Genomic DNA, 53,857 nt, shown 5'->3' with positions numbered 1-53,857 from the left:
GGCGGGGGCACGGTGGCGTGACGGAGTGTCGGTGTCGCCGCGTCCGCGGGCCGCCGCGGGAGTGGCGACCGCGGTGCGCTCGGAGGATCGGGAGCCGACCCGTGGGGGGCGCTCGGCGACGCGTCCGCTGGCGCCGGTGGTCTTGCGTCCTGTGCGGGTGGGCTTCGCGGCCGTGTCGTCGGCGGCCGACGGCCCGCTGCGACCGCGTTTGGGCAGCGCGTCGGATGTGCCGGCGCGGCGACGGCCGCCGCTGCCTGCGCGCGTACCCCAGGAGTCACCCTTGCGTGGCCCGCTTGTGCGCGTTCCCGGGGTGGCCTCGGCCAGGCGGCGTTGCATCAGCATCCGGGCGAGTCCGATGGCCAGGACCACGACGGTGGCGATCGCCATGGTCGGGAATCTGTTCACCAGCGGGACGGCCAGGTTCAGCACGATATCCCGCATCGAGGTCGAGCTGTGGCCGAGCAGTTGCTGATAGGCCACCGGAACGGCCAGGAACAGCAGCAGCGGCGGGGTCACCATGGTGGTGAACAGGCCGCGGTATCGCACTACGAGCGCCGCCAGGGCGCAGCCCACGATATAAAAGGCAGCAAATACGTGGGTCAGATCCTTGCCCCCGCCACTGGCATCGATGAAGAAGCCGATCGAGGTACACGCCACCGCGATCAGCACCGCCGCGCCCGCGGGGACGCCGGGCATCGACGGGATGACCGAGCGGTGAGGCGCCGGGACCTCGGGTCGCTCACGTTGGATTGCTGCTGCCACGTACAGCACACTATCTGGCACAACCGGAACGTGTGTCGAGGCCGGGCGGATGAACCGGTTACTGAATGATGTCTGAGAACGCGGCCGCCCGTGGCCACGACTCCACATGCCGGATTGCTGGCGCCTCCTGCTCGCCGATGTCAAGCTCGTGCAACCGCCGTGCGGTTACCATCACCCTCGACTCTATCGAGCCTACTGTCTGGTTGAAAGCCTCTACGGCCTTGCCCAGTTGAGCGCCCAGTCGATCCAGGTGCGCGCCGGTGGTACTCAGACGACCGTACAGCTCCCGGCCTAATTGCTGAATAGTTGCCATATCCTGGGACAACGACTCCTGCCGCCAGCTGTAGGCAACTGTACGCAGTAATGCGATGAGTGTTGTGGGAGTTGCCAGGATCACGTTCCGGCCGAAGGCGTACTCCAGGAGGCCGGTGTCGGTGGTCAGCGCGGCGTCGAGGAAGGGATCGCCAGGGACGAACAGGACCACGAACTCCGGCGAGGGATCGAACGCCGCCCAGTACGCCTTGTCGGCCAGTTGGTCGACGTGCGCGCGCAAGTGCTTGGCATGGCGAGTCAGGTGCTCGGCCTGCAGCCGCGGGTCGTCCTGGCCGGTGGCGTCCAGATAGGCCGTCAGCGGCACCTTGGCGTCCACCACGATCTGCCTGCCCCCGGCCAGGCGCACCACCAGGTCGGGCCGGACCCCGCCGTCGCGGCCGGCACCGGTGACCTGGGTGTCGAAATCGCAGTGCCGGGACATCCCGGCCAGTTCCACCACCCGCTCCAGCTGCACCTCGCCCCAGCGCCCGCGCACCTGCGGGGCGCGCAGCGCCGACACCAGCCGGCCGGTCTGGGTGGACAGCTGATGCGACACCCGCTGCATGCCGGCGACCTGCTCGCGCAGGCCGGAATAGGCGTTGATGCGATTGTGCTCGACCTGCGTGATGTGCTGGTTCAGTGCGCCGACCGCCTCGCGCAGCGGCTCCACCAGCGATCCGATCGCCTGCGAATTGCGCCGCGCGGCATCCTCGCTCGCCGCGCCCAGCGACTGGCGCAGCAGCCGCTCACCTTCGCGCATCGCGGACACCCGAGCCTCCGCGGTGGCGGCACGCTGCCCGGCCCGGGCGGCATGCCCCAGCCACCCGAGCCCCAACCCAGCGCAGAACGCCAACAGCAGAGCAAACAGCATCGGTGCGGTCATGCAGCAGATAGTGCCCTATCCCACCGACAAGTTCCGATTCCCAGCAATCTTCGGGCAGCCTCGCGGGGTGAAAGATCTGTGCGGCGGGACAACTCGAAAAAACTAGCGTTCTTGGGACAGGTTCGGGGTGGCGGGTCGTTTTCTGTCGGGGTGATCGCCTACGGTTTCGCGGCATGCGGATGTTGCACACGTCTGACTGGCATATCGGGCGCACGTTTCACGGCGTCGACCTGTTGGCCGATCAGGCGCAGACGCTGGCGTCCATCGCCGAGATCGTGGCGCAGCAGCGAGTCGATGTCGTGCTGCTGCCGGGGGATGTGTACGACAGGTCGATACCCAGCGCCGACGCGATCGCGGTGTGCAATCGCGGATTCGAGCGAATTCGCGCGGCGGGGGCGGTGATCGTGGCGACCTCCGGCAATCACGATTCGCCCACCCGGCTCGGGGCGCTGGGCAGTTTCGCCGCGGCCGGTGGACTGCATCTGCGCACGTCGGTGGCGGATCTGCAACGCCCGGTGGTGCTCAGCGACGAGCACGGTGAGATCGCCTGCTACGGCATACCGTATCTGGAGCCGGAGATCACCAGGGTGGAGCTCGGTGTGCCGCAGGCGCGTTCGCACGCGCAGATTCTGGACGTGGCGATGGGCCGGGTCCGAGCCGATTTGGACGAGCGGGGGATCGCGCGGTCGGTGGTGCTCGCGCACGCCTTCGTGGTGGGTGCGGAGGCGACCGGATCGGAGCGATCTATCTCGGTCGGCGGTGTGGAGACTGTGTCGATGGGGGCCTTCGACGGTGTCGACTACGTGGCACTCGGACATCTGCATTCACCGCAGACACTCGCGGATTCGGTTCGGTATTCCGGTTCACCGCTGCCGTATTCGTTCGCCGAACGGTCGCACCGCAAGGCGGTCTGGATCGTGGAGTTGGGCCGCGACGGGCTCGCCGATGTCCAGCGATGCGACCTTCCCCAGGTGCGCGCGCTCACCCAGCTCACCGGCACACTGGAGGAACTGCTGGCCGACCCCGGACACACCTCCGCCCAGGACCACTACGTCTCGGCCATTCTTACCGACCATGCCCGCCCGGTGGATGCGATGCGTCGGCTGCGGGAGCGCTTTCCGCATGCCGTGCATGTGGAATGGGCTCGCCCCGAAGGTAATCCGGAACTACGTTACCGTGAGCGGGTGCACGGCCGCCGCGATACCGATGTAGCGCATACCTTCCTTGCCGATGTGCGCGGCGAGCCGACTGCGGGCGAAATGACCTGGCTGGAGCGCGCACTCGCGGCGGCAACCGCCGATCGGGAGACCGTGAGCATCGACCGGGACGAGTCAGCGGAGCTCTCGGCATGAAAGTGCGCACCGAGCGATCACTGGGCACAGGGCGATACGGTGTCGCCGAACCGGTCGGGCGCGTGTACGGCGGTCCAGGAGTTGCGATGGCCCGCGCACGTGGGGCGATCGCATGAGGCTGCATCGGTTGGAGCTGTGCGCGTTCGGTCCGTTCGCCGATGCCGTCACGGTGGATTTCGACAAGTTGGGTGGCGACGGGCTGTTCCTGTTGCACGGGCAGACGGGTGCGGGCAAGACGACGGTGCTCGACGCGATCGCATTCGCGTTGTATGGCCGGGTGCCCGGCGCGCGTGGGGAGAGCAAGCGGCTGCATTCCGATCACGCGGATCCGCAAATGCCTCCTCGGGTGGTGCTCGAGGCAACGATGGGCGGTCGGCGGCTGCGGTTGACCCGTTCACCGGAGTTCGAGCGCCCCAAGAAGCGCGGAGATCCTGGCTGGACGACTGTAAAGGCCAAGGCGACATTGGAATGGCTGGACCGCAGCGGCCAGAACTTGTCGGGATTTCAGGATATCGGTGATGAGGTGATCCGGCTGCTCGGCATGAGCGCCGATCAGTTCTTCCAGGTGGTGCTGCTGCCGCAGGGCGATTTCGCGCGGTTCCTGCGCTCGGACAACGAGGATCGCGAGAGGCTGCTCGAAAAGCTCTTCGACACCGAGCGATTCGGCACCGCCGAGCAGTGGCTCATCAAGCGGCGGCGCGAGGGCGAGGCCGAACTGGTCGAGCAGCGCAACAGCATCGACCGGCTCATCGCCCAGGTCGGTATCGCGGCGGGGATGAGCGCCGCCGAGACGGTCGGACCGTTCGAGGCGGTCGACTGGTCGCAGCGCCTGCTCGCCGAGGCGCGGGCGGACGGCGCCCGGACGACCACGGAACTCGCTCAGCATCAACAGGATTCGACCAGGGTTCAGGCTTCGGCTGAACAGCAGCGCCGCCTGCATGAGCTGCATCGGCGGATATCCGGCGCGCGAGCGCAATTGGACCAGTACGCCGCCACCGCGGAACTGCGCGAGCGCCGTCGCGTCGAACTGGATCAGTCCCGCCGTGCCGAACCGGTTGCCGCCGCCCTGGTCGAGGCCCGGGCTGCGGCGCTCACGCTGCGCCGCCGCACCGACGAGTCCCGGGAACTGGCCGAACGCCTCGCCGCCCGGCTGCTCGAACCACCCAGTGCCGAACTTTCCGGAACTGCCTGGGCCGCAGCAGATCTGGCCGCCGCCGAGCTTGCGGACACCGATCTGGCCGCCGAACTCGCGTCCATTCCCGTTCGTATAGAGGCACCGGATCTCGACCGTGCGTCCGAGTCGGACTACCCGGCAGACGAATTCACCGTCGACGACGAAGTGGGACCGGATACGGACAGTCCGGCCGCGCAGGATTCCATCGAGACGCTGCCTTCCGGTGCCGAGTCGCCCGAATACATCGAGCTCGAGCTGTTCTCGATCGATACGACGGTCGAGGCGGAGCCGTCGGACGACGCCAAGTCGGCCGCCGTGGAGGCGAGTGCCACCACGCCACGATCCACGCGTCGACGAGGATCCGGTGCGGCCGAGAGCAATACGGTAGTCAAGCGAAGCGCTGGATCTCGTCGTGGGGCGCGCACGGTCGCGACCGACCGTCCGCTGCGCGCGGCCGAATTCGACGGGTCCGGCGAGGCCGATGAGCCGGGACTGTTCGCCGTGTCGGCGGGGCCCGACCGCAATCTCACCGCCGATTCTGAATCCGATTCAGGCTCAATGGTCCTCGATGCCGATGCCGATGCCGATGCCGATGCCGATGCCGATGCCGATGCCGATGCCGATGGGGCAGGGCGGGTCGAGGCGGCGGCCGGAGACGCTCCGGCCCCGCTGGACCAGGATCGGTCCGAGCCCGCGCACGCGGCGCCGACCGGGATCGAGGGCGCGATTCGTGGATGGACGGCTCAGGTCGGCGCGCTGGACGAGGTGCGGGCCGATGCGCAGGCCGCCCAGCGGTTGACTGTCGAGTTGGCGGGCCTGCGCCGGGAGAGCGCGACGCTGAACGCGAGCGTCGAGAAGGTGTCCGGTAAGCGGGCGGCGTTACCGCAGGCCATTGCCGCGGTGGACGTGCGGGTGCGCGAGGCCGAACAGGCCGCGGCGGGGTTGGCCGGGTTGCAGAGCGACTGCGAGCGGCTGCGTACCGCGGCGACCGCCGCGACGGATCTGGCCGCGCGACGCGCCGAACTGACCGGCGCCACCGAGGAATTCGACAAGGCCCGGGTGGCGCATGTGGACGCGCGCGAACGCACACTCGAGGTCCGGGAGCGCCGATTGGCCGGGATGGCGGCCGAATTGGCGGGTGCGCTGGTCGACGGGCAACCGTGCGGTGTCTGTGGTTCGGCCGATCATCCGGCGCCGGCGCGCCCGGCCTCGGCGGCCGCGTCCAAGGACGACGAGCAGCGTGCGGTGGTCGCCGAACGGTCCGCCGAGTCGGTGCGTGAGCGCGCACAGGCCCGCTTGACCGATCTCGAGGGCAGCATCGCGGTGCTGATCGAACGCGGCGGCGACGGCGATCGCGCCGAACTGGCCGCCGCGCTCAATGTCGCCACCGAGCGCTACAAATCCGCTCGCCGCGCCGCCGCCCGCACCGAGGAGTTGACCGCCGAACTGAACCGCCTGCGCACCGACGAGACGCGCCTGCAGGAGGAGCTGCGCGAACTCGAGGGGCGGGGCAGCGCGGTGCTCGAACGGGTCATCGCCGCCGACCGTCGCCTGGCCGAACTCACCGAGCGCCTGCGCGCCGCCGCGGGGGCCGACGGCACCGTGGACCGTCGCCGGGCCCGCCTGGAGGCGTTGGTGCGTGACGCGGAGCAACTGCGCGCCGCCCGTGCCGACGCGACCGTCGCCCGCGAACAGGTCACCGCTCTGGCGCGCCGGGTGGAACAGCTGGCCCGCGCGGCCGAGTTGGTAACGCTCGCCGATGTCGTTGTGCCCGAGGACGGTTCGGAGCCCGACTACGCGGTCCTGGCCGCGTACGCGAAGGTCGTGGACGCCGCAACCCGCACCCCGCAGCAGCAGGAGGCGCTCGATACCGAGCTGGTCGCCGCCGACCGCATGCGCGCTCACGCCGAGGCCGTACTGGCCGAGCCGGAGATCCGCGCGGTGGCCGACACCGCGCCAGGGGATCTCCAGGAGCTGGAAAGCCTTGTGGTGCAGGCACGCACCCGGTTGGACGCGGCGGTGGCGGCGCATGCCGAGGCCGCCCGCCGGGTGGTTCAGCTCGAGGAGTTGAGCGGTCAGCTGTGGTCGGCGGTGGACCGCATCACGCCGATGCAGCAGGCCCACGACGAGCTGGCGGGTCTCGCCGAGGTGGTGGCGGGGCGCGGGGAGAACAACCGCCGTATGTCGTTGCGCTCCTATGTGCTGGCCGCACGCCTGGAGGAGGTGGCCCTGGCCGGTTCGGTGCGGCTGCGCAGAATGTCCGGTGGCCGTTACGAATTCGTGCACTCCGACGCCGCGGGCAGCCGCGGTCGGCGCGGCGGCCTCGGCCTGGACATCCGCGACGACTACACCGGAGCCGTGCGCCCGGCGAAGACGCTGTCCGGTGGTGAGACCTTCATGGCTTCACTGTCCTTGGCGCTGGGCCTGGCCGATGTGGTGGCCGCCGAATCCGGCGGACTGGTGCTGGACACGCTGTTCATCGACGAGGGCTTCGGCAGCCTCGACGCCGACACCCTCGACGCGGTCATGGGCGTACTGGACGAATTGCGTTCCGGCGGGCGGGTCGTCGGCATCGTCAGCCATGTGGACGAGATGCGTCAGCGCATTCCGAGCCGCCTGCACGTCATCCGCAATCCCGACGGCTCCCGCCTGGAAACCACTGTCGCTTGACACCCGCCTTACGGACGCGGAACGTCGACGTGCTGAGCGTGCTGAGCGTGCTGAGCGTGCTGAGCGTGCTGAGCGTGCTGAGCGTGCTGAGCGTGCTGAGCGTGCTGAGCGTGCTGAGCGTGCTGAGCGTGCTGAGCGTCTGATTGTCGCAAGCGGCTCAGTAGTTCGAGTGTCCTCAGCGCCTCGAGTGTGCCGAGCGTCCTGAGTGGCTCGAGCGGGTTGTCGCCTCGGCGCGGTCGGCCGAAGCTCGGACCTCGGGTTTCGCTGATCGCATACCACCAACGACGTCGTGGTCGTGTGCAGCGGCGGATCGGGGCATCACGTAAAGGAAGGCCGCGATCGCGCCGGGTGTGCCGTGTGCCGGGTCCCTGGGCGAAACCGATTGCCGCTCCACTACTTACGAGGTTTGCTCGTGTTCGATCAGCCAGGATTTGACCGGTAGGCCCCAGCGGAAGCCGCCCAGGGTGCCGTCGGTTCGCAGGATGCGATGGCATGGGACGAACAGCGCCGCGGCGTTGCGGGCGCAGGCGTTGGCCGCCGCGCGTACGGCCTCCGGGCGGCCGGACAGGCGGGCGAAGGCGGTGTAGGTCAGCGGATTTCCGGCCGGGATCTTGCGCAGGACCTCCCATGCGTGCGTCAGGAACGGTCCGGACATCTGCCGCACGGGGATTTCGTCGATCACGAAAAGGTCGCCCGCGTGGTACTTTTCGACCGCGCGTGTCACCTCACCGAGCGAATCGTGGCGCCGCAGTTCGGTGGGTCGTAGTCGGGGAGACACCAGCAGGCGAAGCCCCTCGGCATCGGCGGTCCAGCCCGATGCCAGGACCGCGCCGTCGGCATCGATCAGCGTTGTGAACGGCCCGATCGGCGTCTCGATTGTCGCGAAGTCGGCGGTACCCATTGTCCTACACCTACTTTCGTTGCATAGTCCGGCGAGAGCGCGGTGTGACACCGTGCTTCGCCGTGTCGGCGGATGGTTGACGCGGTCGTGCCGGCGATTACCGCCCCGCACCGACCTCTGCTCTGCCGACGGCGGCGGACACGGGACGTTCGGACAGCGCCCGTTTCCACAGGTGCATCGACAGATACGACCGCCACGGCGCCCATCGCCCGGTGTCGGTCAAGTCGACGCCCAGCAGCGCCGCGCCGTGGCGCACCACCAGGTCGGTGTGCATCAGGATGTCCGGATCGGCCAGCAGGCGCATCGTCACGTAATCGGCGGTCCACGGGCCGACCCCGTCCAGGGCGAGCAGATCGCGGCGCACATCGGTGGCGGTGCGCCCGGCGTGCAAGGTCAGATCACCCGACGCCAGGGCTCGGGCGGCGGCCACGATGGACGCGATGCGTCGCGCCGGACCCGTCAGCACCTCCGCGCCGTGCTCGGCGATCGCCGCCGCGGTCGGAAACAGTCGCGGCACAGGGCCGTTGACCGGCTCACCCAGCGCCTCGACCAGGCGGGCGGTATGGGTGACGGCCGCGGACACCGAGATCTGCTGGCCGATCATGGTGCGCAGCAACAACTCCTGCGGGTTGACGCAGCCGGGCACACGGATGCCCCGGCTGAATGTGCGTGACCCATCACTGTCGCCGCGCAGCCCGGCGCCGTGCCCGTCGAGCCCGTTTCCGCCGACGCGCAGGCCGGCGTCGAGCGCCTCGTCGATGCCCACCGGATCGGCGTCCAGGTCCAGCAGATGCCGTAGCCGGGCCACTGTCGGCGCCAGATCGCGCATATCGTGCAGCGACAGCCCCGCGCGCACATGCCCGGGCTGCACGCTCAGGCGCACCGTTGCGTGCCCGTGCGGGGTGCGCAGGGCGCGGGTGTAGACCCCGTCCTCCCAGAGCTCGAGGCCCGGCGCGGCATGCGAGGACAGAAACCATTCGAGCCAGGGCACATCGAGCGGCTCGCGATAGGGAAGCCGCAGGGTGAGGGTGCCGTGAACGGCGGAGTCGGTCGGGAGAGTGTCTCCGCGCAGCCGTCGCGCCTCCTCGCGCAGCGACGTCGGGCTGACCGCGAACACCTCGCGCACGGTGTCGTTGAACTGGCGAATGCTGGAGAATCCGGCCGCGAACGCGATATCGGACATCGGCATCCGCGTGGTCTGGATCAGCAGCCGTGCGGTGTGCGCGCGGTGTGCTCGGGCCAAGGCCAGCGGCCCCGCGCCGAGTTCGCCGGTGAGCACCCGGGTCAGCTGCCGCTGGGAGTAACCCAGCGAGTCGGCCAGCCCGGGCACGCCGGCGCGCTCGATCACGCCGTCGGCGATCAGCCGCATGGCGCGGGCGGCCAGGTCCGCGCGGGTGTTCCACAGCGGCGAGCCGGGCGCGGCGTCGGGTAGGCAGCGACGGCAGGCCCGGAACCCGTTCTGCTGTGCCGCGGCCGAGGTCGGTAGGAAGGTGACGTTCGAACGTTTCGGAGTGATGGCAGGACACGATGGGCGGCAGTAGATTCCGGTCGTGCGCACCGCGGTGACGAACTGCCCGTCGAACCGGACATCGCGGGTGGCGACCGCGCGGTAGCAGCGCTCGAACTCCAGACCGTTAGCACTCACGAACTCCACCCTGGCAGCCCGACGGGCTCCGCGCTAGCGGAAATGAGCCATCTATCCCCCGCATACCCCATAAGCGCCCGATTGGTCCCGATCAATGCAACCTCCGAACCCCTAACAAGCGCGCCAGGGCGATGCGAGGGGGCTCAGCAGCAGCGGTTGGCGGGGGTGCGGTCGGCCGCGGCATAGCGGTCGCGCCAGTACTCACGCTCGGTCGGGACCGCGCTCTCGGGGTGGTTGCGCCGGAGATGGTCGACGTAGCGGGCATAGTCCCGGCCGCCGAGTATCGCGTTGATATACCCGGCGACCGCCACTACGGGCCTGAGCACCGCCGCCGTCACTCCGCCCCCACCCGCGCCGCTCCGGGAACCTTCACCCGGCCCGCCTTCACCAGCTCGTCCCACTCTTCCTGCACCTTCTTCTCCTCCTTGGTGGCCAGGAATCCCGTGGGCCCGAAGATCTTCGACGGAAGCTCCGGCGTCTCGGTGGTTTCGCTCCCGCCGCGCCGCAACGCCTGAATACAGACCACCAGGCCGACCAGCGCGACGATCAGCACCAGCACCGCGAAGATGATCGATAGCGTGCCCTGGATGAAGCTGTTGTGGATGATCTTGTCCATATCGTGCATATTCTTCGCCGGGGCCAGCACCTTTCCGGCGTGCTTGGCGGTGCTGTAGACGCTCTCCTGCTTGAAGTAGCCCAGGTTCTTGTCGCCGGAGAAGATCTTCTGCCACGAGGCCGTCATCGTCACGATCAGGTCCCAGATCAGTGGCAGGGCTGGTATCCAGGCCCATTTGACCAGGCCCTTCTTGACCACGATGACCAGCACCACGGTCAGCGCGACCGCGGCCAGCAGCTGATTGGCGATGCCGAACAGCGGATACAGCGTGTAGATGCCGCCCAGCGGATCGGTCACGCCCATCAGCAGCACCGAACCCCACGCCGCGACGATGATCGCCGAGCAGAACCAGGCGCCGGGCCGCCACGACGGCTCGGAGAACTTGCGCAGCGGACCGCCGAGGTTGCCCAGGGTGTCCGACAGCATGAAGCGCGCGACGCGGGTCCCGGCGTCGATCGTGGTGAGGATGAACAGCGCCTCGAACATGATCGCGAAGTGGTACCAGAACGCCTTGAGCGCCGATCCGCCCAGGAACCCCTGCAGCACGTGGGACATGCCGACGGCCAGCGTCGGCGCGCCACCGGTGCGGGACAGCAACGTACTCTCCCCGACGCTGTGCGCCTCGTTGACCAGATCGGCGCCGGTGATGGGCGGCCCGCCCAGGCCCATGCCGTTCATCTTGCGCGCCGCGGCATCGGCGGTGGCCTGCGCGATCTGCGCCGCCGAGGCCCCGTGTGGCAGGCCGGTCGGCGCGGCGGTCAGGCCGGCGGTGTTGATCGCGAAGTACAGGTGCTGGTCCAGCACGCTGGCCGCGATGATCGCCATGATCGCCACGAACGACTCCATCAGCATGCCGCCGTAGCCGATCATCCGCGCTTGCGACTGCTTTTCCAGCAGCTTCGGTGTGGTGCCGGAGGAGACCAGGGCATGGAATCCGGACAGCGCGCCGCACGCGATCGTGATGAACAGGAACGGGAACAACGAGCCCGCGAAGGCCGGACCCTTGCTGTTGCCCGCGAACTGGGAGATCGCCGGGGCCTTCAGCACCGGCATGGTGATCACCACGCCGATGGCCAGCAGCACGATCGTGCCGACCTTCATGAACGTGGACAGATAGTCGCGCGGGGCCAGCAGCAGCCAGACCGGCAGCACCGAGGCGATGAAGCCGTAGATGATCAGCATCCAGGAGATCGTGGTGCCGTCCAGCGTGAACGCCGAACGGCCCCAACCCGAGTCGCCCACCCATTTACCGGCCACGATGACGAAGATCACCAGCACGAAGCCGACGATCGAGATCTCACCGACCTTGCCCGGCCGCACGTAGCGCAGGTACAGGCCCATCAGCACGGCGATCGGGATGGTCATCGAGATCGAGAACACGCCCCACGGGCTGCCGCCCACGAGCTGCCCGTTGGCGCTCTTGGTGGCGGCCAGGGCGTTGACCACGACGATGCCCAGCACCGCGAGCAGGATGATCATGATGACCAGCACCGCGATCAGCGCGGCCGCGCCGCCGATCACGCCGAGTTCGTCGCGCGCCATCTGCCCGAGGCTGCGCCCGCGCCGCTTGACCGAGGCCCAGAGCACCAGATAGTCCTGCACCGCACCGGCGAGCACCACGCCGACGACGATCCACAGCGTGCCGGGCAGATAGCCCATCTGCGCGGCCAGCACGGGCCCGACCAGAGGGCCGGCGCCGGCGATGGCGGCGAAGTGGTGGCCGAACAGCACACGCCTGTCCATCGGCATGTAATCGGTGCCGTTCTCCAATTCCTCAGCGGGGGTGGCGACATCGTCGCGCGGCTGGACGATCCGGTTCGAGATGAACCGCGCGTAGAACTGATAGGCGATGATGTAGGTGCACACCGCGGCGACCACGATCCACACCGCGTTGACGTTCTCGCCGCGGCTGATCCCCAGCACGGCCCAGCCGACGGCGCCCAGGATGGCGATGACGAGGAAGATGCCCTTCTTCGCCGGGGAGATGGGGGAGCGGTTCACGACGCCTACGGGAGGGAGGTCGGGATCTGTCCGCAGGTATTCGATTGTCGCCATATGAGCAACTCTCCCGTTGTTCTGTGCAGATCGTGTGAAAACGGACATAACGTAGCCGAACTAGCGCTCGTGCGGGGGTAACTCGGGAAAAAGACCACGTCACCGGCTGTCGGGCAGGGGTTGCCTGACCGTCGAGGGGACGCGACTGCTCGGGTGCGCAGGCGGTCGTGGGTGCGGCGCCGGGCGGGGTGTAGCCGGGCCTTCCGACGACGACTGTATCGCCGGACTCCGACATGTCTGTGCCGTCCGGGTTTTCGCTCGTGGGGGTTCGAGCGCGCCCAATAGTGGTTTCCCGTGCGTGTGCTCCACGATCCGTTTCGTGCTCGATCGTAAGCTGCGCGTGCCCATTCAATGATTGCTGGAATATTGCTTCAATGATTCGAGGAGGTCGGTGAACCCGGTGCGCCGCCGTACGCTGCTCGGCTCGATGTTGGCCGCGCCGATCCTGGCCGGGTGCGGCGGCGCCGGCGACGACGCGGTGACCTTCTTCTTCCAGGCCCGGCCGCAGGAGGCCCGCACACGCCTGCGCATCATCGACGAGTTCACCCGGCGACATCCGGATATCCGGATCCGCACCATCATGTCGGGCCCGGATCCGTTGCAGCAGATGCTGACCTACTGCGCCGGGGGCAAATGCCCGGACGTGCTGATGTCCTGGGAGATGCTCTACGCGGGCCTGGCCGAACGTGGAGTACTGCTGGACCTGCGCACGCTGCTGGACCGCGATCCGGCCTATGCCGCGACCCTGAGCGCGGACAGTTACCGCCCCTTGTACGAGACGTTCGACTACGGCGCCGGGCAGTACGCGCTGCCCGAACAGTGGTCCGGTGTCTTCTTGTACTACAACCGGAAGCTGTTCGAACAGGCCGGGATTCGCCCACCCGGCAGCTGGTCGCAGGCATGGACATTCGACGAATTCCTAGCCGCCGCAGAGACGCTGACCCATCGCGGCCCGGATGGGCGCGTGCGGCAGTGGGGTTTCGCCGACGCCTGGGTGCCGTACTACTCCGCGGCCTGCTTCGGAATGAACAACGGCGCACAATGGTTCAGCCCGCCGAAGGCGCCCACCCGCACCAACATCGGCGACCCGCGGTTCGCCGCGGGCATTCAATTCTACGCCGATCTCGCGGTGCGGCACCGGGTCGCGCCAAATGTCGCCGACCAACTGTCGGTATCCGCACCCGACCTGTTCTCCAGCGGCCGTGCGGCCATGCTGCTCGGCGGGCATTGGCTCTATTCGGAATTCTCGAGACTTGGCGGGCATGCGGATCTGGACTTCGATGTGACGGTACTGCCCGTCGGCCCGCACGGCGGCCCGGGCGCGATCACCGACGTCGGATGCACGGGGCTGGCGATCGCCGCGGACAGCCCGCGCCGCGAACAGGCCTGGGAATTCGTGAAATTCGCGACCGGGCCGGTCGGGCAGGCCATCATCGCCGAATCCGGGCTCTTCGTGCCGGTACTGCGATCCGCCATGCGGTCGCCCGGATTCGCCAGGGCGCATGCGAATATCGGCAACCTCGAGGTTTTCACCGGCGGACCCGATGTGTCGCGTCCCTTGGTGATCACCCCGGCGTGGGGGAAGGTCGACTCACTGCTGTCCCGGGGGTGCAACCGGGTCCTGCGGGGCGCGGCGCAGGCGGATTCACTCGGCGCTATGTCAGGGGATATCGATGCACTGCTGCGGGCGGGCACGTGAGGGTCGAGCCGCGAGACGAGGCCCTTGGCGAGCTCCGAACCGCAGATCGGAGGCGTATGCGTACGGCGACCGTTCACGCCCCGGAATCGGTGCGGCCTGGAATGATGGAGGCAGAGGAACGATTCGATGTGCGAACGGCACGCCCCCGGACGCGACGGCGCCGCTCGGCGCTGGACCGGCGGCGAGCACGCGCCGGGATGGCGTTCATCGCACCGAATCTCGCCGCGGTAGGGCTGTTTCTGCTGTTCCCGCTCGGGTTTTCGCTGTATCTGAGCTTCCATTCGTGGGATCTGTTCCGGCCCATGCGGTTCGTGGGGCTGGCCAATTACCGGCGTCTGCTCGACGATCCGCTGTTCGCGATCGCACTGCGCAATACGGCGGTGTTCACGGTGCTGACACTCGTGCCCACGGTGGTGATCAGTGTGGCGGTGGCCGCGGCGTTGAATTGGAAACTGAAGGGGATAGGGCTGTTCCGTACCGCGGCGTTCGTGCCGCTGGTCGCCTCGACGGTGGCGATGGCGGTGGTGTGGCGGTTCCTGTTCACCACCGACGACGGGATGATCAATCTGGTCCTGCGGTGGTTCGGCATCCCGGCCGTGCCGTGGCTGAGCGAACCACACTGGGCGCTGATCTCGCTGAGCGTGGTGACGGTGTGGAAGAGCGTGCCGTTCGCGACCGTGATCCTGCTGGCCGCGATGCAGGGGATTCCGGAGAATCTGTACGAGGCCGCCGAGATCGACGGTGCGGGCCCGTGGCGGCGCTTCCGGTGCATCACGGTGCCGCTGGTGCGCGGGGCGCTGTCGTTCGTCTTCGTGATCACCGTGATCAACTCGGTGCAGGCATTCGATCAGGCATATGCGCTCACCGACGGTAACGGCGGTCCCGAGACCGGGACCTATGTGCTGGGAATCATGCTGTTCCAGAACGCCTTCCGGTTCTACGAGGTCGGCTACGCGGCGGCCCTGGCCTGGGTGATGTTCGCGCTGCTGCTGGTGCTCACGGTGATCCAGCTGTGGTTGTCGCGCCGTGAGGCGGATCAGTCGTGAGGGCGCGGCGAGCGATCGCCCGGCGGACGCTGCGCGGGCTGGTGCTGTACGCGGCGTTGCTGGCGATCGCCTGGTGCGCGCTGGGGCCGATACTGTGGGCGCTGGGCGCCTCGCTGAAAACCGAGGGTGCGATCAGCGATCCGAACCCCGTCCCGGCCGCGCCGCAATGGTCCACCTACGGAAGGGTTTTCGAGCAGCTGCCGCTGGGGCGCATGCTGATCAATACCGCGATCTACGCCGGATGCGTCACCGCCGGGCAGGTGTTCTTCTGCTCGCTGGCAGGTTATGCGTTCGCGCGCTTGCGTTTTCCCGGACGGCAAACGCTGTTCCTGGCGTATCTGGCGACCCTGATGGTGCCGCTGACGGTCACCGTGATCCCGCAGTTCATCCTGATGCGCGCACTCGGCTGGGTCGACTCGCCGTGGGCGATGATCGTGCCCGGCCTGTTCGGCTCCGCGTTCGGCACCTATCTGATGCGCCAGTTCTTCCGCACCCTGCCAGACGAACTGGAGGAGGCGGCCATCCTGGACGGCTGCACCACCTGGCAGGTCTACTGGCGAGTGCTGCTGCCGCATGCCCGCCCCGCGGTGATGGTGCTGGCGGTGCTCACGTGGATCACCGTCTGGAACGACTTCCTGTGGCCGCTGGTGATGATCCAGCGAGACGAGATCGCCACGGTGACGCTGGGTCTGGTCCGCCTCCAGGGGCAATACCGCACGGACTGGCCCCTGTTGATGGCCGCCGCGATGATCGTGCTCGCCCCGCTGCTGGTCGTCTATGCCTTCGCGCAGAAGGCGTTCGTGCGCGGCATCGCTCAATCCGGCCTGGGTGGACGGTGATTCAGTAGGTACGGGCCGCGGTCGCCAGCGACTTGACGACCTCGGCGGCCACCACCGCGTGGCCGGAGATGTTGAAATGGATGTTGTCGACGGACATCACCGTGGGGCGGTGCCCGACCGGATGCCACCACAGATCGGTGAGGATGGCGTCGTAACGATCCGCGACGCGGCGGATCACCTTGTTGAGTTCGTCGATTCGGGCGCGGAAGGGACGCAGCGCCGGGATGTGCTCGGGGACCGCGTCGGCGATCGTCATCGTGGCCAGTCGCGCACCGTCGTTGCGGCCCGCCGCGAAGATCCTGTCCAGGTTGCGTTCGGAGGCGGCGTAATCGGGTTCGTCGGCCCACAGGTCGTTGCCGCCGGCGGCCACGTACAGCAGATCGGGGCCGAATTCCAGTGCGGCGTCGAGTTGTTCGTCGATCACCTGCGCGGTGGTGGCGTTCATCCGGCCCACATTGAGAAACTCGACCTCACCGACCGCGCGCTCGAGGACCTGGACGACCCGTGGCGCCCAGTACATCTCGCGATATCCCGGGCTGGGGTCGCCCGCACCGAACGCGGTGCTGTCGCCGATCAGCGCGATCCGATGCCAGGGGGCGCCGTGCAGCATCTCGACGGCGGCGTCGTCCGCGATGCAGTACGGATCGGTCTCCTCGGTGTAGACCGGTTCGGTGGTCTGGGCGGTCGATCCGGCTGTCTCCGTCATGAATCTGCTCCTTCCGATGCGGTGAACGAACGTGCGTGCGCTCCACGGTACCCAGGCCGACGATACAGGTCAATGTGCATAATCACAGTCTCGCCTGCGCGTATTGCCGCATGTATCCCGGTGGATAGGGGCGTTTAGGGGTTCAGCTGTGGTGGTGTTTGCGGCAAAGCTGATATCGTATGCGAACGATCGTGCGGTCTCTTGGAGGAGCAGTCATGGATCTTAAGGAACGGACCGTACTGCTGACGGGTGCGTCCGGTGGTATAGGAAAGCGAGTCGCGCGTCGGCTCGCCGCCTCGGGGGCCCGTGTGGCGCTGGCCGGGCGACAGACGGAGGTGCTGGGGCAGCTGGCGGAGGAACTGCGCGGCAGCGGTGTGAAGGCGGAACCGGTCATCGGTGATCTCGCCGATCTCGACTCGCTCGACGATCTGGTGGATCGGGCCGAACGGGCGCTGGGCCCGATCGATGTCCTGATCAACAACGCCGGAGTCGAATTGGCGGCGTCGTTTCCGAAATATCAACGTACCGAGCTGGAATGGATCGTCACGGTCAATCTGACGGCGCCCATGCTGCTGACCAGACGGGTCCTGCCGGGCATGCTGGAACGCGGCCGCGGGCACGTCGTGTTCGTCTCGACCGGTGCGGCCAAGGTGGCGCCGGCCTATCAGGCGCCCTATGCCGCGACGAAGTCCGGTCTGGTGTCGCTGGCGCAGTCGCTGCGCGCGGAATATCACCGGTCGCCGGTGGGCTTCTCGGTGGTGCTGCCCGGGTTCGTGAAGGGCGACGGCATGTATCAGGCGTGGATCGACCAGGGCGTCACCGCCAGCCGGATGCTCGGCTCCACCACGGTCGACCGGATCGCCGGGAAGATCGTCGGCGCGGTACAGCACGATCGGCCCGAGGTGCTCGACATGGGAATGCCGGTGCGGTCGATGTTCGCCACCACGCAGCTGTCGCCCGGGTTCGGCGACAGCATGGCCCGGCGGATGTCACCGGTGTTCCGTAAGCAGGCCGAGATGCGGGACCGGTTGTAGGGCACAGCGACTCGCGGCGGTGGTGATGAGGCCACCGCCGCGTCGTCGATTCGGATCAACGGCACTGCGATCCCTGGAACTTGCCGATATCGATGACGTCGGCCATCATCTTGTGTCCCTTGGGATTCGGGTGCACGAGGGTCGGGGATACGATATCCGGCCGGTCGGCCGACGGATCTGCCGGATCGCGCAGCACCGCGTCGAAGTCGATCACGCTGTCCGACAGGCGTTGGGTGCGAATCCACTGGTTGACCTGCTGGCGTAGCGGATCGGACCTCGGTGCGAGGCCACCGGCGATCCACGAGTGCACCGAGGGTGGAATGGTCGTCAGGTGCACGCGGATACCCGCCGCGTGCAGCCGATCGATGACATCGATATAGCCGGCGATCAATTGGTCGGGAGTCGAGGTCGGCGGGAAGGCCAGATCGTTGGTGCCCATCTCGAAGATGACATCGCGTATTCCCGCGACGTCGATGGCGTCGTGCCGCAATCGGGACAGCGCGCTCGGGCCGGTTTGCGGCGCGGTCTCACCCTGCAGCACGCGATTGCCCCAGATGCTCGAATTCAACACCGATACGGGAATTCCGGCGGCATCGAGGCGGTGCTGCAGGAAGTCGGTATACCGCAGATTGCGATCTACCACGGCGGGATCCTGCGGCCCTTCGTAGTACGTCGCACCCTCGTATCCGGTGCCGATGGAGTCGCCCATCGCGACCAGACTCGAATACCGCGGTGGCGCAAGCACGTCCACCTCGCCGGCCCACAGTGCGGCGGTGGTGTGCATGCTCAACGCCGAACCGTCCGGGTCCGCTGTCCGGTCGCCGGATCCGGGCGGACCGTAGTAGCTGGTGGACAGGGAAATGATGTTCTCGGTCGCCGCCGCTGACTGTCCGGGCACATAGATGCTGATCGCCAGCGGCTCGAAACCGTTGACGGACAACTGGATCGGATCGCTGATCACATCCGCCCCCGGCGCGACGGTGGTCGAGCGACCGCCGCCGAAGGTGACGACGCGCAGGGTGCCCGGCTGGATCGCCGCACCCTGCGCCTGTCTGGCGATCGTGACCGCGCCGAAGGTCACCGGCAGCGGGCTCTGTTTGTTGGTCAGGTGCACGCGCACGGTCCGGCCGCTCAGATGCGGGGTGACGACGATCCGGTAGGTCTGGTCGAACAGCGACGTTATCGGGGTGAGGCTCATATCCGACACCGGCGAGGCGTCCGAGGGGCCCATCGCCCAGCTGCCGACCCAATGGGGTTGCGCGCACCCCGTCGCGGCGGGATCGGCGACGCCGGTTCCGGTGGCCGTGGCCAGCGCGCAGATCAGTGTGGCGAGTGAGATGCCCGCGCGAGTGGTGAGATTCGGTCGACCGGCACGCGGGTCCGCCGTGCGTTTCATGTGTTGGCCTAACTGTCGGTGCGGTAGGAAGAATACTGCCGCGCGCGAATGACGTTGTGCGGCAGTATAAGCAGGTAATTTGCGAGGTTGGAGCCCCTGCGCCGGGGTTAGGGGCAGGCTAGGGGTTTCCGCGCATCGGGGCCGGGGCAACGATGGAACTCATTCGTGGCGAGCGTATTTCGTACTCGCCGGCTGGCGTGTGTTTGCCGTAAGTGGGAGACGGGCATGGCGACTGAAGAAAAACTTCGCACCTACCTCAAGCGGGCTGCCATCGACCTGCAAAGGACGCGGCAGCGCCTGCAGGAGGTGGAGGCGAGGGCGGGGGAACCGATCGCGATCATCGGCATGGCCTGCCGGTATCCCGGCGATGTCGCCTCGCCGGAGGATCTGTGGCGGATGGTGGCCGACGGTCGTGACGTCATCTCCGAATTCCCCTCCGACCGCGGCTGGGACACCGCGACGCTGCACCATCCCGACCCGGATCACGAGGGCACCTCCTACGTCCGCGAGGGCGGATTCATCAGTGGCGCAGCGGAGTTCGATGCCTCCTTCTTCGGTATCAGCCCGAAGGAGGCGCTGGCGATGGAGCCGCAGCAGCGCCATCTGCTCGAGGTGTCGTGGGAAGCGTTGGAGCGGGCCGGCATCGACCCGTCGACCCTGCGCGGGAGCCAGACCGGCGTCTTCGCGGGCATCATCGAGGTGCAGTACGGCCCCACCATCGCCGAGGACCGCAGTGGCTTGGCCGGGCTGCTGATGACCGGGCGCACCACCAGTGTGGCGTCGGGGCGGGTGGCGTATGTGCTCGGGCTGGAGGGCCCGGTGGTCTCGATCGATACCGCCTGCTCGTCGTCGCTGGTGGCCATGCACGACGCGGCCCGGTCGCTGCGGTTGGGGGAGTGCGGGCTGGCACTGGCCGGCGGGGTGACGGTGATGCCGACGCCCGAGGCGTTCATCGCCTTCTCCCGCCAGCGCGTGATCTCCCCGGACGCGCGCGCCAGGGCGTTCTCCGCCGCGGCCAACGGCACCGTCTGGTCGGAGGGCGTGGGGATGCTCGTGCTGGAGCGGCTCTCGGACGCCCGGCGCAACGGGCATCGCGTGCTGGCGGTGCTGCGCGGGTCGGCGGTGAACTCCGATGGCGCCTCCAACGGGCTGACCGCGCCGAACGGCCCCTCTCAGCGGCGGGTCATCGAGGCGGCGCTGGCCTCGGCACGCCTGGCGCCCACCGATGTGGACGTGGTCGAGGCGCACGGCACCGGAACCTCGCTGGGTGATCCGATCGAGGCGCAGGCGCTGCTGGCGACCTACGGTCAGGGGCGGCAGACCCCGCTGTGGCTGGGGTCGGTGAAGTCGAATATGGGTCACTCCAGCGCGGCGGCCGGCGTGGCCGGGGTCATCAAGATGGTGATGGCCATGCGCAACGGCACCGTGCCGCCGACCCTGCACGCGGACGAGCCGTCTCCGCATGTGGATTGGGAGGCCGGGGCGGTGACCCTGGTGACGAGCCCGCAGCCCTGGCCGGTCAACGGGCATCCTCGGCGGGCCGGTGTCTCCGCGTTCGGGATCAGCGGTACCAACGCCCACGTCGTGCTGGAGCAGGTCGAGGAATTCGAAACGCCCGAATCGGCCGAGCCGGAACCGACGGAATCGGTTGCGCCGCCCTATATTCCGTGGGTCATCTCGGGGGCCAGCGAGGACGCGCGGACAGCGCAGGCGCAGCGGCTGGAACAATACCTGGCCGCCACCCCCGACGCCGATGCCGTCGATGTCGGAGTGACGCTGGCCGCGGGCCGGGCGCGGCTGCCCTACCGGGCGGTGGCGCTGGGCGCGGATCGGGACGAACTGCACGGCGCGCTCGACGCTCTCGTTGCGGGTAGAGCGTCGGCGAACGTGGCTGTGGGACAGTCCGTTCCCGGTGCCATGACCGTCGTGCAATTCCCCGGTCAGGGTTCGCAGCGGGTCGGCATGGGACGTGCGCTGTACGAGCGCTATCCGGTGTACGCGAAGGCGTTCGACGAGGTGTGCGCCGAATTCGGCACGTCGTTCGATCCGCCGCTGCGGTCGGTGATCTTCGCCGAACCCGACACCAAAACCGCCCAGCTGCTCACCCAGACCTCGTATACCCAGGCCGCGCTGTTCTGCGTCGAGGTGGCCCTGTATCGGCTGCTCGAAACCTACGGCGTGCGCGCGGATCTGCTGATGGGCCATTCCATCGGCGAGCTCACCGCCGCCTACCTGGCAGGCGTGTGGTCGCTGTCGGACGCGGTGAAACTCGTTGCCGCACGAGGGCTGCTGATGCAGGCCCTGCCGGAGGGCGGGGCGATGCTGTCGGTGCCGCTGAGCGAGGACGAGGTGAAGCCGCTGCTGAACGGGTCGGGCCGGATCGCGATCGCGGCCGTGAACGGCCCTGCCGCGGTGGTTGTCTCGGGTGACGAGGACGCGGTGGACGAGGTGGCGCGGACGTTCGGGGAACGCGGGCATCGCACCCGGCGGCTCGAGGTCAGCCACGCTTTCCATTCCCCGCGTATGGAACCGATCCTGGCCGATTTCGCCGGTGTATGCGCGAGCCTCACCTATCGGCCGCCGACGGTGCCGATCGTGTCCAATGTGACCGGTGAACCGGTCGAGCCGGAGCAGCTGTGCGATCCGGACTACTGGGTGCGGCACGTGCGTGAGGCGGTTCGTTACTTCTCCGGCGTGCAGGCCGCGCGACGTTACGGTGCAACAGTTTTCATCGAGGCGGGGCCCGGCTCGACGCTGACGGCGCTGACCAACCAGGGTCTCGACGACGACCTGGACGCGGTCACCGCGGTAGCGATCCTGGATCCCAAACGGGACGAGCTACTGGCCCTGCATTCCGCGCTGGCGCGGGCTTTCGTCGCCGGGGCCGCTGTCGACTGGACCGCGGTCCTGGGCGGACGCACATCGCGCGTCGACCTGCCCACCTACGCCTTCCAGCACCGCAGGTTCTGGCTGAACAAGCCCGCCGGGTCCGGTGATCTGGGCGCGGTCGGGCTCGGTGCGACCGGACATCCGCTGGTGGCGGCCTCGGTGCCGCTGGCCGACGGTGCGGCGACGATCCTGACCGGGCGCCTGTCGGTGTCCGCGCAGCCCTGGCTGGCCGATCACGTGGTGGCGGGCCGGGTACTGGTGCCGGGTACGGCCTTCGTCGAAATCGCGCTGCACGCGGGTGATCTGGTGGGGCTGCCGCGCATCGCCGAGCTGGTGTTGCAGGCGCCGCTGGCGTTGACGGCCTCGGATGCGGTGGATCTGCAGGTGGTCGTCACCGCCGGACAGGACGAACGCGGCCTGGCGGTGTACTCGCGGCCGCACGGCGTGGACGCGGCCGGGTGGACCTGCCATGCGACGGGCACGCTGAGCTCACCCTCCCCGGCGGTCCCGTTCGCCGAGTCACAGGCATGGCCGCCCGCCGGTGCGATTGCCGTGGACGTAGCCGACGTCTATCCGTCCCTGGCCGAGGGTGGTTACGGCTACGGCCCGGCCTTCCGCGGGCTGACCACGATGTGGCGACGCGGCGACGACCTGTTCGCCGAGGTCGAGCTGCCCGAACAGATTCGCGGCGCGGCAGCGGAATTCGGCCTCCATCCGGCGCTGCTGGATGCCGCCCTGCACGCCATGGCCGCGGCGGCGATGAGCGACGGCGCCGAGACGGTGAAACTGCCGTTCGCGTGGGAGGGCGTGTCGCTGTACGCGGTCGGTGCGACCGCGCTGCGGGTCCGGCTGTCGCCCAATGGGAACGACCGCATCGCCATCACCGTGACCGATCCGTCGGGCGGTGTGGTCGCCGCGGTGGACGCCCTCTCGGTCCGGGAGATCAGCGCGGACCAGCTGACCGGGGGCGGACCCGGCGCCGAGGACCTGTACGCGCTCGGCTGGGTCGCGGTGACGCCGCCGCAGCCGGGCGGCGGGACCTGGGAAGACCTGGAAACCGGTGCGGTAGAGGGGCTCCCGGCGGAGAAGTACACCCACGAGGGTGGCGAGGTAATCGTGTTGCGGTGCGCGGGTGGCGAATCCGCCGACATCGCCGCACAGGCGGCCGCCACCGTCGGGCGCGTGCACGCGGCGATCCGTGCCCTCGTGACGGATCGGCGATTCGCCGCGGCGACCATCGCGGTCCTGACCAGCGGCGCCCTGGCGATCGACGGCGGCGAGGACGTCGCCGATCTGGTCACGGCGCCGATCTGGGGTCTGTTGCGCAGTGCCCAAGCGGAGAACCCGGAACGGCTCGTTCTGGTCGACACCGACGCTCCCGAGGACTACCGCAGCGCGATCGCCACGGCGGCGGCATTGGACGGCGAACCGCAGGTGGTGCTGCGCCGCGGCGCCGCGCATGTCCCCCGATTCACCCGCGCCGGAGCCGACACCGTGGGCGGGGTGGATCTGCTCGGGACACGGCCCTGGCGGCTCGGGTCGCTCGGCAAGGGCACGCTGGACGGCGACAATATCGTGCTCCGGCCGGACGACGCCGCCGCGGAGCCGCTGCGTCCCGGGCAGGTGCGAGTCCGCCTGCGCGCCACCGGTATGAACTTCCGTGACGTGCTGATCGTGCTGGGCATGTACCCCGACCCGAACGCGCCGATCGGCGGCGAGGGCGCGGGCGTGATCGTGGAAACAGCCTCGGACGTCACTGATTTCGCGCCCGGCGACCGGGTGATGGGCCTGTTCGAGGGCATCGGCGACACCGTCGTCTCGGATCGGTCCATGGTGGTGCCGATGCCACGGGGCTGGACCTTCGCGCAGGCCGCGGCCGTCCCGGCGGTCTTCGCCACCGCGTACTACGCACTGGTGGATCTGGCCGGGGTCACCGAGGGCGAGACGCTGCTCGTGCACGCCGCCACCGGAGGTGTCGGCATGGCGGCCGTGCAGCTCGCCCGGCATCTGGGTCTGGAGGTTTACGCCACGGCGAGCCTGCCGAAGTGGAATACGCTGCGCGCGATGGGATTCGACGACGATCACATCGCCAACTCGCGCACTCTCGATTTCGAGCAGCAGTTCCTGGAGGCCACCGAGGGGCGCGGCATGGATATCGTGCTGGACTCCCTCGCCGGCGAATTCGTCGACGCCTCACTGCGACTGCTGCCGCGCGGCGGCCGATTCATCGAGATGGGCCAGACCGACGTCCGGGAGACCGACGCGATCGCCGCCGAATACCCGGGTGTGCGGTATCGCGGCTTCGTGCTGATGGAGGCCGGGCCGCAGCGGTTGAACGAGATACTCGTCATCCTGTCCGATCTGTTCGAATCGGAGGTGTTGCGACCACTCCCGGTGACACCGTGGGATCTGCGCCGGACCCCGGAGGCGTTCCGGTATCTCAGTCAGGCGCGGCATATCGGCAAGAATGTGCTCACCGTGCCCACCGGGCTCGATCCGGCCGGGACGGTTCTGATCACTGGTGGTACCGGCGCACTGGGCGCGGCGGTGGCCGAACATCTGATCACCGGGCACGGCGTGCGAAATCTCCTGCTGCTCAGCCGCAGTGGGCGCGATGCCGCCGGAGCGGGCGAACTGGAGTCCAGGCTCACCGCGCTGGGCGCGCAGGTGGAGATCGCCGCCTGCGACAGCGCCGACGAGAAGGCCCTCGACGCGCTGCTCGAGACCATCCCGGCCGAGCATCCGCTGACCGCGGTCGTACACGCGGCCGGTCGCATCGACGACGCCCTGTTCACCGAGCTCACCTCCGAGCAACTCGACGGCGTCTTCGCCGCCAAGGCACGCTCGGCGTGGAACCTGCACCGGGCCACCGCGAATCGCGAGCTGGCGGCATTCGTGCTGTACTCCTCGGTCGCCGGCGTGCTCGGCGGCCCCGGACAGGCGAACTACGCGGCGGCCAACGTATTCCTGGACGCCCTCGCTGCCCACCGGCAGCGCCTGGGCCTGCCCGCGACGTCGGTCGCGTGGGGTATCTGGGAGCAGCCCAGCGGCATCACCGGCCATCTGGGCGAGCAGGACTTCGCCCGCATGCGCCGCGACGGACTGCTGCCCATCGCCACCGCCGACGGCCTGGCCATGTTCGACACCGCACTGAGTCTGGGCCAGGCGCTGACCGTGGCGGTCCGGCTGGACACCGCGGCCATTCGCGCGGCGGGAGCGCAGGATCCGCAGGTGTTGCCGCCGGCGCTGCGTGGCCTGCTGCGGGCAACCCGGCGCACCGCGGAGGCCGACTCCGGGGGCACATCGGCCAAATTGGCCGCGGCACTGGCCGGCCGGAGTCGTGCGGATCAGGAAACACTGGTTCTCAACACGATTCGCGCGAACGCGGCCGCGGTGCTCGGCCACGAGTCGCCCGACGCGATCGGCCCGGACCAGGCGTTCACCGATCTGGGCTTCGACTCCCTGGGCGCGGTCGAATTCCGCAACCGGCTCAAGACGGCCACCGGCCTGAAACTGACCACGACCGTGGTATTCGACTACCCGACCCCGATGGCACTGGCCCGGCACATCCGGGACGAGATCGTGCCCACCGAGGACCCGTCGACGGTGATCCGGGGCCAGATCCAGACCCTCGCCGACACCTGCGGTACCGCGCAACTGGACTCGAATGCGGTGGCGGATATCGCGGATCGGCTCGACGAGCTGCTGCGGCAGCTGCGCGGCGGTGAGCTGGCGGAGATGCTCGACAGCCTCGACACCGCCGACGACGACGAACTGTTCGAGTTCATCGACCAGCCGACCCCACCGACGCGTTGAGAGGGAGATCAGCAGTGGCTCTCAGACTTTCACTACTCAGCGGTGTCCTCGCCGCCGCCGCGCTGGCGGTAACCGCACTCGCGCCGGTGGCCGCCGGTGACGCGGACACCATGACCCCCGCCGTCGCACCGGCTACCGATCGTCCGTGCTCGGCGCACGAGCGGGCGACCGATCTGGCCGCCGACCAACAGCGGGTGCTCACCAGGCTGGGGCATCTGCGGATGCTGAACAATATGCAGGATGCGGTGCAACTGGCCGCCCTGGGCGCGTGGGGGCCCGACTCGCACGGCTGGGTGCAGTACCACCAGGTCGGTGTCGGCCTGCTCGACCTGAACAGTTCGACGCGGATCATCGCCCAGAACCTCACCGGGCTCACCGCGGGCAGCGTCGAGCAGGACACGGTCACCAGCGGCAGCCCGACGGGCCTGTTCTACGAGTCGCTGAATCCGAACGCGAATCACGGGGATCCGTACAGTACGGCCTTCCCGTACAAGCTGGTCGGATGGTTCTACAGCGGGGTGTACACCCCGGGGATCACCCCGGTCACCAATGGGCTGTGCATGTATCCCACCGACTGGGGATTCCACGAGAAGGGCGTGCACGCCTTCCCGAACTTCGACATGGTGATGCAGCCGCCCGCCGAACAGTGGCTGGGCCAGAGCCGGGGCAGCATTCCGGTCGCGATCCCGAATCCGCTCGGGATAGTGCATCCGCGCGCCTGGGATCTGCACATCTGGCTGGTGCCCGGTGGTAACACTCCGATCACCGGCGCACTGGACACCGCGCAGGAGGTTCCCGGTATCGACGGTGGCATCCCGGAATCGTTCCCGTATCCGAAGGGGCCCACCTCGATGGGCCCGAATCTGCCGGAGTACCACGGGAGATGAGCTCAGGTGACATGGAGACCACGGTGCTCGTCGTCGGCGCGGGCGGCTGCGGCCTGACGGCGTCGATCTTCCTGTCCACGTTGGGCATCGACCACCTGCTGATCGAGCAGCGACCCGAACCGGCGCGACTCCCCAAGGCGCACTACCTCAATCACCGCACCATGGAGATCTTTCGCCAGCACGGGATCGCCGAGGACTTCTACGCGGTCGGCGCACCGCTGGAGAAATTCGGCAAGGTGTGCTGGCAGACCACCCTCGCCGGGAAGGGGCCCTTCGACGGCCGGGTCCTGTACGAGATGGATGCCTTCGGCGGCGGTGAACTGCGGGAGAGCTGGTCGGTGGCCAGTCCGGTATCGGCGACGAATCTGCCGCAGATCCGGTCGGAGCCGTTGCTGCGCGGCATCGCCGAGCAGCGTGCCCCCGGACGCGTCCGCTATGGTCACGAACTGCTGGACTGGGTCGAGGAATCCGGCCATATCGTCGCGACGGTGCGAGATGCGCAGGGCGACACCACGACCGTGGCGGCCAAGTACCTCGTGGCCGCCGACGGCGGGCGCACCGTCGTGCCGAAGCTCGGTATACGCCTCGAGGGCTGGCCGAGCTTCCATCACGTCACCACCGTGCATTTCAGCGCGGATCTGTCGCGCTGGCAACGGGATGGCGCCCTGCTGACCTACTTCATCAACCCCAAGCGGCCCGAGCTGTCGGGATCGACGCTCGTCGAAATGGGGCCCACCTGGGGCAGATTCAGCGAGGAATGGGGTCTGCACTTCACCACGGGCCCCGACGATCCGGCTCGGACGCAGCGCGAGGCCGTCCTCGCCCGAATCCGGGACACCCTGGGCATCGAGGATCTGCGCATCCGGTTGCACAAGGTCAGCAACTGGTCCGTGGACGCGGTGAACGCACAGCATTACCGCTCGGGGCGCGTACTGCTGGCCGGGGATGCCGCGCACAAGATGCCGCCCGCCGCCGGACTGGGCCTGAACACCGCCGTGCAGGACGCGCACAACCTGGCCTGGAAGATCGCCGCGGTCGAATCCGGCTGGGCTGGAATGGATCTGCTGGACACCTACGAGCTGGAGCGCCGTCCGATCGGGCGGCGTCACCTGGACTGGGCGGTGGGCATCATCGCCAACGCGGAACTGGTCAGTGAGACGGCTATCGGGCTCACGCCGCAGGTGCCGACGTGGATGCGGCCCACTTTTTTCAGCAACTACTTCGCGGACTCCGCCCGCGGCCGTACCGCGCGGGCGCGGGCGGGCGAGGTGTTCGGTACACACCGAATCGACTGCCAGGCATTGGATATCGAACTGGGGGGAGTGTACGAGAAGGGGGCGCTCGTGCCCGACGGCACGAGCGCCCCCGAGCCGGAACCCATGGGGGACATCCACGTCCCGACGAGCCGACCCGGTCACCGCCTGCCGCACGTGTGGGTCGAGCAGGATGGTACTCGCCGGTCGACGCTGGATCTCGTGTCACCGCACGGCTTCACCGTGATCCACGGACCCGGCGGCGCGGCGTGGGCCGGCGCCGCGAGGCGAGCGGCCGACCGAATCGGAGTGCCGCTCACCGTGACGAGTCCCACCACCGAAACCTCGGGTGCGGGCTGGGCACATCGTCTCGGGATCGGCGACGAGGGAGTGCTACTCGTGCGACCCGATCAGTACGTCGCCTGGCGCCACACCGGCGCACCGGCCGATCCCGAGGCGGAGCTGGCTCGGGTGCTCGATCGAATTACCTTTCGCTGAACCAGAATTGGAGTGATAACCGTGGCGGAAAACACCTACGACACGATCGTCATCGGCGGTGGTCCCGGTGGCTGCGCGTACGCGCTGACCATGCGGCGGCGCGGCTACCGCGTGCTGCTGCTGGAGAAGGTGACCTTCCCGCGTTTCCACATCGGCGAGTCGTTCCTGCCCTACACGGTGGAGCTGATCGACCAGCTGGGCCTGCTGGACGCCGTCATGGCCAAGCCGTATGCCTACAAGCCCGGCGTGGAACTCACCGGAATCGCCGGGAACATGCGGCGCATCGACTTCGGGCAGATCGGTGACGGCCGGCGCACCTGGTCCATTCAGGTCGAACGTGCCGAATTCGACAAGACGCTGCTCGACGAGACGGCCGCGGCCGGTGTGACGGTCCTGCAGGAAGCGACCGTCACCGAGGTCGAGGTGACCGACGGCCGGGTCACCGGCGTCACCTACACCTACGAGGACGAAACCCACCACGCCACCGCGCAGTACATCGCCGACGCGTCCGGGCGGGCGGGAGTCATCCCCAAGAAGTTCGGCCTGCGGATCGCCGACGACAAATTGCGCATGGCGGCGGTGTTCAAGCACTACGGCGACCTGGACGAGAGCATGAATCCCGGTGTGGAGGGCGACACCCAGCTGGGCATCCATCAGGACGGCTGGGTGTGGGGAATCCCCTTGCGATCCGACGCCATCAGCATCGGCGCGGTGGCGCGCATGTCCATCCTGCAATCCGGGCGTCCCGAGGATGTGTTCGACGAGCATCTGGCCCGCATCCCGCGCATCGGACAGCGGCTGCGCGGGGCGACCGTGCTGCGAGAGCTCAAGGGCGAGCGCAACTTCGAATATCACTCCGACACCCTGTCCGGCCCGGGCTATCTCCTGATCGGCGACGCGGGCAGCTTCACCGACCCGGTCTTCTCCGGCGGTGTCACACTGGCGCTGGCCACCGGTCGCAAGGCGGCCGAACTCGTGGCGGATCGGTTGGACGGCGAGCTATCCGAGGCCGAGGTCACGAGCGTCTACGACGCGTTCTTCAAGACCGGATACGAGACCTACTACCGGTTGATCCGCGCTGTGTACGACGAGCGACAGCCGGTGATGGGTCAGGTCATTCTGGACATGGCCGCCGATATGGATCCGAAATGGCATGTGCGACTGGTCAGCGGTGACTTCTGGACGGGGCAGAGCCCGCTGGTCAACCTGCTGCGGGAGGAGCAGGACTGGGCGTTGTTCTCGCCCTTCGAGCTGCTGACCGAGTGCCCGCTGTATCCGGAAGGCGCTGTGGCGTAGTCCGATTCATCTCCGGGGAGTGGTCCGATGCCGTCGTCTCTCGATCTCACCGTCCATTTCTGGTTGCAGATGGCCGTGATTCTGGCCGTCTACCGACTGCTGTGGTTGTTGTTCGCACGCCTCGCGCAGGTACAGGTGGTCGCGATCATGGCGGCCGGATTCCTGCTCGGCCCCTCGGTGCTGGGCGCCCTCTGGCCGCAGGCACAGCGGTGGCTGTTCCCGACGACGCTGATGATCGGCGGTCACAGCATCCCGCACCCCTCGCTCACGGTGATCTACGTCGTGGGCCAGCTGGGCCTGGTGTTGTACATGTTCCTGGTCGGCGCCTCCTTCCGCACCGAGATACTCACCGAGCATCTGCGGGCGGCGGGAGCGACCTCGGTGTCGGGCGTCGCCGTACCGCTGATTCTGGGCGGCGCGACCGGCGCGGTGCTGGCCACGCAGGGCCACTATTTCACCAGTGAGATGAGCGCCTGGCAGGCCGGGCTGTTCCTGGCGGCGGCGGTGTCGATCACGGCATTTCCGGTGCTGGCGTGGATCATTCACGATTCCGGACTGGACAACACCCGCCTGGGGACGATGGCATTGTCCCTGGCGGCGTTCGACGACGCGCTGTCCGGAATCTTGCTGGTCGCCGTGGTCGCCAGTACGAAGGGCAGCGTGACCGGCCTGGTGGTGGCGGTTGTCGGCGGCGCGGGGTTCATGGCGTTCATGCTGCTGATCGGCCGGCCGCTGCTGCGGCTGCTGGACGGCTGGGCCGAGCGCGAGCAGCGGGCCGACGGCGCGGACAAGCTGCCGGTCGGTCCCCTGACCGTCATTCTGATGGTCGTGCTGCTGTGCTCGTGGTTCACCGACTTCGTCGGTGTGCTGTCGGTGGTGGGCGCGTTCGTCGCCGGAATGGTCATGCCGCGCGGCCGGATGCTGGACACCGTCTGCGAACGGATCGAGCCGATCGTGTCGTATCTGCTGCTCCCGGCGTATTTCGTCTACTCCGGATTGAATACGAAGCTGAGCGTGATCATGCATCCGGCGGTGCTGATCGGCGGGGCGATCGTGCTGGCGGTGTCGTTCGCGGGGAAGTTCGGCGCGGTGACGCTCGCCGCACGCTGGCAGGGGATGACCTGGCGGGAATCGGGCTCGATGGGCGCGCTGGCCAATGCGCGCGGGCTCATGGAGTTGGTGCTGGTCAACATCGGGCTCACCGCCAACCTGATAACGCCCGAGTTGTACACGATCCTGGTGCTCATGACGATGGTGACCACCCTGATGGCCACCCCGATCTTCCGGATATTCGAACGAAATGCCTGGAAGAACGGGCTGGTATTCAGTGCGACCGGTGAAACTGTGGTTCCCGCAACCGAACCCGTAATGGAGTAGGCCGGCCAGGCCGCCACGCCGGCCCCCTGTGCACAGGGGGCCGGCGTTCTTCGAGTTCTCTGATAGGGCGCCGGATATCTCCAGCGGGGCGGGCCGACGGGTATATGAAATCCTGTGCGCTGCACCGTACTTCACGGCTTCGGGGTTGGACCGCGGGGGTAGGGGGCGTTAGGGGTTTCCGCCCCGTTCGGGTGAGACGACAGTGGAATCATGCGTTCCGCACCGGCTCCCGAGACCCGTAGACACGGACTCGCGCGGCGGCGACCGCGCCTGGGCCACATAGACTTTCTCAATTGGCTGCCCATTCTGTGGGGCTTGGCGCGCACCGGCGGTCTGATAGAAGTGGACCTGGTCCGCGACACCCCCGATCGTCTCAACGACGCCCTGGCCGCCGGCACGCTCGACATGGGGCCGATCAGCCTCGTCGAATTCCTCAGCCATGCCGACGATCTGGTGATGCTGCCGGATCTGGCGATCGGCTGCGACGGTCCGGTGATGTCCTGCCTGATCGTCAGCAAGCTGCCGCTGGACAGACTCGACGGGGTGCCGGTGGCGCTGAGTTCCCAGAGCCGCACCTCCGTCCGGTTGGCCCAACTCCTGCTGAGCGAATACATCGGCGTGCGGCCGCGGTTCTTCGACAGCCCGCCGGACCCGGTCGCGATGTTCTCCCGCGCGCCCGCCGCCGTGCTCATCGGCGACGCGGCGCTGCGCACCGCGCTGTTCGAGGCTCCCGTCCGCGGTCTGGTCGTCCACGATCTGGGCCAGATGTGGCGGGAGTGGACCGGGCTGCCGTTCGTCTTCGCGGTCTTGGCGGCGCGGCGCGAATTCCTCGCGCGGGAACCGGATACGGTGCGCCGGGTGCACGCCGACCTGCTGGCCGCGCGCGATCTGGCCTTCGTCGAGATGGACGAGCTGTGCGAGCGCACCGCCCGCTGGGAGGCGTTCGACGCCCCGACGCTGCGCCGATACTACACCGAGGCGCTGGACTTCCGGCTCGGACCGCGGCAGCGAGCGGGCATCGCCGAATTCGCCGCGCGCACCGGGTACGAGGTGACAATTCCTGCGGCACAGCAGGATTGGCTATAAAAATATGGGGAGACAGCGATGGTACTTCCGGTCGATCTGAGTCCCGCCACGCGCGTCGACACACTCGCCCGATATCTCGGGCGACGGGTGGCGGTGATCTACGAGGGCGGCACCTACAGCTATCCGGTCCTGGCCGGATACGCCCGGCGCCTGGCGGCGGTCCTGGCCGAAGGCGGTGTACGTCCCGGAGATCGGGTGTTGTACCTGGGCGGCAACAGTGTCACATTCCTGACCACCTTCCTCGCCGCAGTCTGGCTGAAAGCCGTTTTCGTGCCGGTCAATTCGCGGCTGACCGCACCCGAGATCGGTACCATCCTGGACGACTGCGCACCGCATACGCTGGTCGTGGAACCGGGCCACCGCGGGATCGCCGAGGCCGCCGCCGGATCCCGGGATGCGCGAATGCTGCTGGTACCCGGCGACCCCGGCGTGCACGTGGCCGAGATACCGCCCGCTCCCTGGGAATTGCTCTCCGATTCGCTGGACAGCATCGGCCCGGAACCACTTCCGTGCGACCAGGACACCCCGGCCATGCTGGCCTACACCTCGGGCACGACCGGACGACCCAAGGGCGTCGAACTCACCCACGGCAACCTCTGGTGGAACGGCGCCAATATGGACCCGGTCGCGCCGGTGCTGCCGGGCGACATCACCCTCGTGGTCGCGCCCCTGTTCCACACCGCGCCGTTCGGCTGCTTCACACTGCGCACCCTGATGCGCGCGGGCACGGTCGTGCTGCGCCGTGAGTTCGAGGCGGCACGCATGCTGGCCGACCTGGTCACCTACCGGGTGAGCACGGTATTCGCGGTCCCGGCCATGTTCGCCGCGGTCGCCGCCGAGGCCGGGTTCCCCGACGCGGACCTGACGGCGCTGCGCACCGCGGTCACCGCCGGCGCACCCGCCCCGGCGCCGCTGATCGACGAATACCTGCTTCGCGGCATCGCCTTGCAGCAGGCGTACGGACTCACCGAAACCCTGTTCGTCAGCTGCTTGCCGGTCGAGCATCCCGACGCCGACACCAGCAGCGCGGGACTCGCCCTGCCCTACAGCGACATTCGAATCGTGGACCCCATCGGCGGTACCCAGGTCGAACACGGGGAGCGGGGTGAAGTGTGGGTCCGGGCGCCGACGACGAGCCCCGGATACCGCGAAAATCCCGAGGCGACCGCGGCGGCGTTCATCGACGGTTGGTTCCGCACCGGCGATATCGGATATCTGGATCGGCGCGGCTATCTGTACCTCGTCGACCGGCTCAAGGACATGATCATCGTCGGCGGGGACAACGTGTATTCCGCCGAGGTCGAACAGGTGCTGGCCCGCTATCCCGGCATGACGGACGTCGCCGTGGTCGGCGCGCCGGATCCGCACGAGGGCGAATGCGTCGTCGCGGTCGTGCGTGGCCGGGAGGGGCCGGGACCGTCGCTCGGGCAGCTGCGCCGGTTCGCCGAGGGTGATCTGGCCCGCTACAAGCTCCCGACCCGGGTAGTGCACGCCGAGCAGATTCCGCGCAATGCCATGGGCAAGATCGACAAGGTCGCCATCCGGGCGGCGCTGATCGCGGGGGACGACAGCGTCTTCGCCCGGACCGAAGCCGAATCCCCGGCCGCCGCGGTCGATTCCACCGCACCGCCGGCCTCGTCCACGCCGATCTGGCTGCGCACACTGGGGTCGCTGTCCCCGGACGAACAGTTCCGGATCGTCTTCGATGCGGTCAGCGAGGCGGTGGGGTGGACCATCCGCGCCGCGCCTCGCACCATCGACCCGGGCGATCGGCTGCAGGACATCGGCCTGAGCTCGCTGGCGGCGGTGGAACTGGCCCGCCGTCTCAATGCCACCTTCACCCTCGACCTGCCCAGTACGGCGCTGTTCGACCACCAGACGGTCGGCGAACTGGCCGACGATCTGCGCGAGCGGATGGTCAGCCGCACCGCCCGTCCGACGGTGCTCGAGCGCCTGGCCGAATTCGAGCAGGAGCTGGCGAACTCGCCGACGGTCGATCCGTCGGTCCGGGCGGAGTTGCGGACCCGGCTGCGCACCTCACTGCACCGCTTGACCACGGCCGCGGCGGATGCCCCGCGCGCCACCGACCTCGCCACCGCGACCGACTCCGCATTGTTCGCCCTGCTCGACACCGAGCTCGGAAAGGGACAAGACCATGACCGATGAGGCCACGCTGCGCCGCTACCTCGAGCGCGCCACCACTGCCCTGCTCGAGACCCGGGCGCAGCTGAACCACCTGGAGAGATCACTGCACGAGCCGATCGCGGTGGTCGGCATCGGCTGTCGCTATCCGGGCGGCGTCACCGACCCGCAGGGCCTGTGGGACCTGGTGGAACACGGCCGCGAGGCGGTGACGCCGTTTCCGGCCGATCGCGGCTGGGCGCTGGATCGGCTGCTCGGCGGAGATCCGGACCGACCGGGTTCCACCTATGCCGAGGCGGGCGGATTCCTGGACGCACCCTTCGATTTCGACGCCGATTTCTTCGGCATCTCACCACGTGAGGCCCTCGCGACCGATCCGCAGCAGCGGTTACTGCTCGAGGTGACCTGGGAGGCGCTGGAGCGGGCCGGGATCGATCCGAATTCCCTGCGCGGCAGCGACTGCGGCGTTTTCGTCGGCGCGATGTATCACGACTACGCCACCCGTCTGCGTGACGTGCCGGGCGAATTGGAGGCCCAGCTGGGCACCGGCGGCGCGGCCGGGGTCATCTCGGGCAGGCTGTCCTATACCTTCGGTTTCACCGGGCCCACCGTGACGGTCGATACCGCCTGCTCGTCCTCGCTCGTGGCGCTGCACCAGGCGATCGGCGCGCTGCGGGGCGGCGAGTGCTCGATGGCGGTGGCCGGCGGGGTCACGGTCATGGCGACACCGGCGAGCTTCATCGAATTCAGCCGTCAGCGTGGTCTGGCCCGGGACGGCCGCTGCAAGGCGTACGCGGCCGCGGCCGACGGCACCGGATTCGGCGAGGGCGTGGGAATCCTCGCTCTGGAACGACTTTCGGACGCACAGCGGCAGGGACATCGAATCTGGGCGGTGCTGCGCGGCGCGGCGGTGAATTCCGACGGCGCGTCCACCAGCCTGACCGTGCCCAACGCGGCGGCTCAGCAGCGGGTGATCGGCCAGGCGCTGGCCGCGGCCGGTCTGCGGCCCGGGGAGATCGACGTGGTCGAGGGCCACGGCACCGGCACCACCCTCGGCGATCCGATCGAGGCACGGGCCCTGCTCGAGGTGTTCGGCGACCGGGACGGTGAGCCGCTGTGGCTGGGTTCGGTGAAATCCAATCTGGGGCATACCCAGGCGGCCGCCGGGGTCGCGGGCGTGATCAAGATGATCATGGCGATGCGCGCCGGGGTGGTGCCGCCGAGCCTTCATCTCGACCGCCCGACACCACATGTGGACTGGTCGGCGGGCGCGGTGCGGCCGGTCACCGCCGCCCGGCCCTGGCCCGACACCGGGCGGCCGCGCCGCGCGGGGGTGTCCTCGTTCGGTGTGAGCGGCACCAACGCCCATCTGATCGTGGAGCAGGCGCCCGAATCCGAGCCGTCCCCCGATTCTTCGGCGCCACAGGCGTTGTCACCGTTCACCACGTGGGCGCTGTCGGCTCGCACCGAGTCCGGGCTCGCCGGGCAGGCGTCGGTTCTGGCCGCGCATGTGCGGGCGAACCCGGATCTGCCGCCGGCATCGATCAGCCGGGCGCTGGTCGCGACCCGAACCCGATTCGCCCACCGCGCCGTCGTTTTCGGACACGATCGCGGTGAACTGCTGGCGGCGTTGGACTCTCTCGCCGCGGGCGGCCGGTCGTCGGCGATCGTCACCGGGACACCCGTCGGCGCGGCCACCGCGATGATGTTCCCCGGCCAGGGGGCACAGCGGCTGGCGATGGGCCGCGAACTGTATGCCACACACCGGGTTTACGCCGAGGCGTTCGACCAGATCTGCGCCGCCTTCGCCACCCGGCTGGAGGTTCCGCTGGCCGAGGTGGTGTTCGCCGAGCCCGGCACCGCGCATGCGGATCACCTCGCGCGCACCAGTTTCACCCAGGCCGCGCTGTTCGCGGTGGAGGTCGCGCTCTACCGGGTGGCCGAATCCTTCGGGCTGCGACCGGATTTCCTGATCGGGCACTCCATCGGTGAGCTCGCCGCCGCCTATCTGGCGGGGGTGTGGATCCTCGAGGACGCGGTGACGGTGGTCGCCGCGCGCGGCCGCCTGATGGACAGGCTGCCCGGCCGCGGCGCGATGGTCGCGGTCGCCGCCGGTGAGCACAAGGTGGCTCCGCTGCTGGTCGGACGCGAACACATGGTGTCGGTGGCCGCGATCAACGGGGACGCCGCGGTCGTGCTCTCCGGTACCGACACGGCCGTCGGCGAGATCGCGGCGACGCTGGAAACGCTGGGGCGGCGCACTTCTCGGCTCCGCGTGGCGCACGCGTTCCATTCCCCGCTGATGGATCCGATGCTGGAGGAATTCGCCCGGGTCTGCGACAGCGTCGAATACCACGAGCCCACCGTGCCGATCGTCTCCAACCTCACCGGGGCCCTTGCCGATCCGGCGCGGCTGCGCGATCCGCGCTACTGGGTCGAGCAGGTGCGCAACCCGGTCCGTTTCTTCGACGGACTGCGCGCGCTGCGCGCGGAGCACGGGGTGGGCGTCTTCGTCGAATGCGGACCGGGCAGTACACTCACCGCCCTGGCACGGGAGGCATTCGGCGCCGACCAGGTCGCGGTCACACCCCTGCTGCCCGGGCGTCAGGCCGAATCCGTCGCGGTGCTCTCGGGTCTGGCCGCGGCGGATATCGCCGGGACGCCGATCCGGTGGCATCCCGATGTCCGTCCGGTCGCCGAGCAGGCCGAGTTGCCGACCTACGCGTTCCAGCGCCGCCGCTACTGGCTCGACGCGGGCCGGGAGGTCGACACCGACCGGGAACTCGTGGAGCATCCGCTGCTGGACCGGGCGCTCCCCCTGGCCGACGGTGGAATCCTGTTCTCCGGCAAGCTGTCCCGGGATACGCACGGGTGGCTGACCGATCACGCCATTCACGACACCGCTCTGGTCCCGGCGACCGCGTTCCTGGAGATGACCCTGCTGGCAGCCGAACGCGTGGGTTCGAACCACATCGACGAGCTCACCCTGCTCGCCCCGCTACCCCTGCCCGAGAGCGCCCGGGTCGAGATCCAGACCGCGCTCGGTGCGGCGGACGACGAGGGCATGCGCATCGTGACCATCCACGCCCGCGTCGCACCGCACGGCGAATGGACCCTGCACGCGCAGGCATCCCTGTCGTCGCGGCGCGGCGCGTCCCCGCTCGTCCCGGTGCACAACTGGCCGCCCGACAACGCGACCGAGGTCGACCTCGAGCACCGCTACCGCGAATTGGCCGCCGCCGGTTACCGATACGGCCCGGCATTCCGCGGCGCCCGCCGGATCTACCTGCGCGACGAGGAGATCTTCAGCGTCGTGAGCACACCCGGCGGGATCGATCCGGGCGGATATCGGATCCATCCGGCCGTCCTGGACGCCGCGTTGCATCCGCTCGCCTCGACCACCGGACCGACCCGGCTTCCGTTCTCCTGGCGCGGCATCACCGCGCACGGACCCGCAGGCGGAGAACTGCGGGTCCGCCTGTCGCTCACCGGTATCGACGCGGCGACCCTCGAAATAGTCGATGCGGCGGGCCGTCCCGTGCTGTCGGTCGACGAGCTGGTCCTGCGACCGATCGATACCGCGGCCTTCGCCTCCGGCTCGGGGGACGACCGCTACCGGCTGGACTGGGTGCTGCCGGGCTCGCGCGGGACGAGTCTGCACCACCCGACGCCGCGGTGGTTCGATGTCGGCGAGCACGATCCGACGCCGGCGGGAGTACGCGCCGCGATCGAGGTGACGCTGCGGCGGATGCGGGCCTGGCTGGCCGACGAGGACTCCGGCGTGCTGGGCATCCGTACCCGGGGCGCGGTCGCGGTGGACGGCCAGAGCGTCACCGATCCGGCGGGCGCCGCGGTCTGGGGTCTGGTGCGTTCGGCCCAGACGGAGCATCCGGAACGGTTCCTCCTGCTGGACACCGACGACAGCCCGATCGGCCCGCTCCCCGCCGACGAGCCCCAGATCGCCGCGCGCGCGGGCGAATTGCGGGTGCCCCGGTTGACCGGGACGGCGGCGCAACCGACCGGAGCGCCATGGCCCACCGAGGGCACCGTGCTGATCACCGGTGCGGGCGGCGCACTCGGCGGGCTGGTCGCGCGGCATCTCGTGGCGCGACACGGTGTGCGGCGGCTGCTGCTGCTCGGTCGCGGGCCGATCGATGCCGACGGCCTCGACGCCGATGTGTCCATCGTGCAATGCGATGTGGCAGATCGTGATTCGCTGTCCCGGGCGCTGGATTCCATCCCGGCCGCGCATCCGCTCACCGCGGTGGTGCACGCCGCCGGTATCGCGGACGACGGGCTGCTGGAAAACCTCACCCCGGAACAGTTCGAGCGCGTGCTGCGCCCGAAGGTGGACGGCGCGTGGAATCTGCACGAACTCACCCGTGATCTTCCGTTGTCGGCGTTCGTACTGTTCTCCTCGGTGGCGGGGATTCTGGGTGCGGCCGGTCAGGCCAATTACGCGGCGGCGAACGCCTATCTGGACGCGCTGGCCCGAATCCGGAATACGCAGGGGCTGCCCGCGACCGCGACGGCCTGGGGGCTGTGGGCGCGGCGCTCCGGTGTCTCCGCACATCTGACCGAGGCCGACTACTCGCGCCTGACCCGCGGCGGCCTGCTCGCGCTGACCGATGCCGACGGTCTGGAACTGCTCGATATCGCCTGCGCGGCAGCAGATCCGGCACCGGTACTGATCGCACTGGATCGCACCGCGATAGATCCCGACGCCGCGCCGCCCCCGCTGCGCGCCCTGGCCCGGCCGCGGCGGATCCCCGTGCCGCACATCAGGCACGAGCCCGCGGTACTGTCCCTGCCTGCCCGCTTCGCCGCGCTCGACGCCGCCGGGCGCCGCGACCTCATCCACGATCTGGTGCATGAACTGGCCGCGGCCGTGCTCGGGCATACCGACGAGATGGCCACCGTCAACCGCACATTCGCCGAACTGGGCTTCGATTCGCTGACCGGTATGGAACTGCGCACCCGGCTGGCGGCCGCCACCGGGCTGCGCCTGCCCGCGACGCTGGTGTTCGACCATCCGACGCCGGACGCCCTGGCCGCCCACCTGCACGCCCGCCTGCTGGCGGACGACGCCGCCGATCCGGCGAACGGCCATGTGGTCGACGGGGATCGACTCGAGGACGCGGACGGCGAGATTCACGCGATGGACGCCGCGGCGCTCATTCGCCTGGCGCACAGCGGCGCCGAATCCCTGGACGGCCCGGCGGATTACGATCTCGACGACTTCTGGACCGACGGACACGACGTCTTCGGCGGACAGGACGCGCAGTGACCGAGCGGAGCGAGGGAACCGTAGGTACCGGCTCCTCGGGGCACGGGGGAGCCGAGCGCGGGCGAGGCGGAGCCGTGACTCGAGACGAACAAGGCGAGCTGGTCGAGGCGCTGCGCACCACGCTGGTTGAACGTGATCGCCTGCGGCGCATCAACTCCCAGCTCTCGGCCCGGCTCAGCGAGCCGATCGCGATCGTCGGCATGAGCTGCCGGTTTCCCGGCGGGGCGCGGAATCCGGAACAGTGGTGGCAGCATCTGACGGCCGGAAACGACGCCATCACCGACTTCCCCGACGACCGCGGCTGGGATCACGACTCCCGGGCCGAGCGCGGGGACTTCCCACACGTGGGCGGATTCCTGGAGGGCGCACTGGATTTCGATCCCGAGCTGTTCGGTATCTCCCCCCGCGAGGCGCTGGCGATGGATCCGCAGCAGCGGCTGCTGCTGGAGGCATCGTGGGAGGCAGTGGAATCCGCGCGGATCGCACCCTCGGCGCTGCGCGGCTCGCAGACAGCCGTCTTCGCCGGGGTGATGTACCACGACTACGCCGACCGGCTGCCCTCGGTGCCCGAACGCGTGGAGGGCCATCTGCGCACCGGCAGCCTGGCCAGCGTCGTCTCGGGCCGCATCGCCTACGCGCTCGGGCTGCACGGTCCGGCCGTGACCATCGACACCGCCTGCTCCTCCTCGCTGGTGACGATGCATCTGGCCGCACACGCGCTGCGCGGCCAGGAGTGCACGCTGGCGCTGGCCGGCGGGGTGACCGTGATGGCGACGCCCAAGGTGTTCGCCGAATTCGCCCGTCAGGGCGGCCTGGCCCCGGACGGTCGCTGCAAGGCGTTCTCCGACGCCGCCGACGGAACCGGATGGTCCGAGGGTGTGGGAATGCTGGTGCTGGAACGGCTTTCCGACGCACAGCGCAACGGACACCGCGTGCTGGCGGTGCTGCGCGGGTCGGCGGTCAACTCCGACGGGGCCTCCAACGGGCTGACCGCGCCCAACGGCCCCGCCCAGCAGCGGGTGATCCAGCAGGCCCTGGCGGCCGCGCGGCTGGAGCCCGGGGATATCGACGTCGTCGAGGGGCACGGCACCGGGACCAGGCTCGGCGATCCGGTGGAGATCCAGGCCCTGTTGGACACCTACGGGGCCGGTCGCACTCGGCCGCTGTGGCTCGGGTCGGTGAAATCGAATCTCGGTCATACCCAGGCCGCCGCCGGGGTGGCCGGTGTGATCAAGACCGTACTGGCCATGCGGAACGGACTGATCCCACCCACCCTGCACGTGAATCGGCCCTCGTCGCATGTGGATTGGTCCGCCGGCCCGGTGCGCCTGGTCACCGCGGCGCAGCCGTGGCCGCGGACGGATCGGCCGCGGCGGGCGGCGGTGTCGTCGTTCGGGATCAGTGGCACCAACGCACACGTGATCCTGGAGCAGGCCCCGGACGAGCCGGAACCGGCACCGGCCGCGCGACCGGATGCCGTCCCCGTGCTCTGGGCGGTGTCCGGTCTGGACGAGCGCTCGGTCGAGGCACAGGCCAGGCGGCTGGCCGATCATCTGCGTGCGCACCCGGAGGCGACCACGGGCGATGTCGCGGTGTCCCTGGCGACCACGCGGACCGCGTTGTCGCACCGCGCGGTCGTGGTCGGCAGTGGGCGCGAGGAACTGCTCGATCGACTGGACGCATTGGCCACGGATACCGCTGTTCCGGGTGTCGTGCGCGGTATCGCCGCCCCGAAGGTCAAGACCGCCTTCCTGTTTCCCGGACAGGGTTCGCAGGCGCTCGGCATGGGCAGGGAGATGCATCGCCGATATCCGGTGTTCGCGGCGGCATTCGATGAGGTGTGCGCCGCCCTGGATCCGAAACTGGACCGACCGATCCGCGAGATCATGTGGGCGGCACAGGATTCACCCGATGCGGCAGAGCTGGATCGCACCGACCGCACCCAGGCGGCGCTGTTCACGATCGAGGTCGCACTGGCGCGCCTGCTCGAATCCTGGGGTCTGACGGCCGATTACTTCCTCGGCCACTCCATCGGGGAGGTGAGCGCGGCCTATCTGGCCGGGGTGTGGTCGCTGGCCGACGCTGCCACGCTGGTGGCCGCGCGCGGCCGGTTGATGCAGAGCCTGCCGCCGGGCGGGGCCATGCTCGCCGTCGCGGCCGACGAGCCGACGGTGGCGAATTTGATGGCCGCGCATCGCGGACGTCTGGCCATCGCCGCGGTAAACGCCCCGGCGGCCGTCGTCGTCTCCGGTGACGAACAGGCGGTGGTCGCGGTCGCCGAGCGCGCCACCGAGCGCGGCATACGCACCCGGCGGCTGCGGGTGAGCCATGCTTTCCACTCTCCGCGCATGCGTCCCATCCTCGACGAGTTCGCCGCGGAGTGTGCCGGGCTGACCTTTCGCAAGCCCAACCGCACGATCATCTCCGATCTCACCGGCCACCCGGCCGATCCCGACGACCTGCGCACCCCTCGATACTGGGTGCGCCACCTCGCCGAATCCGTGCGCTTCGCCGACGGTGTGCGATGGCTACGGGACCAGGGCCGCGTCACGCTGTTCCTCGAGGTCGGGCCCGGTGCGGCTCTGACCGCGCTGGCCACCGAATCGGCCGGCGCGGCAACGCTGTCCGCGCTGCTGCGGCCGAACCGAGCAGAGCCGGATACGGTGGCCGAGGCGGTGGCGCAGGCGTACACGGCCGGCGCCCGGATCGACTGGGCGGCACTCACACCGGGCGCCCGGCCGATCGACCTACCCACCTACGCGTTCGCGCACCAGCGTTTCTGGCTGGATCCCGAGACCCGGGCCGACGTGGCCGCCGCGGGTCTGACGGATGTCGATCATCCGCTGCTCGGCGCGGTGGTCCAGGGTCCCGGAGATGCCGACACGGTATTCACCGGTCGATTGTCGCTGCGGAATCTGCCGTGGCTGTCCGACCATCGGGTCGGTGACCGGATTCTGGTTCCCGGAACGGTATTCGTCGAGCTGGCGTTGCGGGCAGCGCAGGAGGTGGGCTGCGCTCGTATCGCGGAGCTGGTGATCACGGCGCCGCTGCGGCCCACCGACGAACCCGCGCAACTCCAGGTTCGAGTGGGGCGCCGCGACTCCGCGGGCCACCACACCGTGACGATCCACTCCCGGATCGGCGACGGTCCGTGGACCACCCACGCCGAGGGCACGCTCGCACCGGCCTTCGAAATCCCTGCCGCCCAAGATCACCCGTGGTCATCTCGGGGCGCGGCACTGATCGATGCCGAGGCGCTGTACGACCGACTAGAGGACTCCGGCCTGCGGTACGGCCCCGCTTTCCGGGGACTGCGCGAAGCGTGGCGGGATGGTGCGGATCTCGTCGCGCACGTGAATATTCCGGAGGAGACCGATACCTCCGGATATCTGATCCACCCCGCGCTGCTCGATGCGGCCCTGCACGTTCTGGCGGCCGAACTGACGGCGGACGCCGGTGGGATGGACACCCCGCGAGTTCCTTTCATCTGGCGCGGTGTCGAACTCGCCGCGATCGGCGCGACCGATGTGCGAGTACGTGTGTCGGCCGACGCGAACGGGCGGCTCGGCGTGCGTCTGACCGACCCTTCCGGCAGCACCGTCGCGACGGTCGAGACGCTGGAACTGCGTGCGGCCCAACCCGGCAGCGCACCGACCACCCGGCGGGCCGAGCCGGTCTATACGGTGAATTGGATCCCGTTGCGTGACAAGTCCGCTGGGCTGAGTCCGGTCCATTTACGGTTCCATGACGCACCGCGTCATCCACCCAACGGCGAAATCATCGGACGCAACGGGGACGCTCCCGGCGTCGCCCAGGACGTTGTGGTCCTGCCCGTGGCGTCCGAACCCGATTCCGTCGAATCGACAGCGGCCGAATCGGTGTCGCCCGCGATGGTCCACGACGAACTCACCGACGTACTGCACCGCCTGCGGCACCTGCTCGTAACCGACTCCGCAGCGGTCGTCGTCCTCACTACGCGCGGCGCGGTCGCCACCGAATCGCTCGCCCAGAGCCCAGATCCGATCGCCGCGGCCGTCTGGGGAATGGTGCGAAGCGCACAGTCCGAATATCCGGAGCGAATACTTCTCCTGGATCTGGACCCGGCGAACACGCCAACAGAATCTCCGGACAGCTTGGGATCACTCGTCGCCCGCGCGCTGGCAACCGGCGAACCACAGCTCGCGGTGCGTGGCGGTGATCTCTATGCCCCACGCCTGCAACGTATCCGCGTCCAGTCCGGCCCGGATCTGCTGCGCGCGGAGCACTGGCGCCTGACCGCGACCGAACGCGGCACACTCGACACGATCGGCGTGCGCCACGCCGAGCCGGTGTCGGCCCCCTTGGGGCCCAACCAGATTCGGATCGCGATGCGCGCGGCCGGTGTCAACTTCCGCGACGTGCTGATCGGGCTCGGCCTGTATCCCGACCCGGAGACGGCACTGGGTGGCGAGGGGGCCGGCGTGGTACTGGCCGTCGGCGACGCGGTCACCGATGTCGCGCCGGGTGAGCGGGTTTTCGGACTGTTCGACGGCATCGGGTCGATCGTGACCACCGATCATCGTCTGGTGGTGCGCATTCCGCCCGAATGGTCGTTCGCCGAGGCTGCCTCGGTGCCGGTGGTCTTCCTGACGGCCTACTACGCTCTGGTCGAACTGGCCCGGATCCAGGCGGGCGATACCGTCCTGATCCACGCCGCTACCGGCGGTGTCGGGACCGCGGCGGTGCAGTTGGCGCGGCACCGGGGTGCGGAGGTGTTCGCGACGGCCAGCCGGCCCAAATGGCCGGTGCTACGTCAGCGCGACATCGACGAGGTGCACATGGCCGACTCGCGCAGCCTCGACTTCGAATCGAAGATCATGTCCGCCACCGATGGTCGCGGCGTCGATATCGTGGTGAACGCGCTGGCAGGCGACTTCGTCGACGCCTCGCTGCGACTGCTGCCGCGGGGCGGCCATTTCGTGGAGCTGGGCGTCACCGATGTGCGCGATCCCGGCGCGATCGCGGCGAAATTCCCGGATGTCGACTACCACTCGTTCCTGATCAACCGGGTCGACCCGGACCGAATCCGGCATATGCTGGGCCAACTGCTCACCTTGTTCGCCGACGGCGTGCTCACCGTCCCGCCGATCACGGGATGGGATGTGCGACAGGCCCAGGCCGCGCTGCGGTATGTGGGGCAGGGCCGCCATATCGGAAAAGTGGTCCTCACCTGGCCCGCGTCACTGAACCCCGAGGGCACGGTGTTGATCACCGGCGGGACGGGCATGATCGGCGCGACCCTTGCCCGTCATCTCGTCACCGCCTATGGGGCTCGTGAGCTGCTACTCACCAGTCGAGCGGGTGAATCCGCGCCGGGGGCGAAGGAATTGGTGGACGAGCTCACCGAGCTGGGTGCTCGCGTGCGTGTCGCCGCCTGCGATGTCGCCGATTCCGGTGCCCTGGCAGCACTCCTGGAGACGGTGCGCGCCCCCGTGACCATGGTCGTCCACGCCGCGGGCGCAGTAGATGACGCGCTGTTCCCGGCATTGACCGACGACCACTTCGCACGGGTACTCCCACCCAAAGTCGACGCGGCCTGGCACCTGCATCGTCTCACCGCCCGCGAGGACCTGGCCGGATTCGTCGTATTCTCCTCGGCGGCAGGGGTTCTCGGCACGCCGGGCCAGGCCAATTACGCGGCGGCCAACGCGTTCCTGGACGCGCTGGCCGTCCGGCTGCGGCGATCGGGCGTCCCCGCGACGGCCCTGGCCTGGGGCCTGTGGGAACAGCCCAGCGGGGTCAGCGCCCACCTGGTCGACCGGGATATCGCCCGCATGCGCCGCGCGGGCTTCCGTGCTCTGCGCAGCGATCAGGCGCTGGCGATGCTGGACGAGGCGCTGCGCGACGGAACCCCGGCGGTGGTCCCGATCGGCCTGGACGTCTCCGCGATCGTCGACCCGCCGCCCCTGTTGCACACGCTGGTTCGCCCACACCGCGTGGCGGTGGCGGCTGCCGCACAGCCGGTCGACTTCGCCGCCCGGCTGTCGGGGCGCAGCGCGGCCGACCAGCGCAGGGCACTGCTGGAGATGCTGTCCGAACACGTCGCCGCCGTCCTGGACCATGCCGCCGAACGCGCCTTCGATCCGGAGCAGAGCTTCGCCGATCTGGGCTTCGACTCGCTGACCACGGTCGAGCTGCGCAACCGACTGCGCAAGGTCACGGGCGTAACCCTCACTCCCACAGCCGTCTTCGACTACCCGACGCCCGCGGCGCTGGCCGAACATCTGCGCGCGACGCTCGACCGGCAGACGCCGGACGTGGATCCCGCCCTCGAGCTGGAGCACCGCCTGGACCGCCTGATCGCCGACGGAATCCCCCAGGACCGATTGCGGCGCCTGGTGCACAAGCTCACCGTGGCACTGCACGAGCATGCCGATACCGCCGCGGATCTGATCGAAATCGCGGACGATGACGAGATATTCGACCTCATCGACCGACGCACCGACGGGATGCCCGCATGAGATACACCGGGACGATGGACTACGACGTGGTGGTGGCCGGCGGCGGCTCCGCGGGAGTGGGCGCCGCGGTCGCCGCCACCCGCGCCGGAGCAAAAACGCTGCTGGTGGAGCGCGGCCCCTGTCTCGGCGGTGCGGCGACACTGCGAAATGTGCTGACCTACTGCGGGATCTACACGCGCGAGCAGACGCCACGCCAGGTGGTGTTCGGGGTCGCCGAGGAGGTGCTCAGCGGCCTGCGCGCGCGGGGCGCCGTGAGCCCGCCGACCCGATTCACCTCGGTCACGGTCGTTTTCGATCCCGAATCGGTGAAGGTCGTCCTGGACGAGGTGTGCGAGCGAGCCGGCGTCGAGGTGCGGCTGGACAGTCGGATGATCGCGGCGCACCGCTCCGGCGGCTTGATCGACGCCGTGGAGGTCGCCGACCATCAAGGGATACACCATATTTCGGCGGGTGCGTTCGTCGATGCGACGGGGGAAGCCGATCTGGCAGCCTTCGCCGGTGCGGCGGTCCGCTACGGCAACGACGGCCGGATCCAGAATGGCACGCTGGGCGTGCGTTTCGGCGGTATCGCACCGCAGGCCGAGGTCACTCGCGACATTCTCGCGACGGCCGTCGCCGCGTCCAAGCGCCGGGGCGCGCCGCTGCTGGCCGAGCGCGGTCTCGTTGCCCGCCTGCCCATCTCGGGAGATATCGTCGCCTACATCGTGGACGAGGGATACGACGCCCGCGACGCCCGCGAGCTGACCCGCGCCCAGACGCACGCGCGCGCACAGGCCCAGGCCTACCTCGGGGCGCTGCGCACGATCCCGGGCTGCGCGGACGCCTACATCGTCACCACCGGACCGGAGATCGGCACCCGCGAGTCCCGGCACATCCTGGGCCGCTACCGCCTCACCGAGGACGAGGTTCTCACCGCCGCCCGCCACGACGACGCCATCGCCCTGGGCGCCTGGCCGATCGAATACCACCCCGGCCCGGGCATCCCGCCGCAGTGGCAGTTCATCGCGGACGACCGCCACTACGACATCCCCTTCGGGGTGCTGTGCAGTGTCGACACGGCCAACCTGTTCGCCGCGGGCCGCACGGTCGACGCCGACCGCGGCGCGGGCGCCTCGCTGCGGGTGATGGGCACGGCGTTCGCCACCGGCCAGGCCGCGGGCATCGGGGCCGCGCTGTTCGCGAATCATGCCGCGCTGCCGCAGGTTTCCGATGTACAGCGCGAACTCCTGCGCCAGGGCGCGTATCTCGAACCGCAAACCGTCGATTGAGCCCCTACCGGCGCTCGGCGGCGTGCTCCCGTAACAATCGCAGCATGGCCGTGCGGGCGCGGTCGAAGGCGGCGGTCTCGTCGAGCAGGATGGCGTCGGCCGCCGCGCCCCGTTCGAGGGCGGCGAGTTCGAAGGCGAGCTGGGTGGGATCGGTGTCGGCGGAGATCTCGCCGAGCTGCTGGGCCTCGAGGATGGTCTGGCGATGGAAGTCGTGCCACTGCTGCCACACCGACACGATCGCATCACGCACCCGGCCGGGCCGGGAACCGTATTCAGCGCCGACCGACAGGAAGAAGCACGCACCGTTGGAGTGGGTGTCGTTGCTGGCGTGCTCGATCCAGGCCTCGCACAGGGTGCGCAGGCGGCCGATGCCCGACGGTTGCCGCAGCGCCGGCCCGATCACCGCAGTGATGAACTCGGCCTTGGCCTCCTCGATGGCGGCCAGCTGCAATTCTTCCTTGGATCCGAACAGGCCGAACACACCGCTCTTACTGGCGCCGAGCGCGGTGGCCAGGCGCCCGATCGTCAGGCGGTCCAGGCCCTCGACGGCGCCGACGTGGACCGCTTCGCGCAGTATCGCGCTGCGCGTGTCCTGTCCGCGCGCTTGGCGTGCCCCAGTCATCGGCCGCACTCTCCTTCCGAGCTGTCTTCTACTTCCATGGTAGCCGAACGATCGTTCGCTTCGCCGCAATGGGTGCGGTGAGATTTACTGACGCCCGCCGCGCGGAATCCGCCGAGAGTGTAAGAACCGTCTTGACGAGAGCGCACGGTCGTGCGTTAATTGAGAGCACGAACGTTCGGTCCAAGAGTTCACGGATTCCCTGGTGCGCCCTCCGACGCTGTGAGTCCGACGGCGCTGTGTACCTCGGATGGTTCTTCTCGATGATTGCTCCCGCGACTACATCCGGTAGGTGGATGAATGAGTGACAAGGTTCTGGACGGCACGCGACCGGCGACCGAGCCGCGGCGCGTACTGCTGATCACCTCGGTGGCCACCTTCGTGGCCTTCCTCGACATGTCCGTCGTGAACGTCGCGTTCACGAATATGTACCAAAGTTTCCCCCATTCGAGCCTGTCCACGTTGTCGTGGGTGGTCTCGATCTACGCGGTCTTCTTCGCCGCCGTACTGACCCCGGTCGGCCGTTACGCGGACGTCTTCGGTCGCAAGGCGGTGTTCCTCTGGGCGCTCCTGGGCTTCACCGTCGCCTCGGCCCTGTGCACGATCGCGCCGAGTATCGGATTTCTCATCGCCGCAAGGGCTTTGCAGGGCGTCGCCGCCGGTGCGATGATCCCCGCCGCGCTCGGCCTGGTGCTGGGGGCGTATCCGCTCGAGCGTCGTGTTCAGGCGGTCGCGGTCTGGGCGGCTGTGTCCTCGGCGGCCGCCGCCTTCGGCCCCTCCCTCGGCGGTCTGCTGGTCTGGGCCTGGGACTGGCGGGCGGTGTTCCTGATCAACGTTCCGGTCGGGCTGATCGCATTCGCGCTCGGCTGGCCGTGGGTGCCGGAGATCAAGGCCCAGATTCGCAACCGGCCCGATCCGCTGGGCGCGGCGGCCATCGCGATCGGCGTCGGCGCGTTCGTTATCGGACTCACCCAGGGCAGCGATTGGGGTTGGGGCAGTGCGGCTTTCCTGTGCACCGTGATCGGTGGCGCGGTGCTGGTGGTGCTGGGCATCCTGCGTTCACTGCGCCAAGAGGTGCCGGTGTTCGAGGTGAAGCTCTGGGCCAACCGCAAATTCGCCTCCGCGAGCGCGGTGCAGTTCCTGTTCGGCATCGCCATGTTCGCATGGTTGCTGGCCTGCCCGATCTGGACGATGGTGGTCTGGAAGTACTCGGTATGGGAAGCGGGCCTTGCCAATTCGCCGGGCGCGTTCACCGCGGCCATCGGCGCCGGTATCGTCGGTCGCTCGAAGCATCCGGACATCCAGCGCCTGGCGACCATCGCCGGTGCGGTGCTGTTCGGCGTCTCGGGGGTGCTGTTCGCGGCGCTGCTGCACGCGCAGCCCCGGTTCCTGGCGGTGTGGCTGCCGGTCGGTCTGCTCAGCGGCCTGGCCATCGGCCTGCTGATGACGGCGGTGTCCTCGGCCGCGGCGGTCTCGCTGCCGCAGGACAAGTTCGCCTCCGGATACGGGATGAGCATGACCGCCCGTCAAATGGGCGGCGGCCTGGGCATTGCGGCCTTCGCCGCGGTGACGACGTCGGTGACCACCGGCTGGCTCAACGGTCTGCACGCGGTCTTCTGGTTCGCCGCGGCCATGATGGTCCCGGTGGTGGTGGCGGCGCTGCCGATGACAGGTCCGTCGCAGGCAGCCCCGCCGGAGGTGATCGCCGATCCGTCGATACCCAGGCCCGAACACGCTGTGCCGGACAGCTTGTGATCGAACTCACGGAACGAATTTCACATAACGGATCAGGATAATTCGGACCGACTTGTAGCTTGGGGAGATCGAATACCCAGGCCTTCTCAACAGAATATTTTCCGGCGCCGGGCCGGGCGTATCGAGTAATGGGATACGCCCGGTTTATGGCGTGTGTGGTGTCGATGCCCGGAGTGTCATCCTATGAATTATTTCCGGAAAACCGACTGACTGGCATGTCATATCAAAAATGTTGCGGCAGTGATGCTTTCATCTTCGGAAATAGAACCTGTTGCAGTTTTTTGATGGAGCGGTGTCGCGGCCGCAGGGGCGGCTAATTGTTAACAAGCACGCCCGAAGAAGCGAGATTACTATGTCGGGCGGTGGACGTCGAGGTCTGCCCCTCGAGGTATATCGCTTTGAATGCTCCGGATTTTCCCGGGGAATGATCTGCTAGTCAGGGCGGGGGTACTTCCCATGACAATTATTGGACACCCAACGAAAATCCCGGACAATATTCCGGACCAGGGTGCACGCCCAGCGGGTCCGGGCCGGCAGTGGTCGGTGCGTTCGGCACAGGAGTACCTGCGCCAGGGCGGTACGGCGAGACTGCGCGTCGCGCAGCTGCTCGCGCTGGTGGACGAGCCGATCGCCCTGTGGATCACGGCACGGGTGCTGGATGCGGACCCGGCCGTCGTGCGTTCGATCATCGCCACGCTGACGCGCACGAAAATCGTCGCCTACTGTCAGTTCCGGAACACCGAGATTCGCGACGCGGTCCTGATCGAACTCCCGCTGGCGGTGCGCCAGCGGCTGCATCGCCGCCTGGCGGAGGTGCTGCACGAGTGCGCCGCACCACCCACGCGGGTGGCCCAGCATCTGTTGGGGGCGGGGGAGATTCACCTGCCGTGGGCGGCGTCGGCGCTGCGGGGCGCCGCCGAGGATGCGATCTCCGACGACGAAATCTCTTCGGCCATAGAGTATCTCGAATTGGCGTCGCGGCTCACCGCCGATGACGCCGAGCGGGCCGCGATGCTGTTGATGCTGGCCATGATTCGCTGGCGGCTCAACCCCTCGACATCGAATCGCAGCTTCGGCCGGTTGGTCGCGATAATGCGAGCCGGGAGTATGCCGGTGCAATGTCTGCCCCTTGCGGTGAGGTGCCTGCTGTGGCACGGGCGTTTCGGCGATGCGGTGGTCGCCCTGGAACAGCTGGACACCGCCGCTACCCTGGGCGTGCCGGCCGCCATCGCGGGCCGCACCACCCTGCGCGAGTGGCTGGCCTGCCACTATCCCGGCCTGCTGGGTGAAATCGGGGGAAAGATCAGCTTCACCAGCGAATCCGACCGTGTCGCGACGTTTTTGCACAGCGGATGGCGGGTTGCCGATGCCGATGCGGGCCGCCTGCTGGCCGATGTGTTCATGCACGGAGAGTGTTCGCACGCGATCGTGCGGGCCCGCCGGTTGGTGCGCGCGCACCGGCTCGACGACACCACATTCGGGGCACTGTTGATGGTGCTGGACGCGATGACATACGGCGGCCGGCTGGATTCGGCGGCCTCCTGGTGCGAGTCGCTGATGCTGGAGGCGGCGGCGCGCCGGGCACCGGCCTGGCAGGCGATCTTCGGGATCTGGCGTTCCACGCTGTACGTCCGGACGGGCGAACTGGACGCCGCGATCGACAGCGCCGGTCGCGCACTGGGCCGTGTGCGCGGCGAAAGCTTGGGCACCTATGCGGGTTTGGCCGTCGCGAGTCTGGTGGAGGCGTCGACGGCCGCGGGGCGCTACCGCGAGGCGGCCTCCTATCTGGAGACCAACCTGCCCGAGTCGGTGCTGCAATCCCGTATCGGGCTGCACTTCCGGCGCGCGCGTGGGCGTTATCTGATGGCCGTGGGCGAGTTCGGCGCCGCGGAGGCGGACTTCCTGGCCGTTGGCCGGCGAATGATGGCCTGGCAGATGGATATTCCCGGTGTCGTGCCGTGGCGCAACGACATGGCCGAACTCCACTTGGCCATGGGCGATCCGGGCGGCATGCGAGCGTGGGCGTCCGCGCACATCGGGCATTTACGGGACGCGGCAAGGCATTCCAGCGGCGCGGTGTCGCTGCGTGTGATGGCCGCTGCCGCGTCGCCGCAGCAGCGCGTCGGGCTGTTGCGCCGGGCGGTGGACATCGCGAGCAGTGGCGTCGACACGCTCGAATTGGCCACGGTGCTCAGCGATATGGCCGATGCGTACCGAGAGGTCGGCGAGCGCGACAGGGCGCGTACAGCCGCACGCCGGGCGCTGCGACTGGCCGAGCAGTGCGGCGCCGAACCGCTGCGGGTCCGGCTGACCGGCGCGCGCGAGAGCGTGCTGAAACTGGCCACGTCGGACGAGCATTCCCGCAGGGAAGGAGTCACATTGAGTCAGTCGGAGCTGCGCGTGGCCCGGTTGGCGGCCGCCGGGCATCGCAACCGCGAGATAGCCGGAGAATTGCACATCACCACCAGCACGGTCGAGCAGCATCTGACCCGGGTCTATCGCAAGCTCGCGGTGACGCGACGCGCCGATCTCGCGGTCGCGCTGGACTCCGCGGTCGGCGCGGCGGCGTTCACGGAGGCCGGGTGATGAGCCGCTGGTTGCGACGGCTGGCGCCCAGCGAGGATGCCGCGACTCGGCTGATCTGCTTCGCGCACGCCGGTGGTTCGGCGAACTTCTACCTGTCGCTGGCCAGGGAACTGGGGCCGGGGATCGAGGTGCTCGCGGTGCAGAATCCGGGGCGGGCCGAGCGCTATGCCGAGCCGCGGCTCGAATCCATCGCCGAACTCGCCGACGGCGCGCTGGCCGAGGTGTTCGCGGCGATGGACCGGCCGACCGCGCTGTTCGGGCACAGCCTGGGCGCGGTGCAGGCGTTCGAGGTGGCGCGTCGGCTCGAACGTGACGACGTGCCGGTCACGACGCTGTTCGTATCCTCTCGACGCGCGCCGTCCACGGTGCGGGCCGATGCGGTGCATCGGCGTTCGGACGCCGGACTCCTGGCGGAACTGCGGGCATTGCGCGGTACCGATCCGCGTCTGCTGGCCGATCCGGAGGTCGCCCGGATGCTGCTGGCGGTCATCCGCAGCGATTACACGGCCGTCGAGACCTACCGCTGCGAGCCCGGCGCGCGGGTCCGCTGTCCGATCATCGGATTCGTCGGCGACCGCGACCCGCGCGTCACCCTCTCCGATGTGCGCGTCTGGCGTGACCACACGACCGGTGAGTTCGACGCGCGCGTCTTCGCCGGGGATCATTTCTATCTGGCGGACCGCGTGGGCGACGTCGCCCGGGCCGTGCGCGAGCAGTTGGACGGGGTCCTGGATCGCAGCTAGCGGTGCGTGTCGCCGGGTGGCGTGTATGAGACGGGTGACGCGGGGGCCGGCCCGGGGCGCGCGGCGTATGGCACGGTGGGGTATGCCCCGCAGCCTCTGGTTTGCCGCGACCGTACTACTCGCCTCCCTCCTGACGGCCGCATGCGGATCGAGCGGTAGGCCGAGCTCCGGGGCCGCGAGCAGTACTCCGCCGGTCACGCATCCGTCGCCGGCCCCCACATCCGATCCGGCGGGGGCCGCCCGGGGCGCACGCGGCCGTGTGGTCGTGCTGGATCCAGGTCACAACGGCGGCAACGCCGCGCACCCGGCCGAGATCAACCGCCGGGTGCCCGACGGCCGTGGCGCGATGAAGGCATGCAACACCACCGGCACCGCTGCCGTCGACGGTTACCCCGAGCACGCATTCAACTGGGATATTGCGAATCGGGTGCGAGATATCCTGTCTGCCAAGGGAGTCCAGGTAATCCTGACTCGTCCCGACGATTCCGGCGTTGGTCCGTGCGTGGACGAACGCGCCGCGATCGGCAACCGCGCCGACGCCGCGGCCGTGGTCGCGATCCACGCCGACGGCGCTCCCGGCGCGTCCGCCCGCGGCTTCCACGTCGCCTACTCCTGGCCACCCCTGAACGCCGGCCAATCCGGCCCGTCGGTTCGCCTGGCCACCACCCTGCGCGACACTCTCGCCGCCGCGGGCTTCACCCCCTCCACCTACGTCGGCGCCCACGGCCTGGACCCCCGGCCGGACCTGTCCGGCCTGAACCTCTC

30 protein-coding genes are annotated in these 53,857 nt (G+C 68.9%); 21 read left to right on the top strand and 9 right to left on the bottom strand.

The features are described from left to right. Together JZ791_RS23285 and JZ791_RS23280 are read right to left on the bottom strand one after the other, a co-directional pair. Nucleotides 1-762, bottom strand: a 762-nt coding sequence (locus tag JZ791_RS23285; RefSeq protein WP_216897324.1) for a DUF6542 domain-containing protein, incomplete at its 3' end; no start/stop codon positions are given. 58 nt (nucleotides 763-820) lie between these two features. Next, the gene (locus JZ791_RS23280; RefSeq protein ID WP_216897323.1) at nucleotides 821-1,957 is read right to left on the bottom strand and encodes a DNA recombination protein RmuC; all 1,137 of its coding nucleotides are present in this window, start codon (nucleotides 1,955-1,957) and stop codon (nucleotides 821-823) included. A gap of 173 nt (nucleotides 1,958-2,130) precedes the next feature. On the opposite strand from JZ791_RS23280, the gene JZ791_RS23275 reads away from it, so the two are divergent. From JZ791_RS23275 to JZ791_RS23265, 3 genes are all read left to right on the top strand, one after another. Next, nucleotides 2,131-3,309 carry an exonuclease SbcCD subunit D gene (locus JZ791_RS23275; RefSeq protein WP_216897322.1) on the top strand — a complete coding sequence of 393 codons (1,179 nt, stop codon included), beginning with the start codon at nucleotides 2,131-2,133 and terminating at the stop codon, nucleotides 3,307-3,309. A 112-nt stretch (nucleotides 3,310-3,421) separates the two neighbouring features. Continuing rightward, nucleotides 3,422-7,153 carry an AAA family ATPase gene (locus JZ791_RS23270; RefSeq protein ID WP_216897321.1) on the top strand — a complete coding sequence of 1,244 codons (3,732 nt, stop codon included), beginning with the start codon at nucleotides 3,422-3,424 and terminating at the stop codon, nucleotides 7,151-7,153. Next, nucleotides 7,150-7,296 (top strand): hypothetical protein, encoded by a 147-nt coding sequence (locus JZ791_RS23265; RefSeq protein WP_216897320.1) that lies wholly within the window; start codon nucleotides 7,150-7,152, stop codon nucleotides 7,294-7,296. Before JZ791_RS23270 ends, JZ791_RS23265 begins: the two co-directional genes overlap by 4 nt. Nucleotides 7,297-7,550: 254 nt before the next feature. Here JZ791_RS23265 and JZ791_RS23260 read toward each other — a convergent pair whose 3' ends face one another. The 4 genes from JZ791_RS23260 to JZ791_RS23245 all read right to left on the bottom strand — a co-directional run bounded on the left by JZ791_RS23260 (nucleotide 7,551) and on the right by JZ791_RS23245 (nucleotide 12,370). Then, nucleotides 7,551-8,054, bottom strand: coding sequence for a methylated-DNA--[protein]-cysteine S-methyltransferase (locus JZ791_RS23260; protein ID WP_216897319.1), 504 nt, complete (start codon nucleotides 8,052-8,054; stop codon nucleotides 7,551-7,553). A gap of 97 nt (nucleotides 8,055-8,151) precedes the next feature. Then, nucleotides 8,152-9,699 (bottom strand): DNA-3-methyladenine glycosylase 2 family protein, encoded by a 1,548-nt coding sequence (locus JZ791_RS23255; RefSeq protein ID WP_438804559.1) that lies wholly within the window; start codon nucleotides 9,697-9,699, stop codon nucleotides 8,152-8,154. A 143-nt stretch (nucleotides 9,700-9,842) separates the two neighbouring features. Beyond that, complete coding sequence (locus JZ791_RS23250; protein ID WP_216897317.1) at nucleotides 9,843-10,025, bottom strand: YbdD/YjiX family protein; 183 nt, start codon at nucleotides 10,023-10,025, stop codon at nucleotides 9,843-9,845. An 8-nt stretch (nucleotides 10,026-10,033) separates the two neighbouring features. Further along, nucleotides 10,034-12,370 (bottom strand): carbon starvation CstA family protein, encoded by a 2,337-nt coding sequence (locus tag JZ791_RS23245; RefSeq protein WP_216897316.1) that lies wholly within the window; start codon nucleotides 12,368-12,370, stop codon nucleotides 10,034-10,036. 427 nt (nucleotides 12,371-12,797) lie between these two features. Between JZ791_RS23245 and JZ791_RS23240 the strand changes: the two genes are divergently transcribed. From JZ791_RS23240 to JZ791_RS23230, 3 genes are all read left to right on the top strand, one after another. Next, entirely contained in the window at nucleotides 12,798-14,069 is a 1,272-nt protein-coding gene (locus JZ791_RS23240) for an ABC transporter substrate-binding protein (RefSeq protein WP_216897327.1), read from the top strand. A gap of 197 nt (nucleotides 14,070-14,266) precedes the next feature. Continuing rightward, nucleotides 14,267-15,115, top strand: coding sequence for a carbohydrate ABC transporter permease (locus JZ791_RS23235; protein ID WP_254206179.1), 849 nt, complete (start codon nucleotides 14,267-14,269; stop codon nucleotides 15,113-15,115). After that, complete coding sequence (locus tag JZ791_RS23230) at nucleotides 15,112-15,954, top strand: carbohydrate ABC transporter permease (protein ID WP_216897315.1); 843 nt, start codon at nucleotides 15,112-15,114, stop codon at nucleotides 15,952-15,954. The genes JZ791_RS23235 and JZ791_RS23230 overlap by 4 nt, the downstream gene beginning before the upstream one ends. 1 nt (nucleotide 15,955) lies before the next feature. On the opposite strand, the gene JZ791_RS23225 is transcribed toward JZ791_RS23230, so the two are convergent. Further along, nucleotides 15,956-16,660 carry an SGNH/GDSL hydrolase family protein gene (locus JZ791_RS23225; RefSeq protein ID WP_216897314.1) on the bottom strand — a complete coding sequence of 235 codons (705 nt, stop codon included), beginning with the start codon at nucleotides 16,658-16,660 and terminating at the stop codon, nucleotides 15,956-15,958. Between the two features lie 215 nt (nucleotides 16,661-16,875). Between JZ791_RS23225 and JZ791_RS23220 the strand changes: the two genes are divergently transcribed. Continuing rightward, entirely contained in the window at nucleotides 16,876-17,694 is an 819-nt protein-coding gene (locus tag JZ791_RS23220) for an SDR family NAD(P)-dependent oxidoreductase (RefSeq protein ID WP_254206175.1), read from the top strand. 55 nt (nucleotides 17,695-17,749) lie between these two features. On the opposite strand, the gene JZ791_RS23215 is transcribed toward JZ791_RS23220, so the two are convergent. Then, entirely contained in the window at nucleotides 17,750-19,090 is a 1,341-nt protein-coding gene (locus tag JZ791_RS23215; RefSeq protein WP_216897312.1) for a GDSL-type esterase/lipase family protein, read from the bottom strand. A 225-nt stretch (nucleotides 19,091-19,315) separates the two neighbouring features. On the opposite strand from JZ791_RS23215, the gene JZ791_RS23210 reads away from it, so the two are divergent. The 10 genes from JZ791_RS23210 (at nucleotide 19,316) to JZ791_RS23165 (ending at nucleotide 47,389) form a co-directional block, all read left to right on the top strand. Next, nucleotides 19,316-25,795, top strand: coding sequence for a type I polyketide synthase (locus JZ791_RS23210; RefSeq protein WP_216897311.1), 6,480 nt, complete (start codon nucleotides 19,316-19,318; stop codon nucleotides 25,793-25,795). A gap of 14 nt (nucleotides 25,796-25,809) precedes the next feature. After that, a complete protein-coding gene (locus JZ791_RS23205) occupies nucleotides 25,810-26,682 on the top strand; it encodes a hypothetical protein (RefSeq protein WP_216897310.1) in 873 nt (290 codons plus the stop codon). Next, nucleotides 26,679-28,433: an FAD-dependent monooxygenase gene (locus tag JZ791_RS23200; protein WP_254206174.1), complete on the top strand. Its 1,755-nt coding sequence runs from the start codon at nucleotides 26,679-26,681 to the stop codon at nucleotides 28,431-28,433. The genes JZ791_RS23205 and JZ791_RS23200 overlap by 4 nt, the downstream gene beginning before the upstream one ends. Nucleotides 28,434-28,454: 21 nt before the next feature. Further along, a complete protein-coding gene (locus tag JZ791_RS23195) occupies nucleotides 28,455-29,729 on the top strand; it encodes an NAD(P)/FAD-dependent oxidoreductase (RefSeq protein WP_216897309.1) in 1,275 nt (424 codons plus the stop codon). A 27-nt stretch (nucleotides 29,730-29,756) separates the two neighbouring features. Further along, nucleotides 29,757-31,106, top strand: a complete 1,350-nt coding sequence (locus JZ791_RS23190) for a cation:proton antiporter (RefSeq protein WP_216897308.1) — start codon at nucleotides 29,757-29,759, stop codon at nucleotides 31,104-31,106. Between the two features lie 210 nt (nucleotides 31,107-31,316). Beyond that, nucleotides 31,317-32,192: a menaquinone biosynthetic enzyme MqnA/MqnD family protein gene (locus JZ791_RS23185; RefSeq protein ID WP_216897307.1), complete on the top strand. Its 876-nt coding sequence runs from the start codon at nucleotides 31,317-31,319 to the stop codon at nucleotides 32,190-32,192. Nucleotides 32,193-32,210: 18 nt separating this feature from the next. Then, nucleotides 32,211-34,358, top strand: coding sequence for an AMP-binding protein (locus tag JZ791_RS23180; protein WP_216897306.1), 2,148 nt, complete (start codon nucleotides 32,211-32,213; stop codon nucleotides 34,356-34,358). Beyond that, nucleotides 34,348-39,621 carry a type I polyketide synthase gene (locus tag JZ791_RS23175; protein ID WP_216897305.1) on the top strand — a complete coding sequence of 1,758 codons (5,274 nt, stop codon included), beginning with the start codon at nucleotides 34,348-34,350 and terminating at the stop codon, nucleotides 39,619-39,621. The genes JZ791_RS23180 and JZ791_RS23175 overlap by 11 nt, the downstream gene beginning before the upstream one ends. Before the next feature lie 74 nt (nucleotides 39,622-39,695). Beyond that, complete coding sequence (locus JZ791_RS23170) at nucleotides 39,696-46,121, top strand: type I polyketide synthase (protein WP_216897304.1); 6,426 nt, start codon at nucleotides 39,696-39,698, stop codon at nucleotides 46,119-46,121. Further along, on the top strand, nucleotides 46,118-47,389 hold the full coding sequence (locus JZ791_RS23165) for an FAD-dependent oxidoreductase (protein WP_216897303.1): 1,272 nt from the start codon (nucleotides 46,118-46,120) through the stop codon (nucleotides 47,387-47,389). Before JZ791_RS23170 ends, JZ791_RS23165 begins: the two co-directional genes overlap by 4 nt. 4 nt (nucleotides 47,390-47,393) lie before the next feature. Here JZ791_RS23165 and JZ791_RS23160 read toward each other — a convergent pair whose 3' ends face one another. Continuing rightward, on the bottom strand, nucleotides 47,394-48,011 hold the full coding sequence (locus JZ791_RS23160) for a TetR/AcrR family transcriptional regulator (protein ID WP_216897302.1): 618 nt from the start codon (nucleotides 48,009-48,011) through the stop codon (nucleotides 47,394-47,396). 297 nt (nucleotides 48,012-48,308) lie between these two features. Here JZ791_RS23160 and JZ791_RS23155 point away from each other — a divergent pair, with 297 nt between their 5' ends. From JZ791_RS23155 to JZ791_RS23140, 4 genes are all read left to right on the top strand, one after another. Beyond that, nucleotides 48,309-49,763 carry a DHA2 family efflux MFS transporter permease subunit gene (locus JZ791_RS23155; RefSeq protein ID WP_216897301.1) on the top strand — a complete coding sequence of 485 codons (1,455 nt, stop codon included), beginning with the start codon at nucleotides 48,309-48,311 and terminating at the stop codon, nucleotides 49,761-49,763. 456 nt (nucleotides 49,764-50,219) lie between these two features. Further along, nucleotides 50,220-52,349: a helix-turn-helix transcriptional regulator gene (locus JZ791_RS23150; RefSeq protein WP_216897300.1), complete on the top strand. Its 2,130-nt coding sequence runs from the start codon at nucleotides 50,220-50,222 to the stop codon at nucleotides 52,347-52,349. Continuing rightward, a complete protein-coding gene (locus JZ791_RS23145) occupies nucleotides 52,349-53,092 on the top strand; it encodes a thioesterase II family protein (RefSeq protein ID WP_216897299.1) in 744 nt (247 codons plus the stop codon). Before JZ791_RS23150 ends, JZ791_RS23145 begins: the two co-directional genes overlap by 1 nt. Before the next feature lie 265 nt (nucleotides 53,093-53,357). Continuing rightward, nucleotides 53,358-53,857, top strand: a 500-nt coding sequence (locus JZ791_RS23140; protein ID WP_308163051.1) for an N-acetylmuramoyl-L-alanine amidase, incomplete at its 3' end; no start/stop codon positions are given.

This window comes from Nocardia alni (assembly GCF_019038435.1).
GTDB classification, from domain to species: Bacteria; Actinomycetota; Actinomycetes; order Mycobacteriales; family Mycobacteriaceae; genus Nocardia; species Nocardia alni.
Note: the sequence above shows the minus strand (reverse complement) of the source record. Positions and strands in the feature narration are given on the sequence as shown.

Coding starts and splice junctions, on each gene's coding strand:
- JZ791_RS23280 (WP_216897323.1), bottom strand. CDS start 1,957: ATGACCGCACCGATGCTGTTTGCTCTGCTGTTGGCGTTCTGCGCTGGG.
- JZ791_RS23275 (WP_216897322.1), top strand. CDS start 2,131: ATGCGGATGTTGCACACGTCTGACTGGCATATCGGGCGCACGTTTCAC.
- JZ791_RS23270 (WP_216897321.1), top strand. CDS start 3,422: ATGAGGCTGCATCGGTTGGAGCTGTGCGCGTTCGGTCCGTTCGCCGAT.
- JZ791_RS23260 (WP_216897319.1), bottom strand. CDS start 8,054: ATGGGTACCGCCGACTTCGCGACAATCGAGACGCCGATCGGGCCGTTC.
- JZ791_RS23245 (WP_216897316.1), bottom strand. CDS start 12,370: ATGGCGACAATCGAATACCTGCGGACAGATCCCGACCTCCCTCCCGTA.
- JZ791_RS23240 (WP_216897327.1), top strand. CDS start 12,798: ATGTTGGCCGCGCCGATCCTGGCCGGGTGCGGCGGCGCCGGCGACGAC.
- JZ791_RS23235 (WP_254206179.1), top strand. CDS start 14,267: ATGGCGTTCATCGCACCGAATCTCGCCGCGGTAGGGCTGTTTCTGCTG.
- JZ791_RS23225 (WP_216897314.1), bottom strand. CDS start 16,660: ATGACGGAGACAGCCGGATCGACCGCCCAGACCACCGAACCGGTCTAC.
- JZ791_RS23220 (WP_254206175.1), top strand. CDS start 16,876: ATGGATCTTAAGGAACGGACCGTACTGCTGACGGGTGCGTCCGGTGGT.
- JZ791_RS23215 (WP_216897312.1), bottom strand. CDS start 19,090: ATGAAACGCACGGCGGACCCGCGTGCCGGTCGACCGAATCTCACCACT.
- JZ791_RS23210 (WP_216897311.1), top strand. CDS start 19,316: ATGGCGACTGAAGAAAAACTTCGCACCTACCTCAAGCGGGCTGCCATC.
- JZ791_RS23200 (WP_254206174.1), top strand. CDS start 26,679: ATGAGCTCAGGTGACATGGAGACCACGGTGCTCGTCGTCGGCGCGGGC.
- JZ791_RS23190 (WP_216897308.1), top strand. CDS start 29,757: ATGCCGTCGTCTCTCGATCTCACCGTCCATTTCTGGTTGCAGATGGCC.
- JZ791_RS23185 (WP_216897307.1), top strand. CDS start 31,317: ATGCGTTCCGCACCGGCTCCCGAGACCCGTAGACACGGACTCGCGCGG.
- JZ791_RS23180 (WP_216897306.1), top strand. CDS start 32,211: ATGGTACTTCCGGTCGATCTGAGTCCCGCCACGCGCGTCGACACACTC.
- JZ791_RS23175 (WP_216897305.1), top strand. CDS start 34,348: ATGACCGATGAGGCCACGCTGCGCCGCTACCTCGAGCGCGCCACCACT.
- JZ791_RS23165 (WP_216897303.1), top strand. CDS start 46,118: ATGAGATACACCGGGACGATGGACTACGACGTGGTGGTGGCCGGCGGC.
- JZ791_RS23160 (WP_216897302.1), bottom strand. CDS start 48,011: ATGACTGGGGCACGCCAAGCGCGCGGACAGGACACGCGCAGCGCGATA.
- JZ791_RS23155 (WP_216897301.1), top strand. CDS start 48,309: ATGAGTGACAAGGTTCTGGACGGCACGCGACCGGCGACCGAGCCGCGG.
- JZ791_RS23150 (WP_216897300.1), top strand. CDS start 50,220: ATGACAATTATTGGACACCCAACGAAAATCCCGGACAATATTCCGGAC.
- JZ791_RS23145 (WP_216897299.1), top strand. CDS start 52,349: ATGAGCCGCTGGTTGCGACGGCTGGCGCCCAGCGAGGATGCCGCGACT.